This is a genomic window from Rhodococcus sp. NPDC060176 (assembly GCF_042728675.1).
Lineage (GTDB): Bacteria > Actinomycetota > Actinomycetes > Mycobacteriales > Mycobacteriaceae > Rhodococcus_F.
This window is the reverse complement of the sequence record NZ_JBHWYS010000004.1, coordinates 115,344-173,014: the sequence shown is the minus strand read 5'-3', so window position 1 is coordinate 173,014 and position 57,671 is coordinate 115,344. Positions and strand designations below refer to the sequence as shown.

Annotated in this window: 52 protein-coding genes, 1 pseudogene and 1 riboswitch (1 of these 54 only partly in view); of the genes and pseudogenes, 24 read left to right on the top strand and 29 right to left on the bottom strand. The window is 63.0% G+C overall.

The window, feature by feature from the left end:
* Positions 1-381, top strand: the end of a protein-coding gene (locus ACFWEM_RS20425; protein ID WP_378536442.1) for an amidase. 1,032 nt of this gene lie to the left of the window's left edge; only the last 381 of its 1,413 coding nucleotides appear in the window; the start codon falls outside the window, past its left edge; it ends in the stop codon at positions 379-381.
* 20 nt (positions 382-401) lie between these two features.
* On the opposite strand, the gene ACFWEM_RS20420 is transcribed toward ACFWEM_RS20425, so the two are convergent.
* The 5 genes from ACFWEM_RS20420 to ACFWEM_RS20400 are packed head-to-tail and all read right to left on the bottom strand — an operon-like array spanning position 402 to position 6,059.
* Positions 402-2,600, bottom strand: a complete 2,199-nt coding sequence (locus ACFWEM_RS20420) for an acyl-CoA dehydrogenase (RefSeq protein WP_378536440.1) — start codon at positions 2,598-2,600, stop codon at positions 402-404.
* Between the two features lie 4 nt (positions 2,601-2,604).
* Positions 2,605-3,471: an SDR family oxidoreductase gene (locus ACFWEM_RS20415; RefSeq protein ID WP_378445484.1), complete on the bottom strand. Its 867-nt coding sequence runs from the start codon at positions 3,469-3,471 to the stop codon at positions 2,605-2,607.
* Positions 3,472-3,512: 41 nt separating this feature from the next.
* Positions 3,513-4,388 (bottom strand): MaoC/PaaZ C-terminal domain-containing protein, encoded by an 876-nt coding sequence (locus ACFWEM_RS20410; RefSeq protein WP_378536437.1) that lies wholly within the window; start codon positions 4,386-4,388, stop codon positions 3,513-3,515.
* A gap of 6 nt (positions 4,389-4,394) precedes the next feature.
* Positions 4,395-4,826, bottom strand: a complete 432-nt coding sequence (locus ACFWEM_RS20405) for an SRPBCC family protein (protein WP_030535858.1) — start codon at positions 4,824-4,826, stop codon at positions 4,395-4,397.
* Positions 4,827-4,868: 42 nt separating this feature from the next.
* The gene (locus ACFWEM_RS20400; protein WP_230816081.1) at positions 4,869-6,059 is read right to left on the bottom strand and encodes a lipid-transfer protein; all 1,191 of its coding nucleotides are present in this window, start codon (positions 6,057-6,059) and stop codon (positions 4,869-4,871) included.
* A 102-nt stretch (positions 6,060-6,161) separates the two neighbouring features.
* On the opposite strand from ACFWEM_RS20400, the gene ACFWEM_RS20395 reads away from it, so the two are divergent.
* Entirely contained in the window at positions 6,162-6,845 is a 684-nt protein-coding gene (locus ACFWEM_RS20395) for a TetR/AcrR family transcriptional regulator (protein ID WP_378536435.1), read from the top strand.
* Between the two features lie 104 nt (positions 6,846-6,949).
* Positions 6,950-7,303: pseudogene (locus ACFWEM_RS20390) on the top strand (GNAT family N-acetyltransferase); the annotation flags it as partial.
* Positions 7,304-7,314: 11 nt separating this feature from the next.
* On the opposite strand, the gene ACFWEM_RS20385 reads toward ACFWEM_RS20390, so the two are convergent.
* The 4 genes from ACFWEM_RS20385 to ACFWEM_RS20370 are packed head-to-tail and all read right to left on the bottom strand — an operon-like array spanning position 7,315 to position 11,016.
* Positions 7,315-8,286 carry an FAD-dependent monooxygenase gene (locus tag ACFWEM_RS20385; RefSeq protein WP_378536433.1) on the bottom strand — a complete coding sequence of 324 codons (972 nt, stop codon included), beginning with the start codon at positions 8,284-8,286 and terminating at the stop codon, positions 7,315-7,317.
* Positions 8,287-8,289: 3 nt separating this feature from the next.
* Positions 8,290-9,747, bottom strand: coding sequence for a DUF222 domain-containing protein (locus ACFWEM_RS20380; RefSeq protein ID WP_378536431.1), 1,458 nt, complete (start codon positions 9,745-9,747; stop codon positions 8,290-8,292).
* 35 nt (positions 9,748-9,782) lie between these two features.
* Positions 9,783-10,433 carry a DUF6308 family protein gene (locus ACFWEM_RS20375; RefSeq protein WP_378536428.1) on the bottom strand — a complete coding sequence of 217 codons (651 nt, stop codon included), beginning with the start codon at positions 10,431-10,433 and terminating at the stop codon, positions 9,783-9,785.
* A complete protein-coding gene (locus ACFWEM_RS20370; protein ID WP_378536426.1) occupies positions 10,426-11,016 on the bottom strand; it encodes a hypothetical protein in 591 nt (196 codons plus the stop codon). Before ACFWEM_RS20370 ends, ACFWEM_RS20375 begins: the two co-directional genes overlap by 8 nt.
* A gap of 158 nt (positions 11,017-11,174) precedes the next feature.
* On the opposite strand from ACFWEM_RS20370, the gene ACFWEM_RS20365 reads away from it, so the two are divergent.
* The gene (locus ACFWEM_RS20365) at positions 11,175-11,942 is read left to right on the top strand and encodes an SDR family NAD(P)-dependent oxidoreductase (protein WP_003944195.1); all 768 of its coding nucleotides are present in this window, start codon (positions 11,175-11,177) and stop codon (positions 11,940-11,942) included.
* A 55-nt stretch (positions 11,943-11,997) separates the two neighbouring features.
* Here the strand turns inward: ACFWEM_RS20365 and ACFWEM_RS20360 are convergent, their stop codons facing one another.
* The 3 genes from ACFWEM_RS20360 to ACFWEM_RS20350 form a co-directional block, all read right to left on the bottom strand.
* Positions 11,998-14,325: a putative bifunctional diguanylate cyclase/phosphodiesterase gene (locus ACFWEM_RS20360; protein ID WP_378536423.1), complete on the bottom strand. Its 2,328-nt coding sequence runs from the start codon at positions 14,323-14,325 to the stop codon at positions 11,998-12,000.
* A 206-nt stretch (positions 14,326-14,531) separates the two neighbouring features.
* Entirely contained in the window at positions 14,532-15,119 is a 588-nt protein-coding gene (locus ACFWEM_RS20355) for a hypothetical protein (RefSeq protein ID WP_378445461.1), read from the bottom strand.
* A 217-nt stretch (positions 15,120-15,336) separates the two neighbouring features.
* The gene (locus ACFWEM_RS20350; RefSeq protein ID WP_378536421.1) at positions 15,337-17,028 is read right to left on the bottom strand and encodes a hypothetical protein; all 1,692 of its coding nucleotides are present in this window, start codon (positions 17,026-17,028) and stop codon (positions 15,337-15,339) included.
* 159 nt (positions 17,029-17,187) lie between these two features.
* Between ACFWEM_RS20350 and ACFWEM_RS20345 the strand changes: the two genes are divergently transcribed.
* On the top strand, positions 17,188-17,514 hold the full coding sequence (locus tag ACFWEM_RS20345) for a hypothetical protein (protein ID WP_378536419.1): 327 nt from the start codon (positions 17,188-17,190) through the stop codon (positions 17,512-17,514).
* 98 nt (positions 17,515-17,612) lie between these two features.
* Here ACFWEM_RS20345 and ACFWEM_RS20340 read toward each other — a convergent pair whose 3' ends face one another.
* Positions 17,613-18,017, bottom strand: coding sequence for a hypothetical protein (locus ACFWEM_RS20340; protein WP_378536417.1), 405 nt, complete (start codon positions 18,015-18,017; stop codon positions 17,613-17,615).
* 75 nt (positions 18,018-18,092) lie between these two features.
* Entirely contained in the window at positions 18,093-19,649 is a 1,557-nt protein-coding gene (locus ACFWEM_RS20335; RefSeq protein ID WP_378445765.1) for a TM0106 family RecB-like putative nuclease, read from the bottom strand.
* A 124-nt stretch (positions 19,650-19,773) separates the two neighbouring features.
* Between ACFWEM_RS20335 and ACFWEM_RS20330 the strand changes: the two genes are divergently transcribed.
* The 8 genes from ACFWEM_RS20330 to cysC all read left to right on the top strand — a co-directional run bounded on the left by ACFWEM_RS20330 (position 19,774) and on the right by cysC (position 26,865).
* Positions 19,774-20,427 carry a DUF6474 family protein gene (locus tag ACFWEM_RS20330; RefSeq protein WP_378445457.1) on the top strand — a complete coding sequence of 218 codons (654 nt, stop codon included), beginning with the start codon at positions 19,774-19,776 and terminating at the stop codon, positions 20,425-20,427.
* Between the two features lie 14 nt (positions 20,428-20,441).
* Complete coding sequence (locus ACFWEM_RS20325) at positions 20,442-20,957, top strand: hypothetical protein (RefSeq protein WP_003944165.1); 516 nt, start codon at positions 20,442-20,444, stop codon at positions 20,955-20,957.
* Between the two features lie 52 nt (positions 20,958-21,009).
* Positions 21,010-21,678 (top strand): YcnI family protein, encoded by a 669-nt coding sequence (locus tag ACFWEM_RS20320; protein WP_378536415.1) that lies wholly within the window; start codon positions 21,010-21,012, stop codon positions 21,676-21,678.
* Positions 21,678-22,196, top strand: coding sequence for a copper resistance protein CopC (locus ACFWEM_RS20315; protein WP_378536413.1), 519 nt, complete (start codon positions 21,678-21,680; stop codon positions 22,194-22,196). The genes ACFWEM_RS20320 and ACFWEM_RS20315 overlap by 1 nt, the downstream gene beginning before the upstream one ends.
* 4 nt (positions 22,197-22,200) lie before the next feature.
* Positions 22,201-23,142, top strand: a complete 942-nt coding sequence (locus ACFWEM_RS20310) for a copper resistance D family protein (RefSeq protein WP_378536411.1) — start codon at positions 22,201-22,203, stop codon at positions 23,140-23,142.
* Positions 23,143-23,264: 122 nt separating this feature from the next.
* Positions 23,265-24,074: a Stf0 family sulfotransferase gene (locus ACFWEM_RS20305; protein ID WP_378536409.1), complete on the top strand. Its 810-nt coding sequence runs from the start codon at positions 23,265-23,267 to the stop codon at positions 24,072-24,074.
* Complete coding sequence (gene cysD, locus ACFWEM_RS20300) at positions 24,071-24,985, top strand: sulfate adenylyltransferase subunit CysD (RefSeq protein ID WP_378536407.1); 915 nt, start codon at positions 24,071-24,073, stop codon at positions 24,983-24,985. The genes ACFWEM_RS20305 and cysD overlap by 4 nt, the downstream gene beginning before the upstream one ends.
* Positions 24,985-26,865 carry an adenylyl-sulfate kinase gene (gene cysC, locus ACFWEM_RS20295; RefSeq protein ID WP_378536405.1) on the top strand — a complete coding sequence of 627 codons (1,881 nt, stop codon included), beginning with the start codon at positions 24,985-24,987 and terminating at the stop codon, positions 26,863-26,865. The genes cysD and cysC overlap by 1 nt, the downstream gene beginning before the upstream one ends.
* Here cysC and ACFWEM_RS20290 read toward each other — a convergent pair.
* From ACFWEM_RS20290 to ACFWEM_RS20275, 4 genes are read right to left on the bottom strand one after another with little or no spacing between them, the layout of a single operon-like run.
* Entirely contained in the window at positions 26,862-28,232 is a 1,371-nt protein-coding gene (locus ACFWEM_RS20290) for a sulfatase (protein WP_378536403.1), read from the bottom strand. The two genes, cysC and ACFWEM_RS20290, sit on opposite strands and share 4 nt — an antisense overlap.
* Positions 28,233-28,288: 56 nt before the next feature.
* Positions 28,289-31,486 carry a carboxyl transferase domain-containing protein gene (locus ACFWEM_RS20285; protein ID WP_378536401.1) on the bottom strand — a complete coding sequence of 1,066 codons (3,198 nt, stop codon included), beginning with the start codon at positions 31,484-31,486 and terminating at the stop codon, positions 28,289-28,291.
* Positions 31,483-33,180 (bottom strand): AMP-binding protein, encoded by a 1,698-nt coding sequence (locus ACFWEM_RS20280; RefSeq protein ID WP_378536399.1) that lies wholly within the window; start codon positions 33,178-33,180, stop codon positions 31,483-31,485. The genes ACFWEM_RS20285 and ACFWEM_RS20280 overlap by 4 nt, the downstream gene beginning before the upstream one ends.
* 25 nt (positions 33,181-33,205) lie before the next feature.
* Positions 33,206-33,841, bottom strand: coding sequence for a TetR/AcrR family transcriptional regulator (locus ACFWEM_RS20275; RefSeq protein WP_378536397.1), 636 nt, complete (start codon positions 33,839-33,841; stop codon positions 33,206-33,208).
* Positions 33,842-33,991: 150 nt separating this feature from the next.
* Between ACFWEM_RS20275 and ACFWEM_RS20270 the strand changes: the two genes are divergently transcribed.
* Positions 33,992-35,368: a M20/M25/M40 family metallo-hydrolase gene (locus ACFWEM_RS20270; protein WP_378536395.1), complete on the top strand. Its 1,377-nt coding sequence runs from the start codon at positions 33,992-33,994 to the stop codon at positions 35,366-35,368.
* Positions 35,365-36,927 carry a YfcC family protein gene (locus ACFWEM_RS20265; RefSeq protein WP_378536393.1) on the top strand — a complete coding sequence of 521 codons (1,563 nt, stop codon included), beginning with the start codon at positions 35,365-35,367 and terminating at the stop codon, positions 36,925-36,927. The genes ACFWEM_RS20270 and ACFWEM_RS20265 overlap by 4 nt, the downstream gene beginning before the upstream one ends.
* Before the next feature lies 1 nt (position 36,928).
* On the opposite strand, the gene ACFWEM_RS20260 is transcribed toward ACFWEM_RS20265, so the two are convergent.
* Positions 36,929-37,516, bottom strand: a complete 588-nt coding sequence (locus ACFWEM_RS20260) for a DinB family protein (RefSeq protein WP_378445433.1) — start codon at positions 37,514-37,516, stop codon at positions 36,929-36,931.
* Between the two features lie 28 nt (positions 37,517-37,544).
* Here ACFWEM_RS20260 and ACFWEM_RS20255 point away from each other — a divergent pair, with 28 nt between their 5' ends.
* The 4 genes from ACFWEM_RS20255 (at position 37,545) to ACFWEM_RS20240 (ending at position 41,217) form a co-directional block, all read left to right on the top strand.
* The gene (locus ACFWEM_RS20255) at positions 37,545-38,780 is read left to right on the top strand and encodes a hypothetical protein (RefSeq protein WP_378536391.1); all 1,236 of its coding nucleotides are present in this window, start codon (positions 37,545-37,547) and stop codon (positions 38,778-38,780) included.
* Positions 38,781-38,848: 68 nt separating this feature from the next.
* The gene (locus ACFWEM_RS20250; RefSeq protein WP_378536389.1) at positions 38,849-40,495 is read left to right on the top strand and encodes an MFS transporter; all 1,647 of its coding nucleotides are present in this window, start codon (positions 38,849-38,851) and stop codon (positions 40,493-40,495) included.
* Between the two features lie 3 nt (positions 40,496-40,498).
* Positions 40,499-40,936 carry a DUF6325 family protein gene (locus tag ACFWEM_RS20245; protein ID WP_378536387.1) on the top strand — a complete coding sequence of 146 codons (438 nt, stop codon included), beginning with the start codon at positions 40,499-40,501 and terminating at the stop codon, positions 40,934-40,936.
* Positions 40,933-41,217, top strand: a complete 285-nt coding sequence (locus ACFWEM_RS20240) for an SHOCT domain-containing protein (protein WP_378536385.1) — start codon at positions 40,933-40,935, stop codon at positions 41,215-41,217. Before ACFWEM_RS20245 ends, ACFWEM_RS20240 begins: the two co-directional genes overlap by 4 nt.
* 1 nt (position 41,218) lies before the next feature.
* Here ACFWEM_RS20240 and ACFWEM_RS20235 read toward each other — a convergent pair whose 3' ends face one another.
* From ACFWEM_RS20235 to ACFWEM_RS20215, 5 genes are all read right to left on the bottom strand, one after another.
* Positions 41,219-41,902, bottom strand: coding sequence for a SagB family peptide dehydrogenase (locus ACFWEM_RS20235; RefSeq protein WP_378536383.1), 684 nt, complete (start codon positions 41,900-41,902; stop codon positions 41,219-41,221).
* The gene (locus ACFWEM_RS20230; protein WP_378536381.1) at positions 41,899-42,879 is read right to left on the bottom strand and encodes an ABC transporter substrate-binding protein; all 981 of its coding nucleotides are present in this window, start codon (positions 42,877-42,879) and stop codon (positions 41,899-41,901) included. The genes ACFWEM_RS20235 and ACFWEM_RS20230 overlap by 4 nt, the downstream gene beginning before the upstream one ends.
* Complete coding sequence (locus ACFWEM_RS20225) at positions 42,876-43,670, bottom strand: ABC transporter ATP-binding protein (protein ID WP_378536379.1); 795 nt, start codon at positions 43,668-43,670, stop codon at positions 42,876-42,878. Before ACFWEM_RS20225 ends, ACFWEM_RS20230 begins: the two co-directional genes overlap by 4 nt.
* Positions 43,667-44,734 carry a FecCD family ABC transporter permease gene (locus tag ACFWEM_RS20220; protein WP_378536377.1) on the bottom strand — a complete coding sequence of 356 codons (1,068 nt, stop codon included), beginning with the start codon at positions 44,732-44,734 and terminating at the stop codon, positions 43,667-43,669. The genes ACFWEM_RS20225 and ACFWEM_RS20220 overlap by 4 nt, the downstream gene beginning before the upstream one ends.
* A gap of 84 nt (positions 44,735-44,818) precedes the next feature.
* Complete coding sequence (locus ACFWEM_RS20215; protein WP_378536375.1) at positions 44,819-46,078, bottom strand: MFS transporter; 1,260 nt, start codon at positions 46,076-46,078, stop codon at positions 44,819-44,821.
* 92 nt (positions 46,079-46,170) lie between these two features.
* Between ACFWEM_RS20215 and ACFWEM_RS20210 the strand changes: the two genes are divergently transcribed.
* The 5 genes from ACFWEM_RS20210 to ACFWEM_RS20190 all read left to right on the top strand — a co-directional run bounded on the left by ACFWEM_RS20210 (position 46,171) and on the right by ACFWEM_RS20190 (position 51,315).
* A complete protein-coding gene (locus tag ACFWEM_RS20210) occupies positions 46,171-46,359 on the top strand; it encodes a streptamidine-related RiPP repeat protein (RefSeq protein ID WP_378536373.1) in 189 nt (62 codons plus the stop codon).
* A gap of 94 nt (positions 46,360-46,453) precedes the next feature.
* Complete coding sequence (locus ACFWEM_RS20205) at positions 46,454-47,266, top strand: hypothetical protein (protein WP_378536371.1); 813 nt, start codon at positions 46,454-46,456, stop codon at positions 47,264-47,266.
* An 11-nt stretch (positions 47,267-47,277) separates the two neighbouring features.
* Positions 47,278-48,693, top strand: a complete 1,416-nt coding sequence (locus ACFWEM_RS20200) for a CocE/NonD family hydrolase (RefSeq protein WP_378536369.1) — start codon at positions 47,278-47,280, stop codon at positions 48,691-48,693.
* Positions 48,686-50,026 carry a YcaO-like family protein gene (locus tag ACFWEM_RS20195; protein ID WP_378536367.1) on the top strand — a complete coding sequence of 447 codons (1,341 nt, stop codon included), beginning with the start codon at positions 48,686-48,688 and terminating at the stop codon, positions 50,024-50,026. Before ACFWEM_RS20200 ends, ACFWEM_RS20195 begins: the two co-directional genes overlap by 8 nt.
* 11 nt (positions 50,027-50,037) lie before the next feature.
* On the top strand, positions 50,038-51,315 hold the full coding sequence (locus ACFWEM_RS20190; RefSeq protein WP_378536365.1) for a YcaO-like family protein: 1,278 nt from the start codon (positions 50,038-50,040) through the stop codon (positions 51,313-51,315).
* Here ACFWEM_RS20190 and ACFWEM_RS20185 read toward each other — a convergent pair.
* Genes ACFWEM_RS20185 through ACFWEM_RS20165 form a run of 5 tightly spaced genes read right to left on the bottom strand, consistent with a single transcriptional unit; the run spans position 51,262 to position 57,423 of the window.
* Complete coding sequence (locus ACFWEM_RS20185; RefSeq protein WP_378536363.1) at positions 51,262-52,344, bottom strand: dipeptidase; 1,083 nt, start codon at positions 52,342-52,344, stop codon at positions 51,262-51,264. The two genes, ACFWEM_RS20190 and ACFWEM_RS20185, sit on opposite strands and share 54 nt — an antisense overlap.
* The gene (locus tag ACFWEM_RS20180; protein WP_378536361.1) at positions 52,341-53,972 is read right to left on the bottom strand and encodes a dipeptide ABC transporter ATP-binding protein; all 1,632 of its coding nucleotides are present in this window, start codon (positions 53,970-53,972) and stop codon (positions 52,341-52,343) included. Before ACFWEM_RS20180 ends, ACFWEM_RS20185 begins: the two co-directional genes overlap by 4 nt.
* Positions 53,969-54,832: an ABC transporter permease gene (locus ACFWEM_RS20175; RefSeq protein ID WP_378536359.1), complete on the bottom strand. Its 864-nt coding sequence runs from the start codon at positions 54,830-54,832 to the stop codon at positions 53,969-53,971. Before ACFWEM_RS20175 ends, ACFWEM_RS20180 begins: the two co-directional genes overlap by 4 nt.
* A gap of 4 nt (positions 54,833-54,836) precedes the next feature.
* Positions 54,837-55,799, bottom strand: coding sequence for an ABC transporter permease (locus tag ACFWEM_RS20170; protein ID WP_378536357.1), 963 nt, complete (start codon positions 55,797-55,799; stop codon positions 54,837-54,839).
* A complete protein-coding gene (locus ACFWEM_RS20165) occupies positions 55,780-57,423 on the bottom strand; it encodes an ABC transporter substrate-binding protein (protein ID WP_378536355.1) in 1,644 nt (547 codons plus the stop codon). The genes ACFWEM_RS20170 and ACFWEM_RS20165 overlap by 20 nt, the downstream gene beginning before the upstream one ends.
* 31 nt (positions 57,424-57,454) lie before the next feature.
* Positions 57,455-57,568: riboswitch (SAM riboswitch) on the bottom strand.
* Positions 57,569-57,671: the final 103 nt, after the last annotated feature.

Genomic DNA, 57,671 nt, shown 5'->3' with positions numbered 1-57,671 from the left:
TACACGCTGTACCGGAAGAACCTCGTGAAGACGCCGCGCGTACTCTACCGCCTGCGACGCCTCCAGCAGCAGTACAGCGCCATGTTCTTGAAGTACGACGTCGTGCTCTCGCCGGCTCTGGGACACACCACCCCTGAACTCGGATATCTCTCTCCCGCTCAGCCTTTCGAGGAACTCTTCGACAAGTTGATCGCGTACACGTCGTTCACGCCGCTGAACAACATCTCCGGCGGTCCCGCGATTTCGCTACCGATGCACCAGACCAGCAATGGTTTGCCGTTGGCTTCGCATTTCTCGGCTGATCTCGGCGACGAACGCACGCTCCTCGAATTGGCCTTCGAACTGGAAGAGGCTCAGCCCTGGAGACGAATCCAGGACTGAGCCCCACCCGGTAAAGACTGTCAGTCGCGCGGCAACCCGAGCATGCGCTCACCGATCACGTTGAGCTGCACCTCGGTTGTGCCACCGTAGATGGTGGTGGCCCGGCCCGAAATGAGCTGCTCCATCGCCTTGTCGCTGGGCTGACCTGGGATGCTGACCGCTCCGGCAGCACCCAGTTCAGCGACGACGAACTCGGCGATCGACTGGCTGATCTTCATCGCCAACAGCTTGCCGACGCTCGACGTAGTACTCACGTCGATTCCCGAAAGTTGCTTGAGCACAACGCGGGAGCCGATGAGATCGATCGCCTGACTCTCCGCAACGAGCTCGCCGACACGGTAGCGGCCGATCGGGCTCAGGTCTGCCGACTTCGCGAACTTCAGCAGATCGGTGTCCGAGGCGTACGCCTCCATCTTCTGGCTGAGCGCGACGCGCTCGCCGGCCAGCGTCGTACGTGCGACGTTCCAACCGTCGTTGACCTCGCCGACCACGTTCTCGTCGGGGATGAACACGTCGTCGAGGAACACCTCGTTGAACAGCGCCGAGCCCGTCATCTCACGCAGCGGGCGGACGGTGATGCCCGGTGTCGACATATCGAGCACGAAGTAGGTGATGCCCTGATGCTTCGGCTTGGTGGCGTCCGTGCGGGCGATCAGCATTGCCCAGTCGGAGAACTGAGCAACCGTGGTCCAGATCTTCTGACCGGTGATCTTCCAACCGCCGTCAACCTTTTCGGCCTTCGTCGCCAGTGATGCGAGGTCGGAACCAGCACCGGGTTCACTGAAGAGCTGGCACCACACCAACTCACCCTGCAGGGTCGGTACGGCCAATTCCTGCTTCTGCTTGTCGGAGCCATGTGCCACGACGGCCTGCACTGCCCAAGTTCCCATCAGAAGCTGCGGCATCGAGATACCGGCCGCCTTGATCTCCTGGGAGATGACGATCTGCTCGAGCGGAGCGGCGCTGCGCCCGTACGGCTTCGGCAGGTGCGGCTGAACCCACCCTCCGTCGCCGAGTGCAATGAGCTGGTCGTCCTCGTCGAGATCGACCAACTTGGCCAGCTCGGCCGCAATGTCGCCGCGGATCTCCTCCGCCTCCGGCGGAAGTTCGAGAACCGAAGCCCGGATGACACCGTCAAGTGCTTGCTGCGCAACACGATTGGCACGATCCTCGCGGGTGCCGAGAATGCCGCGGATCGAGAGCGCGCGGCGGTAATACAGGTGCGCGTCGTGCTCCCAGGTGAATCCAATACCGCCGTGAACCTGCACGCAGTCCTGCGCTACCTGCACTGCAGCGTCGGGAACGATGACCGCTGCGATGTCGGCGGCAAAATCTGCCGTGTCGTCACCCTTGTCCAATGCACTTGCCGCATCCCACACAACGGCGCGTGCCTGCTCGAGCGCAATGCCCATCTGCGCGCACTTGTGCTTGACGCCCTGGAACTGACCGATGGGTCGCCCGAACTGCACACGTGTCTTGGCGTACTCCGACGCGGTGGAGACGCACCAGGACATGACGCCGACGTCTTCGGCGCCGAGAACGACTGCGGCAATGGACCGTACCCGCGCTTCGGTGAGACCGTCGAGTATCCGTTCGGCGCTGATCTGAACATTGTCGGCTTCGATCCGCGCACTACCGCGCAGCACGTCGATGCTGTCCTGAACCGTGATCGCGACTGCGCTGCTCTCGAGCACCGCGTAGCGAACCCCCTCGGGCAACTGGATCGGAACCAGCAGCACGTCGGCGTGTTCACCGCCGAGCACACCGTCGAGTGCGCCCGTGACCTTGTACCCACTGTCCGACGACTCGGCCGCCAACGGTGCACCCAAGGCAACTGCTGCCGTCCGGCTTCCGTCGATCAGGCCGGGCAGGAACTCGAGTCCCGCCTTGGAATCGGCGGCACCGAGAACGGCGCTTGCCAATACCGTCGGGACAAATGGGCCGGGAGAGACTGTGCGGCCCAGCGCTTCCAGTGCCACGGCCAAGGCCAGCAGACCGGCGCCGTGGCCACCCTGCTCTTCCGGAACCGCGAGCCCGAGAAGGTCTTGTCCGACCAGTGCCGTCCAGAACTCGGGGAACTTGTCCTCGGTCCGTGACTCCACCGCCGCGCGCACCTGCTCGGTGGTGATGGTGCGCTCGGCGAAGGAGCGCACCGAATCTGCAAGCGCGGTGTGCTCCTCACTCAGCCCGAGGCCGAGTTCGTATGCGTTGCGTGCCATGCGCTTACAGACGTTCTGCGAGGTCGGCGGTGGTCCAGGGACCCTCGCTCTCGATGGTGTTCACGCCGTGCCAGCCGGCAAGTTCCGTGATGGCCCCACCCTGAACGGCGTACACCTTGCCGGTGAGCTTGCAGTCCGAGGCCGCGAGATATGCCACGAGCGGCGAGATGTTGGACGGCGCAAACGCGTCGAACTCCCCCTCTGGAACCTCGGCCGCGAAGAGCGCACCCATACCGGGTGTCGCCAGCGTCAGTCGAGTACGCGCGATCGGCGCAATTGCGTTGACTCGCACGCCGTAGCGATCCAGTTCGTCTGCGGCCACCAAAGTCAGGGCCGCGATGCCCGCCTTGGCGGCGCCGTAGTTGCCCTGGCCCGCATTCGGCATGAAGGTACCCGAAGCCGAGGCGGTGTTGATGACCGAAGCATTGACGGTCTCCCCTGCCTTGCTCTGGTCCTTCCAGTACGCGGCAGCGTGGTGCAGCGTCGCTGCGTGCCCCTTGAGGTGCACGGCAATGACTGAGTCCCATTGGCTCTCGTCCATGCCGGCGATGAAGGCGTCACGAAGAATGCCGGCGTTGTTGACCAGGACGTCGAGTCGGCCGAACTCACTGACGGCCTGCTTGACGAGGCCCTCGGCGCCGTCCCAAGTGGCGATGTTGTCGGTGTTGGCGACGGCCTTGCCGCCTGCAGCGACGATCTCGTCGACTACCTGCTGCGCGGGGCCGGCGTCTGCACCGGAACCGTCGTTTGCTCCGCCGAGATCGTTGACCACGACGCTCGCACCCTCACGAGCGAAGAGCAGCGCATGCTCACGGCCGATGCCGCGTCCTGCTCCGGTGATGATCGCTACGCGACCGTCGAGACTTCCCATCAGTTCAGATTCCCATCAGTTCAGTTGTCGGACATGAAGACTCATTTGTCGGTGATGACAGCAAGGCCGTCCTTGATGACGAGGTCACCGACCGCGCTGGTTTCGTACGAGTACGACGTGGCTCCGTCTGCCGAACCCGACTTGTAGAACACCGTCTCGATGTCCTGGGTCGGGAGTACGGGCTTCGCGAATCGCACTGCGAGACGGCGCAACCGCTCGGTCTCGCCGCCGGCCAGTTCGGTCAGGGCTCCCCACGACGTGAACGCCATCGTGCACAGTCCGTGGTTGATAATTCCGGGGAGACCGGACATGCGAGCGATCTCTTCGTCGAGGTGGATCGGCATCGGATCGCCGGACGCCGGCGAGTACCGGAACGTCTGGTCCTCGTCGATGTGCTGATTGACCACCGCTGCCGGACTACCAGCACGAAGAGCGTCGTCGAATCGGTGTTCGGGAGCCTTCTCACCCAAGCCGGGGCCCGCGTCGACCTTGCGGAAGAACGCCGTCATCCACTGCTCGTTGACCAATTCGCCCTTGTCGGTTTTGGTTTCGACGTAGATGACGACCGTGGAACCGTTGTCGCGACCCTCGAAACCGATGGGCTTGGCGCGAGCGACCAGATGGTCACCGGGGTAGATCGGACGGTGGAACAGGAAATCCTGCTCACCGTGAACGAGCTTCATCAGCAGTTCCACCGGTGCCACCGACAGGGCAGCCGGTGCCATCGACATGAAGACGGGTACCACCGCGAAGACCGGCGGAGCGATCTCGCCCTTCAGATGTCGCTCGATGGGATCGTTGGTGGCAGCGGCATATTCGGCGATACGCTCGGCTGTCACCTCGAAGTGCTCCGGATCAGTCCATACATCCAGTCCGGAAGTATCGAATTCGACCGCGTTGGTCTTCGGTGTCGTCATCGAGCGTTATCCGACCAGCTCGGCGAACTTCGCCAGCGAAGCCTCGAGGTCAGCCTTGGCGTTCTTGGCGACTGCCTTGCCGATCGGCCCGACGATCATGGTGCCCTTGAAGCTGGCGTCGACGGTTGCCTTCGAGCCTGCACCGTCGGCCTCGACCGAGAGGATGAATTCGACGGTGACACCGGCCATTCCGGTTCCGGCGATCTTGACCATCTTCGGAACCTCGACCTCTTCGACGGTCCATTCGATCTTGTTGGCCATACCCATCACGGAGACGACCTCGGTGAACTTGGCGCCCAACGCAACCTCGGTGGGGAGTTCACTCTTCCAGCCCTGGTGAATGGTGAGCCACTCTTCCCAGCGAGACAGGTCGGAGAGCGCATCCCAGGTCTTCTCGGGGGACGCGGGCAGTACGGCGGAGACGGAAACGGAAGCCATGATGAAACTCCTAGTGGGTAGCTAGCGGGTTGAGGGTGTGATTCAGCGTGCGTAGGGCTTGTATGCGGTCACGACGACTGCGCCGCCGAGTCCGATGTTGTGCTGGAGTGCAACCTTTGCGCCGTCGACCTGACGCTTGTCGGCGGTTCCGCGGAGCTGCCAGGTGAGTTCGGCGCACTGTGCGAGGCCCGTTGCTCCGAGGGGGTGGCCCTTCGAGATGAGGCCGCCGGACGGGTTGACCACCCAGCGTCCGCCGTAGGTGGTGTCGTCGGCGTCGACGAGCTTGCCGCCGTCACCTTCGGCGCACAGTCCGAGCGCCTCGTAGGTCAGCAACTCGTTGGTGGAGAAGCAGTCGTGGAGTTCGATGACGTCGACGTCGTCGGCGGTGATCCCGGCCTGTGCATATACCTTCTCGGCGGCCTTACGAGTCATGTCGGCGCCGACGAGGCTGATGGCGCTCTTGTCCTCGAAAGTGCTGTTCATGTCGGTGACCATGGCCTGTCCGACGATCTCGATCGCCTGAGCAGCGAGGCCGTGCTTCTCGACGAATGCTTCGCTGGCGATGATCGCCGCGCCGGATCCGTCGGACGTAGGCGAGCACTGGAGCTTGGTGAGTGGCCCGTGAATCTGGCGTGCTTCGAGGATCTGCTCGAGGGTGTACTCGTCCTGGAACTGCGCGTACGGGTTGTTGAGCGAGTGCTTGTGGTTCTTGACGGCGATCTTCGCGAACTGCTCGGCAGTGGTTCCGAAGCGTTCCATGTGCTCGACGCCGGCCGCGCCGAACATGTACGGAGCGGGCGGCATCGCGAACTCCTGCAGCTCGGCGAGAGCGAGGAGGTGCCGCATGAGTGGCTGTTCGCGGTCGTCGTAGGTGGATCCGAGCGACCCGGACTGCATCTTCTCGAAGCCCAGCGCCAATGCGCAGTCGGCCTGACCGCTCTTGACTGCCTGCGTGGCGAGGTAGAGCGCGGTCGATCCCGTCGAACAGTTGTTGTTGACGTTGACGATGGGGATGCCCGTCAGACCCAGCTCGTAGACAGCCCGCTGACCTGCGGTGGACTCGCCGTAGACGTAGCCGACGTATGCCTGCTCGACCTCGGAGTAGTCGATCCCTGCGTCTTCGAGCGCCTTGGTACCCGACTCGCGTGCCATGTCGGGGTAGTCCCACTCGCGGGATCCCGGCTTCTCGAATTTCGTCATGCCGACGCCGACGACAAAAACCCTGTTACTCATTGCCACTCCTGAAGAGAACGGTATCTGTGTGTGACACGCTGTCCCACCAAAGTATGTGAGACATCTTGTCCAGTCAATGGCGGGGTGAGTATCGTTCGATTTATGACAAAAACAGCCGAGTCGGCGCAGCCCGACGGGCGCAGCACTCGCTGGAATGATCACAAGGAGCAGCGCAAAGCGCGGATCCTCGACGCAGCACTCGATGCAGTCAACGAAGGTGGCGCCGACGTCGGCGTCCAACAAATCGCCGAGCGCGCCGACGTCCCCCGTTCCGTTGTCTACCGGATCTTCAAGGATCGAGCCGACCTCGACGAGCAGCTGCGAGTCCGCATCCTCGAGATGATGATGACCGACCTGACCCCCACCCTCACGCCGCAAGGCACCGTCGGCGAGGCCATCTCGCGGGCCGTCGACACATACCTTCGCTGGATTGTGAAATACCCACGACTGCATCACTTTTTGGGCAAGGGATCCCCGAGCACCCGAGCCACCGGTTCAAAAGTGGTGACCGGAACGAAGACAGCCATCGCCGTCCAGTTGGGAAACCTGTTGGGCGCGATCCTCACCAGCCGCGGCAAATCGTCGAAGATGGCGGAGCCCTTGGCTTTCGGCGTGATCGGCTTGGTCGACGTCAGCGTCAACCGTTGGCTCAGCCAACCAGGTTCCGACGTGACCAGCGCAGAATTGGCCGAATTCCTCGAACGCTCCATCTGGCAGGTTCTCGACGGCAATCTCCGGAGTATCGGCGTCGATATAACGCTGTCGACCCCGATCGCCGACCTGTGACAGTCACCGAACTACCCTGGACACTCGACGGACGCGGACTTCAACTGATCCACGTCCCATCACCAGTCCTAAACGCATTGGGTGACGATGACGCCACTCTCGCAATGGAACTCGCACCCGAAATCCTGACCCCCTATCTCCTCGGCGAAGAATGCCAGGGCTTATGGCGCTACCGGAGCAAGCAGACAGCAGAGAACCAGCACGACAGCGCTTGGATCACCCGCATCGCCGTTGATACGCGGACCTCGACGCCGGTGGGGTTGGCCGGATTTCATGGCCGCCCCGACGCGCGTGGGATGGTCGAGATGGGATATCGCATCGACCCGGCGTTTCGACGACAGGGCTACGCACGAACCGCCCTCGAAATACTGCTCGACGTCGCGAGTCGCGAATCCGAAGTACACATCGTTCGCGCGACCATCAGCCCGGACAATGTTGCATCTCGAAATCTGATCAGCCAGTATGGTTTTCACGAAGTCGGTGAGCAGTGGGACGAAGAAGACGGTCTGGAAACCATCTTCGAAGTCAGTGCCTCTCGATCTGCGGAGGCCGCCAGCAGGCGAGTAACGGCGTCCTCGATCGCCAAAGCCGCACCTAGCCCGAGGTGAGGGCGCATGGCGTGAGCGGCGTCGCCAATCAACGCAACTTTGCCGCGTGTCAACAACTTCGGGGTCCGAATCTCGAGCAACTCGTTCTCGATGATGCGGGCCGGATCAGCGTTCGCGACCAGTTGCGACACCGGTTCGGGCCAGTCGGCAAAATGCGCGAGACTCTCGACGCCGCGTTGCGCACCCGCGAAGGCGTAGGTGCGGTTGCCCGCCAACGGGAGAATCCCGAACTCCCCTCGAATCCCCCACACCTGTCCGACAAAATTCGGCGGTGGACCATCGACGATCCAGCGCCAAGCTGACACTCCGGTATGTACCACGGTTCCCTCGCCGGGCCAGAGCTGCTGTCGCACAACACTGTGCACACCATCCGCGGCAACGACAAGGTCGTATCGAGCGGTATCACCCGCGGTGACTATCTCGCCGCGGCCGTGATCTCCGCAGCCAACACCCGTCACCCTGACTCCGGTGCGTAGACACTCGGCGGGGAGGGCGCGAACCAACACCTCGATCAGATCGGCGCGGTGGATTGTCACCAGATCGCGTCCGCCGGCGAGGTCACCAATTCTGCGCGTCACCAGATTTTGCCCGCGCAGATTCCTGATCGCGCCCGAGCTGTACGGAAGGGAGTTCGCCCTGACCTGTTCGCCTACACCGATTTCGTCCAACGCTGCCAGCGCGTTGGGAAACAACACGACGGCGGCGCCTACCTCCGTGAACTCGGACGCACGCTCGTACACGGTGACATCCCAGCCTGCTTTGCGGAGCGCGATGGCAGCCGTCAGCCCGCCAATTCCCCCGCCGACGATTCCAGCGCTTTGTCCTTCCGGCACAAGTCAGATCCTCTCCGGAACTGTGACAGCCGTCAACCCGCTGGTGTTGTCGGTCCAGTGAATGGCTCGATCCTCCAGCATTACCGGCGTCCACAACCTGTATGTCTTCACCTGATGGTGATGACGACACAGGCATTGGAGGTTGCTCGCAATGGTCCACCCACCACGTCTCGGATCGGATGGATCGAATTCGGTGACGTGGTCGAGTTGGCACCTGTTCGCGGGCACCGAACAGCCAGGGAATCGGCAGTGACCGTCGACGGCCCGCACCAATGCGGCCAGTGCCGCTCCCGGCGCGTAGGTCAGCGCGCCGGGAGGTGGATCGGGTTGGGCGCCATGCCCATCCGATCTTCGAACTATGTCCGGGGATCGCGCGACCAACCGTTGCATTTCCCGAATCCGATCCCCGCAGCCTTTCGGTTCGCGACTTGGGCGATCACGTCGGGTGACAAGCGGCAGGACAGCCGCAGCATGTTGCCGGCGCGGTCGATTTCCGGCGGCCTGGGCGCGGAAATCTACGAACAAAGCCTGCCAGGTGGAATCAGCAGCAAGCTCGCGAGCAAAATCAGGATCGATCGGTCCGTACCCGTCGATGCTCGCGGGATCTGACGTCAATCCGAGGAGCGTCGCCAGATCACACACGATGTGCAACAACGGCTTCCGACGTGAGGATGTAGTTGATTGGGCTGCCGTGGGTGCAGCCTCGCACGTTTGACTGCCACACTGGCAACGTAGCCCGTTCTCGCCGTGCAGGAGAGCGACCAGCGCGTCAGCCCGGCGCGTCGAGGCATTTCGTGGATCGTGGTTGCAGACGCTTCCGGCGGCATCGTTGATCAGGCCGAGGGCCTCGACGGCCTCGCTGGCACTGAGTGTTGCCTGCAACTGAGCGAGTCCGTGACGGTCGGCACGCGTGCGAACATCGCGGTGTTCCAGCATCTTCCGGCGACGTTCGGCAGCAGCATCCGGATCGTAGGCAAAGAGCTGACGTTCGATGTCGCGCTCGAGTTGCCCGGGAGGAAGACGGTGCGCCGAGGCAAGTACCCGGCGCTCGAGCGCTGAGATAGCCTCGGGGTCGACCCCGGTGAGTCCGTCGACAATCTTGCGCACACGCGCATAGTCCAGCTCGCCGGCAGCGAAGGCGGCCTTGGTGAGCGGAAGGAACTCCCGTAGGGCATCACCGATCTCGACGTGGACTTCGGCAGTACGACGCGAGCACGTGAGCATGACCGCGATCTCGTTGCATGCGATCCGCCACGCCTTGTCGACATCACCGGACGCGTCGAGTTCGGCATTGAATCTCGACTCCGACAACATGGATGCACCGAGCACCTTTTGCGCGGCAAGCATGTTCTCACTCTGCGCCGTGGCAAAGAGCATGTCCGGCAGCACGACTGGATCGACGACAGGACGGCCGTCATCGACGGATGTCCCCACACCGCTCGTCAATCCATCATCGAACATACATTCGACACTAGACCCGCCCACCGACAAGAAAGCTAGAGTGCCGGTTTGTATCCCTTACCTTGCATCCACGCCAGCACGTCCAACACCCTGATGACCGGGATGGATTCGTCGAGACCTGCACGTGCGCGTAGGTCGAGGAGACGACTCTGCAACTCGCCTTCCCGCATGGCTGCGCGAACCGGTTCCAGATGGGCAGCCTTCGTTCCCAACTCCCGTCCGATGACGTCGTCGTAGATCGGGAAGAGTCGCGGACGCTTGCGTGCGATCAGTTTGGACGCCATGGTGCGTCCGACGCCGTGAATCTCTCGAAGCGCCGCCTCCAACCGCCACACCGGAGATTCCAGGGTGAAGGGGTCGGGTTCGTTCGACAGATCGCGATCCGGTCCGACGTCGGCCAGAAGACGGTTCAATTCGGCGTTGTTTTCGCCGAGAAGGAAGAAGGCTCCCTGAGCCGGAACCTGCACCGACAGAAACGTCACCGCAACAAGATCTTCCGCGGTGAAGATGTTTGCATCACGCTCGCGATTGCCACTGGGATCCCAGGAATCCCACAGCGCGCCGGTTCGCAGATAACCCGTCTTGCGGAGCGGTCGCGTGAAGTATTCCTCCAACACGTCGAGCGCGCCGGAATCGTCCCCGTCACGCAGCACACGCGGGAGGCGGATGGGCAACTGATCAACCATGGTCGAGCGACCTTTCCAATACGTACTTGGCAAATCCAGAGTTGTGATACTGCCGGAATGGGCCCTTACCCTTGGCAACAAGATGCTCGGCGAGTGGACGAACCGTCGTCACGTCGACGGGCAGTTGAGCAAACTGCTCCAACGCATCCGAGTCCTCGAGACTGCAGTCGATCACGGTCCCGTCGCCGTCGGCCGACGCCAATTCCGTGCGCCTGATGGCAACCAGATCATGCTTGGAATCGAGTTCTTCGATGCTGCAGCCGGTTCGCGATTCCAGTGCCGAACTGGACACGTACACGGACATCACGTGCTCGATCGGCTCACCGCCGACGAGATGGCACTCGACGCTCAGAATCTCCATCGGACCGATGTTGAGTGTGAACAACCGATGGCGCTCCGCCGATCGGTTGGTCGACGGCAGGCAACTGATCGTCCACCGTTCGATCTCGACGGCGGCCGGAGCGTCGAACGCGTAGGAGAGAACCTCGGCAATCAACTCGGCAAGATCTTCGAAGAGCGGGTCGCGCTGCAACCGCTCGAAATTCTCGACAGAAGCGGCGGGACGCACAGGCGCCTTGCTCACGCAGGTCCCCTCTCGTCCGGTGCTTTGCTCTCAGACCTCGCGTCCAAGGTACCCAGCCCTACGCGGGTCTCGCGCGTTCGCCCTCACATACACCCTCGCGTTATGGTTCTCGACACGTACCACCGCCTTACCGATCGCTAACTCGAGGAGCACACGAAGTGGAAATCAAGGGAACCGCAGCACTGGTCACCGGAGCGGCATCAGGCCTCGGCGCCGCAACAGCCAAGCGCCTCGCCGACGCCGGCGCTACCGTCTTCGGCCTGGATCTGCCCGCGTCGATCGAGCGCGCAGGCGACAACGTCCCCGCCGGCGTCACCCTCATCCCCACCGACGTGACCAGCGGCGAAGAGGTCGAAGCAGCGATCAACCAGATCGTCGAGTCGGGCTCCCCGCTGCGCATCGTCGTCAACTGCGCCGGTGTCGGCTGGGCCGGACGCATCCTGTCCAAGAAGGGTCCGCACGACCTCGAGCTGTTCCGCACGGTCATCACCGTCAACCTGCTCGGCACCTTCAATGTCATGCGCTTGGCCGCCGACGCAATCGCCAAGACCGAGGCCGTCGACGAGTCGGGCCAGCGCGGCGTCGTCATCAACACCGCGTCCGTTGCCGCCTTCGAAGGACAGATCGGCCAGATCGCGTACTCCGCTTCCAAGGGCGGCGTGCACGGCATGACGGTTCCGGCTGCCCGTGACCTCGCGCAGTTCGGCATCCGCGTCAACACGATCGCTCCCGGCATCATCGACACCCCGATGCTCGCAGGCGTCACCGACGAGTACCGCAAGGGCCTCGAAGCCGGCGTCCCGTTCCCGTCGCGTCTGGGCCAGCCGTCCGAGTACGCGCAGCTCGCGCAGATGATCGTCGAGCACGACTACCTCAACGGCGAGACCATCCGCATGGACGGCGCACTGCGCATGGCGCCGCGCTAACTTCCCTGCTGTGCGCCTTTATTAACCGCCCGCGGTTAATAAAGGCGCACAGCTGTCAGAACGCATGAAAATTTCCACCATTGGTTTGTGCAGTTGCGCTCAGGTACTCGGCCACCTCTGTCGCCGGCATCGGTCGACTGATGTAGTAGCCCTGGACCAATTCGCAACCGGCGGTGCGCAAGAGCCTCAACTGGTCGGCTGTCTCCACGCCTTCCGCCAACGACTGCATTCCGAGCGCCTTCGCCACCTCGACCACCGACGTGACAACTGCCGAATCACCTTCGCTCAATTCGGTGATGAACGACCGGTCGATCTTGAGAATGTCCAATGGCAGTTTCTTCAAACTCTCGAAAGACGAATAGCCGGTTCCGAAGTCGTCCAAGGCAATCGCAATCCCGCTGGCGCGTAGGCGATCCAGCTCGGCGACGGCAAGCTCCTCGACCGCTCCCGTTTCTGTGATTTCCAGCTGAAGTCGTTTGCTGGACAGACCGGTTGCCTCCAACGCATCGTTGACTGCTGATCCGAAGCCGGACGACATCAATTGCACCGGAGAGACGTTCACCGTCACGTAGGTGTCGTCGGGCCACGTCGTCGCCTCGGCGCACGCCATGTGCAGAACCTGGAGCCCCAACGGGACTATCAAGCCCGTCTCTTCCGCGACATCGATGAAAATGTGCGGCGCAAGCACTCCCCGCACCGGATGATTCCAGCGAAGCAGTGCCTCGAATCCCTCGACGCGTCCATTGTCTGCAAGAACCTGCGGTTGGTAGTACAGCTCGAACTGCCTGGACTCGATCGCAAGCCCAAGCTCTTGCAGGGCCGATGCTCGTTCCCTGGCCCGCGCCCGCAGCACCGGTGAGTATCTTTCTACCCGGTTCTTACCAGCGGATTTTGCCGCATACAGCGCCATGTCGGCGGACATGACGAGAGTGTCGGCGTCTTCGGAGTCTGCCGGTGCACTGGCATAACCAATCGATGCCCGAACCTCGATTCGATTTCCCCGCACGAAAAACGGCTCGCGCAATGCAGCCAGATAACGTACGAACATCGTGCCGCTGTCATGCGACCCACGCACGATGAGCCCGAATTCATCACCACCGATTCGGGCACACATGGCACCGTCAACCACCCGATTGAGCCGTGCAGCAACGGAAATCAATAATTTGTCACCGACGGGGTGCCCGAGGGTGTCGTTCACCGATTTAAAGTTGTCCAGGTCCAGGATGCCGACAAGGATCTGCTCGCCTGTCCGGACCGAGCCGAGCGCGTCGGACAGCTCCGTACCGAATGTCCGACGGTTGGGAAGCCCGGTCAGTCCGTCGGTTGCAGCCAGCCAAAGAATTCGCCGTTCGTAGCTGTACTTCTCGGTGATGTCCGAACCCACGCCGCGCCAACCCACGAACTCCATGGACTCGGAAAGCCTGGGGTGACCCGACAGAGACCACCATCGGTCGACGTCGTCAACACGTACGGGAACGACGACCTCTCGAAACGGTACGAGGCGATCGAGGTGATCTCCGATGACCTGGACCGCGGCTCGACCGCTTTTCGTCGAACCGACGTCGAGCCGATCCAACAAACCCCTCAGTGACAAGGTTCGGAGGTCGGAAACGGGCACGCCCGAAATCTCCGACAGCCGAGCGGAGGTGTGCGACAACGTCCCGGTGGTGTCGACTTCCCACAGCCAGTCGCGTGACCCGCCCTCGAAATCGTCGAGGAGCAAACCGACTGTCTGACGCTCGGCAGCAGCCTCGAACTCGGCAAGACAACGACTGCGGAACGACGCCCACAGGTAGACGACGCCGACGCACAGAATGCTGATGTAGACAACGAGCTGAAATGAAAGGACGAAGTATTCGGCTGTCGCCCCGGCAAGCATGACGAACAACAATCCCAGACCGTGCACCAGTATCCAGGCCAACCCCAGCGACCGAACCGTCGAGAGCGCAACTGCACCGGCACCCACCACACCGGCAATGGTCGCGATCAGAACCAGCTTTCGTGAACCGTCTATCACCGGAAGCATCTGAGCCGCGAGGATCGTGTACAGAACGCCCAGCAGTACCACTTCGAGCATGAGAGCCCAGTAGTCGTACCGAGTCGTGTGCTTGGGCGAATAGCTATCCCCCTGAATGACCCTGGGTAGCCATACACGCACCGAGTTGAGGATGACCGCAAGCGTTGCGGCTCCCCAGATCAGGCGGAACTCTTCGTACCCGGGAGGCACGACATAGGCCAACAAGGCGCACGCACTGAAGAAATTCGCGACGTTGGCCAGCGGAGCGACCGTTGTCACTTGACGGACTTGGCGAGAGAAGAGGTCGCGCCGCTCTACTTCGGACAGTTCGGCGTCGCTCGCACTCGAAGTCAGCCTGCTCAGCATTCAACACCCTCCATCGTGGAGCCGACCAGATGAAGGTAGCGCGTGCGCGCAGGAGAAACACCCTATGGGAGACAATTGGGTAGCGAACCCCCTTGCTAACTTGGGCATTTCATACTTTTAGGACATTGGAGGCGCTAGGACGGACCGATCCACTCCGGAATTGCATAGCCATCGACAATGTTGACAGAACACGAACGGGCTGAAACTTATGACACATCAGCCGGACCGATCCACCCCGGATACTGCACACCCAACGGCATTACCGGAGCCACAAAGCCTTTTGGCTGACGCCGCAACTGCGCAGTCGGAGTTTCATAGATCAGCTCCGGAAACTGCTGCAACCACCAATCCTGGCACCCTGGCGGAATACCGTTGCCGCCATTCGCAGGGGGATTCGACGACCCCGAGAGATAGACGTAGGGCTGAATCTTCCACGACCCGAACACATCCCAGGATGGCGTACGGTCCCCAGGCTCCCCTCGCTCGGGATCGGAATCGACAACGCCCGGCAAACCCGGACTCTCGCCCCGATTCTTCAACACAATTCGATACGCGTGGTCCGGAAACTCTACCGACCAGTTTCGCCCCTCCGTCGTATTGATCATGTAGCTGCACACCGTGCCCGACACCTCGGTATCCGTTGCAGAGTAGTCGGTGATATGAGCAAATACGGTCTCCCCCAAAGGAGCCAGATACTCTGCCCGCTCAGCGAACCGTGTGCTCTGCCCCGGGCGCGGTTGTTCCACCAGAGCCGAGGTATAGCCTGGAAAGAAGTCGTCGACCTCACTGATCACAGGCCAGTAGCGTCTCGGCTCGAACGCTGCTCGCAGCAGTTCCGATCCACGCGAGAACAAATCGACGCCGGCATCTGCTGACCACACGTTCGGCACAAAGTTGTCGAAGGCCGGGACCACTTCGGCGGTCGCGCCACGAACCTCGGGATCCGATGTACCGCAGGCAGATACACCCAGAGCGACACATAGAGACAAAACCGCTACGCTCCGAACGCGCTTATCCATCGGTCAGCACGACGATTTGATATGCATGCAAAATGCCATCCGCATCGGTACCACCCAAGACTTCGAACATTTCCGCGCAGTCCGCACCAAGCTTGATATCGTCGGGCTCAGTCTTCACCATCTCATTCCAGCTCATCAGTTGCCCCGATTCGTCGAAGTACTTCCCGTGCTGATCCCGGATCTCCATGGGCATCTCGGGCACTGCCCTCAGAATGTTGTAGGTGTCACGCTGAAAATCAGGAGGGTTGAGGGCCGCCTGATCTGCTCCACCCGGAGGCTTCCCGATCATCGCACTCTGCAAGGAATTCCCCGAACTATCGATCATCAAGTTGACGAACTCGCCACCTGGAAGTTTATCGATGCCAAAGGAACCCATCGTCGACAGTGCGGTGAATGCAGCTTCTTTTCGATCGTAGATGACCTGAGCGTGCGCAGCCTTGTCATCGTATTGGTCTTGAACGGCCTCGAGAACCCCGCGATCGATCAAGCCGTGCAACCTACCGACCCTTTCCAACTCGGCCCTCGAGTCGCTACCGGTGGGATCTGCGGCATACCGACCTTCCGATGCCAATTGTTCGGCAATGGCAGCCTGCGTGAGTATCCTTCCTGCCCCCTCATCAGTATTCATCAGCGCGAAAACATTGGCAGAGCCTTTGTACTGGTTGTTATCAGTGGGATCGGCCCATTCCCCGCGATCGAATCCAGCGACGTTCGGACCCGGACTGCCGGCAAGGTCCGAAACGTAGGGGCTCATGCTGCGTGAAACTGTTTGCAAAAGATCAGGATTGAGCTGACCGGTCGATTGGCCGTCGGCTTCGGGAATGTTGGAGAGCAACTTCCACGCTTCGTCGGTACTGACCGCCGCACCGACAGCCGACATGATGCTGCCGGTACGAGTTGCCGTAGCCACATCGGTGGGATCATTCGGGTTTTCGACTGTGGCATCACCACCCGAGAAATCGAAGAGCGTCGACGCAGCTTTACCGCCGTCAGTCCAGTTGTGCGACAGTACATCCTTCACAAATCCGCCGCCGGATTCCGGATTGTTCACGGCGGCATCCACGGCAATTTTGTCATCTCCTACAGCAGCGAAGATCTGCTCGGTGATCGCCATATCCTGGGTACCACGCCCATCGACCGTGAAGTACTCGAATTTATGTTCCGGGTTCTGTTCATGAGCTACCTGCGCATCCAGGTATTTCTGCCCCACATCGAGAAGCGCACTGTCGAGGGCACTGCCGCTCTTGTACTGATCGTCGCCCATCGAAACAATGTCGGCGATCGCCTGATTGTCGGCAACGCCGTTGAGTGCAATGCTGGGAAGGCCGGATCCGCCGACTACGTCAAAGCTGTTTACCACCAGGTCATCCCGAGTCAGAGACTCTCGCATCTTGTCGGGTAGAAGGTTCAGACCACCCTTGGTCGGAACGTCCGGATCACCCTCCACCGACGCGCTGACATTCTCGTTGGACAGTATCTGCAGCGAGTTTGCGACCGAAGCCTGCGCATCGGGCGGTAACTTCGAGAGCAGGTCTTCGATCTCCTGGGGCGATTTCCCGTCCAGTGATCTTCCCAGTTGATTGAGGTACTCCATCTGCGACGCCGAAATTGTCGCAGTTTCACCCCGCTCCAACGCCGTAGCCTGTTCCGATGTCAGGTGGCCGGTTTCCGTGATCCGCTGCAATTGCTCGAGTGTCAGCGACGTTGGGTCGGTCGCGAGAGCGTCAGAATCACTCTTACCCTGCTCCCCACCCGAGGTAACAGCGGATACGAATGTCACACGTAGCCCGTCACGAGCGCCGGCCAGGGAGCTTCGCACAGTGTTGTCCGCATTCTCGGTGGCATGTGCAGCGTCGGTCAGCTCACGTTGCCGTTCGACCATCAGGGCAACACGGGCGGTGTCCGGTTCGGCCGCGGTGTCCGTGAGCAGAAGCGCATCCGAGACCACAAATCGATCCGCTTCTGCTGCAAGAACTGCCATTCGGGCCCGCTGCAAGGGAGCGTCGATCTCGTGAAAGCCTTGCTGTGCGGTCTTTGCCAGAGATTCGAGAGCATCGACAACCTCGCCGGCAGTCTTCCTGTCTGCGGCGGCCCTGTCCTGAGCCGCTTCCGCGGTCTTCCCTTCCCAGTAAGCACCGTGCACGGTGGTAACACTGCTGAAATACCGTGAAAACAGATCTTCCACCTTGCTGCCCAAGGCAATCCAGGCGTCGGCAATGGCGGTGAGCGACGCTGGATCCCATGATTCGATCTGTGCACGCGTCGGGGTCATGCGGTGGGTTCCTGGGCGACCCAGGCGCCTGTGGCGTCGGTGTACGTGGTGGCAAGTTCGGCAGCAGACTGCTCGTCACGACTGCGGAACTTTTCGGCGACGTTGGTCATGATGTCGCCGGTCTCGCCCAACCGTTCCTGCAGGGAGGGAACCAGCAAACCCTCGACAAGCTCGTGCGAGATCGCTGATGCTTCGAGAAAAGAGGTCAGCACCGTATTCGCTGGCGCAAAAGAAGAATTCCCGAGCAAGGGCCCAGGCGCCATGGGGACAAACGTGCCCCCAGCGGCCGGAGGAGCACCGGCCGACGGTCCCACGCTCAGCCGACCAGCTTCATCCGCGAGCCCGTGCAGCACCCCGCCCAAGCTTTTCAATTCAGCGATATCTGCCGCAAACGTACCCACGATTCCCCCTCGGACGCACGAGTCAGCCCCCCTGACTCGTGCAACGTCGGCCAAGTATACGTCGAGGCCGCCGACTTACAGGTCCGAGGCGAGCGGAATTTCCTTCTCCGCGCGGTCCGTCATCCACTCACGGAGGACCTTGGTGGCGATGACGTCGTCCTCGTTGTACTGCAGGATGCGTGTCCGCTGCGTCTCGTCCGGCTCACCGTCGTAGCCGACCGCCTCGCGGTACCACGCCATCGACGCTTCACCACCGGCTTCGGCGTCACGCCAGTTGAATCCGGCGACGGGGGCAATCTTCTTGAGTCCCTTGCCGTTCGGGCAGATGAACTGATCACTCACCGCTTGATAGATGTCGACCCACTGCGGACTGTCGATGAATTCGCGGATCTCGTCCTTACTCGGAATCCCGGGTTCACCGGCAAACCTGCGCGCCGAGTCCAACAACCATTTGTCCTCGGCCGAACGCGAATAGCAGTACGCGGCAAAGGTTTTGCCCGAAGCGGCGGCTGCGGCACGTTCCGCCATCAGCCAGCCCCAGAACTCTGCGAACGACCGCGCCTCGTCACGGGTCGGCAACGGATCCCACGTCGCAAATCCTCGATACATCGAGAAGCCGCCGACATTGAGCAACGTTCCCCACAGGTAGGCGCCGTGCTCCTGATAGCTCTCCATGTCGACGTCGATCTCGATGTCCGCCCGAGTCACCGAGATCTTCTCGAACCGCCGCACCAACGGAGCATCCACCAACCACGCCTTGGCGATCACCACTGCGTCGTCGAAATTTCCGTGCGGCCAATCTTCTAGCGGCTCACCGTCCCAGGCGGCCAGCTGATCGATCGTGTTGCAGCCGACGTCGCGCAGAAGCTCGGCCCGCGATCCGACAGCGACCAGGCTGACATCACGGTTGCGGACCAACTCCTGCTTGCATTCCGTCCACCACGGGCACGACTTGCACTCGCTCACCTGTGACGGAGACGTCAGCACCTCACCGCGGGCCACAGCGATACGGTCGGCGAAACGCTCGTCGTAATCGTCGAGAATCGCGCTGAGGTCGTGGACGAGGATGCAGTCTCCGTTGTATCCGATCGCGCCTGCCGTCAGCGACGGGCTCGCCAGCCCACGACGCTCGAGCATCCGATAGACCTGCGCGACGCGCATCTGATCGCGGACCTGACTGCGGACCTTGCGTTTGGGATCGACCGCCGGCTCCCACTCGAAGAGCCCCGAGGTGATCGCGCCCTGACCCGGATCGGTCACCTTGTGATTGACGACGATCACGGGGATGTACCCGCCGCCCTCGTCGTCACGGATGAGCATTTCGCAGCGGCCCTTGCGGCCGGTATCGCGCTCGACCGGCAGAACCGCGCCCCAGATCCGGTCCGCGCCGGCCTCACAGGCAGCCAGAGTGTCGCGAGCCTGCGCCGACGCCGATTGATCGGGGTTGATCTTCACCCAACGCTCGGGAGCAGCGCCGATCACCAGGTCGGCGATCTCCGCGCGCTTCGCGATCGCGGCATCCTGGCGCTGCTTCACGCCGGTGTCGACGGGTTCCGAAGCCGATTTCCCGGGAAACAACCCGTCCAGACGCACCCGATGACGGCATCGGGTCAACGCCCCCGAATCGATGATCGGGAGCTGGGGCGCGGGGTTGTTAACGGAACACACGATGACGAAGATTATGTGCTCCCCTAGGCTGAAGCCGAAGCGCAGGTACCTGGCAACACACAAACACCTGGAAACGGGGTCCTTTTCGATGGGGTTGTTCAAGAAGCGAAAGTCTCGTGCCACCCGCAAGGCGGAGGCAAAGGCTCTCAAGCACAAGGCTGAGGTCGAGGCGAAGCTCAACGCCAAGAGCCAGCGTAAGCGCGACAAGGTCGAGACCAAGTCGCTCAAGAAGCTGGAGAAAGCCGAGATCGAGTCAGCGCACAAGATCGAGAAGGCGCAGATCGCGACCCTGAAGGCGCAGGAGAAGGCCGCTGCGAATCAGGGCCTGACCGTCGCCAAGGTGCGTAAGTACCTGGGTGTGGCACGTCTGCTTGCCCCCGTTCTCCTGCCGATCGCCTACCGCGCGGCCACGGCAGTGCGCGCCCAGCTCGACACCACGCGCGCACAGAAGATGGGCATCGCCGTCGACCAGCTCGGTGACTACACCGGTCACGGCGCGAAGTTGAGCGCTCGTATCGCCGGTGCCGAGAGCTCGGTCACCGAGATCCTCAGCCGCAAGCCCGACGACGCGGAGACGCAGCGTTTTGCCGCCGCCATCCGTGAGCGCCTCGGCGACCTCAGCACGGCAGTTCGCGCTGCGGAGCAGATGCCGCAGGCTCGCCGTAAGGCAGCTCATCAGGCAATTTCTTCCGAACTCGACGGCGTCGAAGCAGATCTGCTCGCACGTCTCGGCGTGCGCTAGACCTGAGTAAGCCAGTGAGAGCAGCCGAGCAGACCGCGACCCTCCGGGGGACAGCTGTCGGTTCCGCTTCGGCTGCTCTCGCTGTCGCTGCGCACGGAATCGGTGGAGGCGAGCTGCCACAGTCGTCGTCGCTGACCCTGCTGCTCGCGGTCTGCGCAACCGTCGGCGCTGTGACGGCCACCCTTCCAGCCCTCTCTCGGGGGCCCGCTGCACTGATCGTGGCTCTCGGCCTGGGTCAGCTTGCCGCGCACACCACCATGACGCTCTCCGAGCACGCTCATTCGCCCGCTCCGGGATTGGTGATGCTCGGTGCTCACGCCGGTGCCACCGTCGCCTGTGCGGTGGCGGTCCTGGCCGCCGAGCGCCTCTACCGGGTTGTCACCCACGCTCTTCACGTCGTCCTGGCGTCCCTGGCGCCCGCCGCCGTCACTTCCCGCGGCCACACCGTCTCGACCGGAATCCACCACGGACCCGTCGACGCTCTACTGCGCGCCAGCATCTCGCGGCGCGGTCCTCCTGCCCTGGTCTGAAGATTCGTAGAACTCCCCACCCCTTCACCAGACCAAGAGGACACTTCCCGACATGAAGAACACCCTGATTTCGCGTGCGGTTGTCACGACCGTTGCTACCGGCAGCGCCGTGCTGCTGGCCGCCGGAATTGCTTCAGCACACGTCAGCGTCGTCGCACCAGGAGCTACGCAGGGCGGATACTCCGTTCTCACGTTCCGCGTGCCCACCGAATCCGACACCGCTTCGACCACCAAGCTGACGGTGGCGCTCCCCGACCTCAAGTCGGCACGTACCGAACCGTTGCCCGGCTGGACCGCCGTCGTGGAGAAGGACCCCACCACGTTGGTCGCCAAGTCCGTGACCTGGACCGCCGACCCCGGCGTCGGAATCGCGCCCGGCCAGTTCCAGCAGTTCGTTCTTTCGGCAGGCCCGCTGCCGGAGCAGGAAGAGGTCGAGTTCAAGGCCGTCCAGACGTACAGCGACGGGAACGTCGTCAACTGGGATCAGGAAGAGCTGGCCGACGGCAGTGAGCCGGACAAGCCCGCGCCGACGCTGACTCTCGCCGCATCCACCGGTGATGCCCACGGAGCCCCCTCTGCCGATAACACTGCCGAGACTTCCGCCGCATCCGAATCTTCTTCGTCGGACAACACCGCCCGTTGGCTCGGCGGCGTCGGCCTGGTGCTCGGCGCGTTGGGCGCTGCACTCGGTCTCGGCGCACTGGTCAGGAGCAAGCGCTGATGAGTACCCGGATCAAGGTCATCGCCGTCGGCATGCTCGCGATGCTGGCCACGATGCTCGGAATGGGCACTGCCAGTGCACACTCCGCGGTGGTCGGCTCCAACCCGGAAAACGGCGCGTCCGTTCAAGCTGCGCCTGACAAGGTTTCGGTCACGTTCAACGAGGCCCTGCAGGCGCAGTTCGCGGCACTGACCGTCACCGGCCCGGACGGCAACCTCTGGACCAAGAGCGATCCGTCCGTCGAAGGTCCCACTGTCAGTGCAGACCTCGGCGATCTCGGACCGACCGGCGTCTACACCATCGCGTACCGCGTCACCTCCGCTGACGGTCACCCCGTCAACGGAACCCTGACCTTCACCCTCACCGAGGCAGGGTCGGGAACTCCCGGCGCTGCAGCCGCGTCGAGCACGGGTGAGTCGGAGTCCGGCAGCATGCCGGTGTGGATCTTCATCGTCGCCGGCGTCGTCGTATTCGGCGGTGCGCTGTTCTTCGTGCTCCGTAAGCCGAAGTCGAGCTGATCGCGTGACGGGTACGGCAAACAGGTGGTGGTTGCTGGTTGCCGTACCCACAGCTCTGCTGGGAGTCCTGATCGCCTGGGGTCTCGCCAGTCCGTCGGGACCCGAATCGTCGAGCACTGTCCGCGTCCTCGCAATCGGATGCGGCTCGTTGACGCTCGGTATCGCGACTCTCGCCTGGATGGGTCGCGGTGAACGCCGCCCGGCAACGAAGCCCGCTGTCATGTGGACCCAGCTCACCGCCGCGGCGGCGGTCTGGCTCGTTGCCGAGATCACGCTCCTCGTGCTCAATGCCGCAGCGGCCGACGGCGCCCCGGTCACCTCGCTGACCATCGGGCACTTCGGCGCATTCGTCTCCGAGGTCAACGTCGGCCGCGTCGGCGTCGCGATCATCGCGTGCGCGTTTGCCGTCGTCTGCTACGGCGTCTACGGATTCACCAATCCCGAGACCGTTCCCGTCGCACCGGCACTGGTCGTCTCCGCGTTGGCCCTCGCTGCCCGCCCGATCACCGGGCACATGGCGCAGCAGAGCTTCGGATCGATCCTCGACGCCGTTCACGTCCTCGCTGCGGCCTTGTGGTTCGGCGTGCTCGCCGCACTCGCGCTTGCCGTACCGTCGCGCGGTGCCTGGGCGATCTGGTTGCCCAAGTACTCCGCCCTCGCCTGGCGATGCGTCCTCGCGTTGGTCGTCACCGGTATCGTCAACGCCGTCGTGCGACTCGACTCGCTCTCCGCCTTCTACGACACCGCTTACGGCCGGGTGATCCTCGCCAAGATCGTGGCGATCGCCCTGCTCGTCGCACTGGGTTGGTGGTGGCGCCGGACGTGGGTGGTCGCAAGTGCCGCACACCGCATCAGTGCGGACGGATCCCTTCGCCGCGCCGTCGGTGAAGTTGTCTTCATGGCCATCGCTTTCGGGCTTGCCGCGGCCCTTGCGACAACTGCGTAAGACGTGCCTCAGCGCGACATTTCGTGACCCGCACATTTAACGTTTCACGTCGAGATTTAACCTCTACGTGAGTTTATTTTCCCAGCTTGCGGCGGTTTCCGGCCACCCTTAGCGTTGCTCGCATGACGGAGGCCCAACGCTCGTTTCTCGTCTGCGCTTCGCAGCGCAGCGGCAGTACTTTGCTGGTCGAATCCCTGCGAGCGACCGGGGTCGCGGGTGAGCCGGAAGAGTTCTTCCAGTACCTCCCCGAGACCTCGCGATCGCCGCAACCGAGGCAGTGGTTCGAGGACGTGACGGACGAGTCCGTCCTGGGTCTGCTCGCCCCGTTCCACCCGGGCACGCCGGACACTCGCACCTCCGAACAGTGGCGCACACAACTTCTCGAACTCGGCCGAACCCCCAACGGAGTCTGGGGTGGCAAGCTGATGTGGAACCAGACGCCGCTCCTACTCGATCGCGCGGCCGGATTGCCCTGGCGCAGTGGGACGGACCTACGTTCCGCACTCCACGACACCCTCGATCACGACCTGCAGTTCATCCACGTCTATCGAGAAGATGTCGTCGCTCAAGCTGTGTCGATGTGGCGCGCCGTGCAGACACAGGTCTGGCGCGACGACGCGACCCCACCGAATCTCTCGGACGGTGCGCAGTACAACGCGCTCGGAATCGCACACCTGGTGACGATTCTCGGTGAGCAGGAACGCCAGTGGAAGCGCTGGTTCGACGAGGAGGACATCTCCCCCATCGAGATCGGGTTCCGCGATCTCACCGAAGACCCGCAGTCCGTGGTCGCAAAAACCCTCATCTCCCTCGGCCTCGACGGACAACTGGCCCCGCCACCGCCGCTGCGTCGTCAGAGCGACGGACGATCCCGCGAATGGGTGCAGCGTTATCGCATCGACGCCGAACAGAACGGATACCCCGTCACATGAGCACCGTCACCGATGTCGTCGACGAACTCCGAGTTCTCGAATCCGAAGCGGTTCACATCATTCGAGAGGTGGTGGCAGAACTCGAAAGACCGGTACTGCTCTTCTCGGCCGGCAAGGACTCGATAGTCCTGCTTCGACTCGCCGAGAAGGCGTTTCGACCCTCCCCACTCCCTTTCCCGGTCCTGCACGTCGACACCGGCCACAATTTCCAGGAAGTCATCGAATTTCGCGACCGCCGAATCAAGGAGGGCGGGCACACACTTCTGGTTGCTTCCGTTCAGGATTCGATCGACCAGGGTCGAGTGCAGGAGTCGACCGAGTCCAGCGGATCGCGAAACCGCCTGCAGACCAGAACTCTGCTCGACGCTCTCGAAGGCGGGCGATTCGACGCCGCATTCGGCGGCGCCCGCCGGGACGAGGAACGCGCGCGAGCCAAGGAACGTGTCCTCAGCTTCCGTGACGAGTTCGGCCAGTGGGATCCTCGGGCGCAACGGGCCGAACCGTGGTCGCTCTACAACGGTCGGATCAGACGCGGAGAGTCCGTTCGTGTCTTCCCGCTGAGCAACTGGACAGAACTCGACATCTGGCGCTACATAGCCCAGGAGGAACTGGAACTGCCGTCCATCTATTTCGCGCACGAACGGCGGGTATTCGAGCGCGACGGAATGCTCCTCGCTGCTTCGGAATTCAGCACCGACACCGAGAACGCCGCGGCAACGACCGAGTGGGTGCGATACCGAACCGTCGGCGATCTGACCATTACCGGCGCCGTTCGATCGCACGCCACCACCATCGACGACGTCGTCACCGAGATCTCGGCCGCGACGGTTTCCGAACGAGGCGAGACTCGCGCAGACGACCGAACCTCGGTCGCCGCGATGGAAGACCGAAAGCGTGAGGGCTACTTCTGATGACCACCACCATCACTCGCCAACTCCTGCGACTGGCAACGGCGGGTAGCGTCGACGACGGCAAGAGCACCCTGATCGGCCGACTGTTGCACGACACCGGCAGCCTGCCCACCGATCACCTCGATTCCGTGACCGACGAGGATGGTGTCGCTGATCTGGCCGCACTCTCCGACGGACTGCGCGCCGAGCGTGAACAAGGAATCACGATCGACGTTGCCTACCGATTCTTCTCCACTCCCACACGGAGTTACGTACTCGCCGATACTCCGGGACACGAGCGCTACACGCGCAACATGTTCACCGGCGCATCCAACGCACACGTTGCCGTCCTGTTGGTCGACGCGAGAACCGGAGTGCTCCGTCAAACGCGTCGGCACGCCAGAATCGCTGCGCTGCTCGGTGTTCCGAACCTTGTGGCAGTGGTGAACAAGATCGATCTGGTGGACTTCGACGAAGCTCGATTCGCTCAGGTACAGGAAGAACTGCGGGCCTTGGCGCGGCAAGTCGGACGCGAGGACGTACTCGCCATCCCGGTTTCCGCGAAAGCCGGCGACAATGTCGTGACCCGTTCGGAGAACACCGCGTGGTACGACGGACCGACGCTCCTCGAGTACCTCGAAGGCGTCGAACTCCATGCGCCTGCGACTCGCACCGAGGAGCTTCGGCTTCCCGTGCAGTGGGTTTCGCGTCCCGATCCGCAGAACCGTCGCCGATACACCGGCAGAATTTCGGCAGGCACTCTGAGCGTCGGAGACGAAGTGGTGGTTCTGCCGTCCGGATCGAAGAGCACCGTGATCGGATTGGACACTCTCGACGACAACCGCATTACTGCCGTTGCACCACTGTCGGTTTCGGTGGAACTGGCCGACGACATCGACGTCGGACGTGGCGATGTTCTGGTCAGTGGCGGCGCGCAGGCTCATTTGCCCGTGCTGGCCCGAGAACTGGACGCCACGATCTGCTGGTTGTCCAACGCCCCGTTGCGCGCCGGTGACCGCATAGCACTCAAACACACGTCCCGGACCGTGCGAGCGACGGTTCAAGAGCTGCACACCCGACTCGACCCCGAGACACTCGACGAGCAGGACAGCCCGGTGGAGCTGGGGCTCAACGACATCGGAACGGTCACGCTCCGAACCAGTTCCGTGGTCGTCGCCGATACCTACGACCACAATCGGGACTCTGGTGCGTTCATTCTGATCGACGAGCAGAGCAACGACACCGTCGGCGCCGGCACCATTCTCGAACCCCGCGTCGTTGTTCCCGGCGAGCAGACCCGCAGTGACATCAAATGGCACCCGTCCTCACTCGAGCGCCAACGACGGTGGGCGTCGACTACACAGAAGGGCGCCACGATCTGGCTGACCGGCCTACCTGCCTCGGGAAAGTCCACCGTCGCCGTGGCTGTCGAACGTGCGCTGGTCGAGGCCGGGCGCACCGCGTATCTTCTGGACGGCGACAACGTGCGCCACGGCATCTCCGACGATCTCGGGTTCTCACCGGGAGACCGGGCTGAGAACATCCGTCGCGTCGGGCATCTCACGCGACTGTTCGCCGACGCCGGCGTGGTGGCCATCGCGTCGATGGTCTCGCCACTGCGTTCGGATCGAGCAATTGCGCGTGCTCTCAACGAAGCTGCCGGACTCACCTTCCTGGAAGTTGCCGTCACGACTCCCGTCGAAGAATGCGAACGTCGAGATCCCAAAGGCTTGTATGCACGTGCGCGGGCCGGTGAACTGAAGGGACTCACCGGAATCGACGCACCGTACGAAACCCCGGAAGCTCCGGACCTGGCTTTCGACACGACCGGCGCTGACATCAGTGAACTGGTCCAGCGGGTCATCGCATTGTTGGAGGAGCGAGAGACCGCTCAAACCTAGAGGTTTTCGGTGTCCGACTCGAGATAGCCGCGGTCCGCGCTGTAGGCGGACCGCACGTTGGGCCGGACACCGATCTTCTCGAGATACGCCGCCATGCGGTGCACGGCCATCGCGCTACCCAATGCCTCGTCCGGGAGACGATCGTCGGTTTCGGCGCGCCAGTTGTGAAGCTGCGAAGACAATTCCGCCTGTACCGCCGAGACTTCCGGTCGATCGATCAAATTGACCTTCTCGTCGGGGTCGGCACGAAGGTCGTACAGCTCCCGAGGCGCACGTACCGCCAGATGCTCGGTGCCCAGGGCTTTTCCGGAAAGACTGTCCTCGATGTCCAGCGGTAGATCCAGAGCCGGGCGGACGGCATAGTTCTCGATGTAGCTGTAGTCCTTGGTTCGCACGGCGCGAATGGGATCGAAGCTGTCGTGAAAGGTCTTCTCCGTGAACAGGGAAGTACGAACGGGCTCGGACGGTTCAGTTCCGCGGTCGACGAGGGCATCGGCGTGCGAGCGTCCTTCCACCTCGGTGGGCACGTCGATACCGAGGAGATCGAGAATGGTCGGAACAAGGTCCACACCGCTGAACAGTGTCTCGTATTCCTTTCCGCCACTGCGATACCGCGCGGGAGGCCGAGCGATCAAGGCAATACCGGTACCCGGGGCGTAGAGCGTCGACTTGGCGCGAGGAAACGCCGCGCCGTGATCGGTGAGGAAGAAGACCCACGTGTTCTCGTCGAGCCCCTCTTCCTCGAGGGTCGCGAGCAGATCACCCACCGCGGCGTCGGCCACCTCTACGCTGCCGTGGAACTCGGCCAGATCCTCGCGCACCTGCGGCACGTCGGGAAGGTATCCGGGAACCTCGAGCGCTGCGGTGTCCGCCGGGGTGTAGCGATCCGCCGGGTACGGCCGATGCGTTTCGAAGAATCCCGTGGTGAGTAGGAACGGCTCGGGCGGGAAGCGTCGTAGCCAGTTCTGGGCACGCGGAACCACGTAGTCGCAGAACGAGTTGGTGACGTCGTATTCGTGATAGCCCAGTCGCTTCGGATACGCAGTCTCGTGCTGCATCCCGAACAGCGAGGTGTACCAACCGTTGTCGGAGAGGATCTGCGGGAGCGTCTGCACCTCCGCGTGGTACTCCCAGCCGTGGTGCGCCAACCCGATCAGACCGTTGTTGTGCGGATACCTGCCCGAGAAGAGCGAACCGCGGGAAGGCGAGCACAGCGGCGCCGTCGCGTGCGCGTCGGTGAACCGGATGCCTTCGGCCGCCAGACGGTCGAGATGGGGGCTGTTGACCCCGGCGACACCGTAACTCGCGAGGTGTCGCCCCAGGTCGTGCCAATGAATGATCAGGACGTTATCTCGCGCAGCCGACACGTGGGCAAGGCTAGTTGCCCTGCCCACGTGCGGCAACAGCTCGAATCAGCAGGATCTCAACTGTTTCTGCCGAGCTGTCTGATCCATCCGCGGGTATCGGCCGGATCGATGACGTCGTCCAATTCGAACGTGGTCGCCGCCATCAGTGCCTTGCCCTGTGCGTAAGCCAGTTCCACGAACTGACCGAACAGTGTTTCCCGAGCCACCGGATCTTCGACGGACTCGAGTTCCTTGCGGAAACCGAGGCGCACGGCGCCTTCCAGACCCATCGGCCCGATCTCTCCGGTCGGCCACGCCACCGTGAACTCGGGGGCATGGAAGGAACCACCGGCCATCGCCATGGCGCCCAACCCGTAACCCTTGCGCAGGATGATCGTTCCGAACGGCACAGTGAGGCGAGCACCGGCAACGAAGAACCTGCCGAACCTTCGGACCGTCGCCTCCTCCTCCGAATCCGGGCCCACCATGAAACCCGGTGTGTCGCACAGGGTCACCAGCGGGATGCGGTGCGCTTCGAGGAGTTCCAGGAAATCCGAAGCCTTGTCCGACGCTTCCGCGTCGATCGCGCCGCCGAGATGCTCGCTGCTGTTCGCCAGCACACCGTACGGAACTCCTTCGACACGAACGAGTGCGGTGACTACACCGCGTCCGTAGTCTCGACGCAGTTCCAGGACGCTGTCGACGTCCGCGATTGCGTCGATCGCTCCACGAACGTCGTACGAGCGCAGGCGATTCTCCGGCACCACATGCCGCGAGAGCCGCGGATCCGGAGCCGTCCACTCTCCGCTCGCACCCTGGAAGTACCCGAGGTACTGCTTGGCCAGGGCCACCGCATGAGCGTCGTCGTCAGCGACCAGGTGTACGACGCCGTTACGGCGCTGCACGTCGATGGGGCCGATGTCCTCGGGGCGGAAGTTTCCGAGCCCGCCGCCCTCGACCATGGCAGGACCACCCATGCCGATATTGGCGTCCGGTGTCGCGATCAGGACGTCGCACGCGCCGGCCAGGGCCGCGTTGCCCGCGAAACAACGACCGGACACGACGGCGACCATGGGCACCCGTCCGCTCAGCGCCGCCATGGCGCGGAAGGTTCCCAGTTCGAGGCCCGCCCCGGCGCCCGCATCGGTGTCACCCGGGCGACCGCCGCCGCCTTCCGCGAACAGCACCACCGGAACTCGCTTGCGGTCGGCGATCTCGAGCAGGCGGTCGGTCTTGGCGTGATTACGCATGCCCTGGGTACCGGCGAGCACCGAGTAGTCGTACGAGATCACGACGCTCTCGCCGCCGCTGATGGTCGCCACTCCGCCGATCAAACCGTCAGCCGGAGTGTTGGCGATCAGGTCTTCCTCGCTGCGTCGACTGCGCTGCGCCGCCAGCGCGAGAGCGCCGTACTCGACCAGACTGTCGTCGTCGACCAGGTCGTAGACGTTCTCGCGAGCAGTCCGGCGTCCCAGCTTGTGACGCTTCGCCACGGCTGCGGGCCGGGCCGCGTCCAGGGTCACCTCGTGGCGAGCGATGATCTCCGCGAGATCGGGACGGACGACGTCGAGGTCCACCTCGTCGACCTCTGCGAGCTTCGATCCCGCGCTTGCACTACGGACGACGAGCAACGGTTCGCCCGCACCCACCGACCTCCCCGGTGACGACAGGACCCGGACCACCTCGAGATCACCGGGCGCCGAGAGAACATGCTGCATCTTCATCGCCTCGAGGACGGCAACCTGGCCACCCGCATGGACGCCGTCACCGACGACGGCGAGTTCGACGACGATGCCCGCCATCTGCGCACGGACCACATCCTCGTCCGGCGCCACGTCCACAGCCGAGGAGGGCGTTTCTGGGCCGGCTTCGGGAACGAGGTCCGTCAACCGCGAAGCCAACCAGTCGACGTCGACCAAGCCGTCACGGAAGTCCTTGTCGGACAGAATTGCCTGCAGGAAATCGATGTTGGTCGCTACGCCGTCGATGGCGAACTCACTCAAAGCAGCAATCGACTTGCGCACCGCGGCAGGGAAATCCGATCGACGCGTGTGGGTGATCACCTTCGCCAGCAGGGAATCGTAACGGGCACTCGGCGAGAGCCCGACCGCGCCGAAGGTGTCCACTCGCACACCGGGCCCGCTCGGAGGAGTGAAGGTGTCGAGCGTGCCCGACGACGGCAACGCATTGCCGTCCGGCGTCATGGTTTCCATGTTGACGCGGGCCTGGATCGCGATTCCCGATGCGACTGCCACGGATCCGACTGTCTCCGAGTCCTTCTCGAGAGCGGTGATTCCGGTTGGTAGGTCCAGGTTTTCGAACGGAACTCCGTCCGCGATCGCGAGCTGCACGGCGACGAGATCTAGCCCGGTGACCTCCTCGGTTACCGTGTGCTCCACCTGAATTCGGGGGTTGACTTCGAGGAAGACGAAGCCGCGTTCCTCGACGAGGAACTCGACCGTCGCGATTCCGCGGTAGCCGACCTCGGTGCACAGCCTCGCGGCCGCGGCGTGCAGACGCTCGCGCAGGGCCCCCGACAGCCCCTGCGCGGGCGCTACCTCGATCAACTTCTGATGCCGACGTTGGACGCTGCAATCGCGGTCACCCAGAGCGAGCGCATGGGTTCCGCCTTGCCCCGGTGCCGCCACGATCTGCACTTCGATGTGCCGAGCGTGCTCACTGAGTACCTCGGCGAACAGTGCCGAACTGCCGAATCCCGACTGGGCTTCGGCCGCACACACACGGTACGCGTCGTCGAGCGCTTTCGGGTCACGGACCGCGCGCATGCCGCGGCCACCGCCGCCACTGAGCGCCTTGATCATGATGCCGCGGGGGTTGCGCTCGAAGAATTCGCGCACCTCGTCGAGGGCGGCGTTCGCCGATGTCGACGGCAGGACCGGCACTCCTGAGTCGACAGCCGCGGTGCGGGCACTGGCCTTGTCGCCGAAAGTCCGGAGAACCTGGGCGTCCGGGCCGACGAAGACCATGCCCGCGTCGGCGCACGCCTGCGCGAATTCAGCGTTTTCACTGAGGAATCCGTAGCCGGGGTGCACGTGTGTGGCGCCCGTTTCGGCCGCGATCTTCAGCAAGCCGCCCTGATCGAGATAGGCGGAAGCGCCCGAAGCTCCGAGCGGCACCGACTCCGTGGCCGCCGCGACGTGCGGACTGGACGCGTCGTCCTCGGCGTAGACCGACACCGTCTCGATGCCGAGTTCACGGGCAGTTCGAATGATCCGCAGCGCAATTTCGCCGCGGTTCGCAATCAGCAGTCTCACTTGTCCCCCTGAGTGCGCTCAAACAGCTCGCCCTTGCGCACCTTTCCTGTCGCAGTCATCGGAAGCGCCTCGAGCACTTCCACTTCGGGCACCTTGTACGTGGCCATGTTCTCCTTCGCCCACGAGACGATCTCGTCGGCCGTGGCTACCGAGCCCTCGACCAGCTGGACAAACGCAAAAGCCACCTGCCCCTTGTCCTGGTCCGGTTTCGGCACCACCGCAGCCTTTTCGATCGCGGGATGCAGCATCAGCAGCGCTTCCACCTCGGACGGGAAGACGCTCATGCCGTTGGTCTTGATCATTTCCTTGTTCCGCGCCAGGTAGTGCAAACCACCACGCTCACTGAACTTTCCGACGTCGCCGGTCTGCAACCAGCCGTCACGGATGGCGTCGGCCGTCGCAGCGTCGTTGCGGTAGTACGCAGAAAGGATCGACGGACTGCGCACGATGATCTGTCCGTGCTCGCCGACGGGAACCGGCCTGCCGTCGTGATCGACGATCAGAACGTCGGTGCCGGGCACCGGTATTCCGCAGAACACCGGCTCGCTTTTCAGGTCGTAGTCACCGTCCTGGAAGCCGAGGGTGATCGTGTCCGCGGTATGGGTTTCGGTCATGCCGTAGCTCGCTTCGCGCAGAACACCGCCGGTGGCCTCGCGCCACCGCTGGCGTGTGGCCGGATCGAGTTTGAGGACAAACGAGACTGCCATGGCGTTCTGGAGTGTCGAGAGATTTCGCTCTGCGAATCCTGGTGTGTCCATCAGTTCGACGTAATTGTCGACGGTTCCGACCAGTGAGGTCACGCCGTACGTCTCGACCGCATCGAGCGTGGTTTCCGCATCCCAACGATTCAGCAAGACAACGGTTCCGCCGTTGACGAGCGGAACCAGGATGCCGAAGTCCTCACCCGCGATCCAGAAGATCGGCAGAAACACCAGGGACACCGGCGGATTGGCGCCCACCTGGTCACCGCCGGCAAGCGTCGCCGTGGCCGCGGTGTAGACCATGTGGCGCTGAGTGTGCTCACAGCCCTTGGGCATTCCCGTCGTTCCGCCCGTGTAGTTCAGAGCAGCAAGGGAATCGAGATCGGTGGCAACCGGAGTCGCCCGCTCACTGGTGATGATCGATTGCCAGTCGCTCAGGCGCGGATCGTCCACCTCGAAGGGCAGTTCGACGGTCGGGATCGCGGTCAGCATGTCCGACACTGCGGTCTTCGCGACGTGTTCGAGCGGAGTCTGGGAGCGAACCTTCTTCACCAACTTCGAAAAAGTGTTCTGCGTCAGAAGAACCGTGACGCCCGCATCGTTGAGTTCGTGAATCAATTCGTGTTCACGGAAGAGCGGATTGATCGGCACGTGAACCGCGCCGACCTTCAGAATGCCGAGCATCGCGATATGGAACTGCGGGCAATTGACCAGGTGAACGCCGACGCGATCGCCGCGTTCGACGCCGAGCGAAAGCAGCCATCCGGCAAAACGATCCGAAAGCTCGTCGTATTCGGAATACGTGATGACCCGGCCGTAGAAGACGATTGCGGGAGTATCCGGCCGCTCTACCGCCCAATGCCGCAAGTAGTCGACAAGCCCCCCGCCTTCGAGCGGATACTCGACGGCACGGGGAATGCCGGCGGGCCAATGCGCTTGTTGCAGCGCGGAGATTTCCGCCAGAGCCGCTTCGAGCACGTCTTGTTCTGCCACCGATCACTCCATTCGTAAAAGAAATCTATTTCGACTCTTCGAACCCGATCAACCGCTCGGACATCGTCGTCATATCTGCGATGAACTGGTTCTGCTCGTCAGCACTCGCTTTGCTCAATCGTGCTCCACCGGCCAATTGCGCGTCCGAGATCATCTGCACGAGCACCGGAGGCGAAACGCAGGGATCCACGTCGTGAACCTGTCGAATACGTTCGACGAAGCGCACGTATCGGCTCACGAGCTTTTCGCGGACCGCCGACCAACTGCGCTCGACCTCGGAATCCACCCGCGCCCGATGCTCGATGACCGCGAGTAGGTCCCCATAGGTGTACACGGCCGTGATGAACGCCGATGTGGTCGTTCTGAGAACTTCGCGTAGATCCTCGGCCGCTGGCCCCTCCATGTGCTGAGCGTCGAGAAACCTTCGACACATCATTTCGGCGACGGCGCGGAAGACCTCGTCCTTGGACGAGAAGTACGCGTAGAAGGTCGCCCGGGACACATCGGCCCTGGTCGTGATCGTCTCGACCGTCACCGCGTCGTATCCGAGTTCGCCGAAACAGAGCGCTGCGGTGTCGAGCAAGCCGGCACGGCGTGGACCGTCCCCGAGCTTGCGGGCTGTCCGCGCTCGCTCCTGCGTTTCGCTGGTGGTCACCGTCACAGTGTGTGTTGACGTTGACGTCAATGTCAAGAATCGCATCCCCGGCGACCGACTTCGGCTTTTTGTTCGGGTTGCCCTTTCACAGCCCATATATCGGGTGTAAGACTCTGCCTCTAATGCTTTTCGCCTTTTCCAGAAGGAGTCAGTTCCGTGCCGGAAGAATCCGCGTCACCCTCCTATTCCACGATCAAGGAAACAGTTGCCGGTTTGATGCCGACTCTGGAGTCGGAACTAGTCGAACTTGTTCGCATCCCGTCGATAGCGACCGAGGGTTTCCCCAGCGAACCCCTCTTCGAGGCTCACGTTCTGATCGTTTCTCTACTGGAAAAATCCGGAGTCACGAAGATAGAGAAACTCGAAATACCAGGTAAAACCGCGCCCGTCATCATTGCGACAGTTCCCGGCCCCGCCGGATCCCCGACGGTATTGATGTATTCGCATTACGACGTCGTTCCCGCCGACGACGTCGAACTCTGGGATTCTCCGCCTTTCGAACCGACCAAGCGTGACGGCGCGATTTACGGCCGCGGTACGGCAGATTCGAAGGCAAATGTCATCGGCATGATCGGTGCACTTCGAGTCTTCGACGGAAAGCCGCCGGTGACGGTCAAGCTCGTCATCGAGGGCCAGGAAGAATTCGGCAGCCCCTTCGACAACTATCCGCCGGAAGCCCCCGAATTGTTCGCGGCCGACGCAATGGTCATCGCCGACGTCGGCAGCGTTCGCCCCGGATCACCGACTCTGACCGTCGCACTGCGCGGATCCGCCCAGGTGATCGTCGAACTCACCACTCTCGGCGCCGACAAGCACAACGGCCTCTACGGCGGCGCTGCACCGGACGCCCGCCTCGCGATCATCCGCGCACTGGCGTCGCTGCACGACGACAACGGGGACGTGGCAGTCGACGGCCTCCTACGCGAACCGTGGACCGGTAGTTCGTACACCGAGGAAGAGTTCCGCACCCTCGCCGAGATCCGCGACGGACTCCCCCTGCTCGGAACCGGCGGCATCGGCGAACGCATCTGGTCGGGCCCGGCAATCACCGTGACCGGTATAGACGCTCCCCCGGTGGACGGTGCGGTCAACGCCGTTGCCAGCACAGCCCGCGCCGTGATCAATCTGCGCGTGCATCCGCGTCAGCCGGCGGTGGAGGCACAAGCTGCCCTGATACGGCATCTGGAAGCCCTGCGCCCCTTCGGGTTGCAACTGACCGTCACCGCGGGAGAAACCGGCGACGGATTCGCGGCAGCCGAAAGTGGACCGGCCTTCGACGCAGCGCTGTCGGCACTCTCGCAGTCGTGGGGTGAGCCGGCCGGGCTGATGGCAGGCGGCGGCTCGATCCCCCTCGTGATGGCTCTGGATACAGCAGTGCCCACCGCCGAGAAGCTGTTGTTCGGCGCCACCGACGGTTACGCGAACATCCACGGCCCCAACGAACGTGTACTGCTCGACGAGCTCGAGAAGGCCGTCGTCGCCAAAGCACTGTTCTTCCAGGAGTACGCCGACACCTTCGAGGGGAAGAAATGAGCACCGAGACCGATACGGGATCCGCGCAAACGCCGGCCAAGAAGAAGTTCGAGTTTCCCGGTGCGGTCACGATGCTCGCGATCGTCACCATTCTGGTCTGGTTTGCGGCACTGTTCATTCCGGCCGGACGCTTCGGCGTCGACGTGGACGGCTCACCCGTTCCCGGCAGCTTCGAAACAGTCACGTCTCCGCTCTCGTTCTGGGAACGAATCCAGCAACTGATCCTCTCCCCCGTGAACGGCCTGTACGGCGTACAGGATTCGATCACCGGGTTCGTCGACACCGACAACATCGGACGGCTCTTCGGTTCGGTCGGCGTTGTCCTCTTCATCATGGCGCTCGGTGCGTTCATCTCGGTCAGCTTTGCCACCCGCAGCCTGGAAACCGCTGTCTCCCAGCTGGCTACCAAGCTCAGCGACAAGGGCTGGTTGCTCATCACTGTCATCATGGTGCTGTTCTCGCTGCTCGGTTCGACGATGGGCTTCTCGGTCGAGACGTTCGGCTTCTACGCCCTGCTCATCCCGCTGATGACGGCACTGGGTTACGACCGCATGGTCGCGGCGACGATGATCATCCTCGGCGCTCTGGTCGGAAACATGGCGTCGACGGTCAACCCGTTCTCGATCGGCGTCGCCTCCGGTGAGGCAGGCGTCTCCATCGGTGACGGCATCGTGTTGCGAGTGATCCTGTGGATCGTATTGACCGCGGTAGCAGTGGTATTCGTTCTCCGCTACGCCGCGAAGGTGAAGAAGGACCCCACGAAGTCGCTCGTCGGTTTCGACATCGAGGACGACGAAGACGAAGAACCGGCCGAGCCGGTGGACATCGACGGCAAGCTCACCGGAACTCAGAAGCTGGTGCTGCTCATCACCGGGCTCACATTCGGATTGATGATCTTCTCCGTCATCCCGTGGTCGAGCATCTTCGGCGCCACGACCGGGCCGGCCGAGTACGACGCGTACCACGTCACCACCACCGAGCCTTACTGGTTCGAGTTGAACTGGTGGTTCCCGCAATTGGCGATGCTGTTCATCCTCGCCGCCGTTCTCGTCGGCGTGGTCGCGAAGATGGGTGAGAAGAAGATCGTCTCCCTGATCACGCGTGGAGCCGGCGACATGGTCGGCCCGGCGATCGTCATCCTGCTCGCTCGCGGTGTCTCGGTGATCATGACGAACACCGAAACCCTCGACACCATCCTCAATGCGATGGAGCAGTTGGTCAGCGGTGCTTCGGCGGGGGTCTTCGCGATCCTGGTGATGCTCGTCAACATCCCGCTGGCGTTCCTGATCCCGTCCAGTTCCGGTCACGCCACCCTGGCGATGCCGCTGCTCGCACCGCTGGGCGACTTCGCCGGAGTCAGCCGAGCACTCGTCATCACCGCCTTCCAAATGGGCCACGGCCTGATGCTGATGGTCGCCCCGACCAACGTCGTCGTCGTCGGCGGGCTGGCCATGGCGAAGGTGGGCTACGACAAGTTCCTGCGCTTCGTCTGGCCACTGCTACTGATCAACTTCGTGATCGTTGTCGTGGTGATCGGCGCGGCAGCGGTATTCGAATAGTTCAGGCGTGGTGGGCCTCGCGTGCCGCCGTCTCCAGACGGTCGTTGTACTCGGCCCACCACGCCTGATCACCGGGAGCCAGGTTGTTGTCGCCCGCCTTCATCCCAGCGGCGCCGTCGATCAGCTCCCGCACGATGTCCGCGTGGCCGGCGTGCCGATGGATCTCGGTGACAACGTGAACGAGAATCCGGTGCAGCGTGACGTCACGACGGTCCTCCGGCCAGTGCTTGACGAAACCAGGTGCATCCAGATCGTGCTCTTCGATCGTGGCGTCGGCGAAAGCCCACGTCCGGCGGTAGGTTTCGACGATATCGACACTGGACTCGTCGGCGCGGGCCCACATGTCGACGTTGAGTTCCTCCGAACGCAACCACGCGGGCAGATCGGGAACCCGGCGGCCGAACGTCGGGCCGAAATACCCGAGCTCGACGCCGATCATGTGTTTGACCAGACCCAGCAGGTTTGTCCCTGTCCGGGTCATCGGACGCCGAATGTCATACTCCGACAGCCCGTCGAGCTTCCACACGAGCGCGTCGCGCGCTGCCTGCAAGTACCGCTGGAGATCTTCCTTTTCCGAGTTGGTGGCCATGAACCAACCTAAACCGAGTGGAGTAAAAGTGACAGCGGTGGAGGATCTGACCGAGGTTGCCTCCCGGGCCGTCGCCGCCGAGCGTGACGCCAGGTCGGTGCGCTGGCACAACCCGGCAGCCGTCCGCAAGGCTGCCGCGTCCGTCCGTGATTCGCTCGACGACGAACGATCAGCGCTGAGCCGACCGTTTTACAGCGGGTTGTCGCCGTCACCGCACATGGCTCGCCAACTCGAACTGATCACGACATTGCAGCCGCCACTGCCCGCCGACGCCGGCATCAGCACCGCCGCGCAGGCCGAGGCCGACGCCGTCGCCGCGGTGACCACCGCACGGATAGCCTTGCGCGCCGCCCACCTTGCGGTTCTCGAAGCACGCGTCGCCGCTCTCGACGCCGGTGACACGGATACCGTCGCCGCTGCGATCCGTGGTTACGTCCCGCTGAATTCGGGCAACCCCGTCGTCCGGCATGTGCAGGATCTTGGCTCCCGGATCCGTGAGGAAGCACGGCACGTCGTGAGTGGTAAGCCTCGGTCGATCGCTTTTCGGCTGGGGCTGAGCCTCGGAATGGGCTTGGCGTACCTGGCATTCATTCGCCTCTTCCAGTGGGACGCCAAGGAAGATCGACTGCCTTACCTTGCGCTGTATGCACTCTCGGGTGTGGTCGGAAGCGTCGTGTGCACCAATGCGCTCAGCTTCGACGCCGGCCGCGTGCGCGCTGCGCTGTCCGGTGGAACGAGGCTCTGGCACGTGCTCGTCGCCAAGAACGCGGTGATGCTGCTCCTCGTCGGCAGCGCCGGGTTCCTGCTCAGCGTCATCCTCGCGTGGCGATCCGGAAGCAGTACAGATCTGGTCAAGGCCTGCGGCCAGGTGCTGACCATGATCCTGCTCTGGTTGGGAGTCGCCAACGTGATGTCGGTGAGCCTGCCGCTGCGGGCCGAACCGATGACGGCACGGCGCCACGACGGCACGTGGAAGCAGTTCCTGCTGTCCTTCGTCATCTCGTACGGTGTCGGACTGATCGTCAATCTGATGCTCTACTGGCGAGTCTGGGCCAAGACGACGCTGCTCGAGCAGATGGGCGGGCCGTGGATTCCGGTCCTCTTGCTCCTCGCGAGCGCGGCGGCGACCTGGCTGTTGCTGACCGTCCTGGCGGTACTGCTGGCCGACCAACCACGCTTCCGACGCGCCCTGCAACGGGAGATGGTGGTCTACCGCGAAGAAACCAACCGCCCGCAGGCGACCATTCAGCACAATTCCGGCTAATGTAACCGTGCGTGGCTGATCCGGGCACGTCGCGAGTACACGCAGTGTCGAGGAAGGCGTGACCCATCATGTCCGTAAAGCCTGGCGCGGCCGCCACAACGGCCGCCGTGAGCACCGCCTCCTGGCTACCACTCATCGTGGTGGTCCTCACCCAGATTCAAGCGTCGTTCGCCGTCAATGCTCTGACCGTCTCGATGGCCGGCATCACCACCGATCTCGACACGCCCGCAACAAGTGTCGGCACCGCGATCACCGCGGGCACCTTCGCCATGGCGGCCTTCATTCTGCTGGGAGCCAAGATCGGCGCCCGCTACGGAACGCGTTTGGTCTTCCAGATTGCCGTCGCGATTCACGGCCTCGCGATGGCCGCGGTCGCCCTGAGTCAGAGCCCGGCCATGCTGTTCGTGGCGCAAGCTGCGTCCGGCGCTGTGATCGCTCTCATTGCTCCCGCGTTGACGGTCTTCATCGCCACCAACTTCAGCGGCGATCAGCAGGCAAAGGCCATCGGTTACCTGGCAGCAGCAATCCCCGCAGCCGGTGTGCTGGCGCTGCTGATCGCCGGTTCCTTCGCGACGACGATCGGGTGGCGCTACTCGTTCGCCCTCGTCGTGGCTCTCGCTGTGGTCAACCTGATCCTGAGCTTCCGGGTCAAACCTGTTCCCCCGCAAAAGGACATCACCATCGACTGGGCCGGCGCCGCCATTGCTGCCGTTGCCGTCATCCTGCTCAGCTTCGGTTTCAGCGGCCTCAACTCGTGGGGCGTCATCCTCGCCACCGACGCTGCGCCGTTCTCGGTCATCGGTGTTTCACCCGCGGCCATCCTGATCGTCCTCGGCGCCATCTGCGCGCAGGGCTTCTTCCAGTGGACGCGAAACCGCAAGGCTCAGAACAAGCCTCAGCTCTTCAACCTAGACGTTCTCAAGACCGGCGCCGAGCGCGCCACCACGATCTGCATGGCCACGATGATGTTCGTCGGAACCGCGGCCAACTTCCTCATCCCGCTGTACATGCAGATCATCCAGGGCCGCAGCAGCTTGCAGACGTCGTTCTCGATCATCCCGTACACACTCTCGATCTTCATCGCGAGCACCGTCGTCGCACGTCTCTACAAGACGTACTCCCCGCGTCTGATCGCACGAACCGGGTTTGTCGTCGTGGCCGCCGGACTCATTCTGTTGGCCTTCACCATCCGCGGCGATTGGCATCAGATCTTTGTCGTCATCGGCCTGATCACACTCGGCCTCGGACAGGGCGCCATCGTCGCATTGGTGTTCAACACCCTCCTCACCGCAGCTCCCAAGGAACTCGCCGGTGACGTCGGCGCCTGGCGAGGACTGGTACACAACATGTCCGGCAGCGTCGGCATCGCGGTGGCCAGCGTGTTCGCCGTCGGAATACTCGGTTCCCTCGTCAGCTCGCAGCTGATCGACAACCCCACCATCCCGGCGTCACTCAAGGTCGAGTCCGGGATCAACCTCGATCAGGTCAACTTCGTCCCCAACGATCAACTCGTCGTGACGCTCGAAAACACCTCGGCAACACAGGCACAGATCGACGAAGCCATCCGGATCAACACCGAAGCACGCCTGCGTGCGCTGCGGACCTCGCTACTCGTCCTCGCCGGACTCTCCCTGCTCGCCATCATTCCCGCCGGCCGCATGCCCAACGAAGTACCTGCTCTGGAAGAACCGAAACTCACGAAGGGCAAGAAGTAACCGATGTCCAACCAAGACCAGTTCGGCCCGATCGAATACGTAGCCGTCGAGTTTCCAGGCGGTGCAACGACTTCGGCAGGATTCGAGCAGCTGCTCACTCTCGTCGACACCGGCGTGATCCGCATCCTCGACCTCGAGTTCGTCACCAAAGCCGCCGACGGATCGGTATCCGTCGTACCGGCGTCGACCTTCGAACTCGCAGATTTCGATCTGGCGCAGTTCGACGGCGCCGCCTCCGGACTGCTCGACGCCGGCGACATCGCCGCCGTTGGTGACGAGTTGGCCGCCGGAAGTGTTGCCGCCGTGCTCGTTTACGAGGAACTGGCGATACTGCCGGTGATCGACGCCTGGACCCGCAGCGGCGCAAAGATTGTCACCGAAGGTCACCTGACCTTGGACGAACTTGCTGTTGCACTCGACAATACGGAGAAGGACGCATGAGTTTCTTGAGGCGAGCCGGCCGGGTAGCCGTCGCAAGCTCCATTCACGGCAATGTTCAGCGCCGTCAGCGCACGCGTTGGGCGGCCGAAGATCAGGCCCGCGCAGCACACGCCCAGCCGGTGCCACCGATTCCCGATCTACCACCCCTGCCGCCGCAGGCAGCTCCGTCAGCATCGATGGACTTAAAGCTCGAACAGCTCACTAAGCTGGGCGAACTCAAGAATGCGGGAGTGTTGACCGAGGCCGAGTTCGAGATCCAGAAGGCGCGTATCCTCGCCTGAACTAGCTGGGCCGCCCCAATGCAAAAGCCATGACGGGAAGCTGCGTCGTCGCGAGATTCAACAGAGATGCCACGCGCCCATCCGTGAATCCCGCGATGGCGCAGCCCGCAAGTCCCATTGCCTCGGTCACGAGGTACAGATTCTGAACCAGCACACCGGCATCCACGTGCATCGTGCGGTAGTGCCGCATCGCGTACTTCTCGAGCGGAGCTTCGACGTCGGCGACCACAAACAGAAGAACCGGGAACAGGTCGACAAACTCGGGCTGGAGAAGGCTCGCTCGAAGGTGCTCTCGCACTTCGCCTAGCCGGACAGCTTCGGCGCGGCCCTGGGCGTACCGGTACACCCCGACTCCGAGCGGATCACAGGGCCGGGTGAGACCCATCAACACCGTTACTTCGCGCATCCCGCCCGCCGTCGGGCTGCTGACAAGACTGTGGTGCAACACGTTTGACAGCTCGCCTGCTCGGAGTGCCGTCTGTGCGGGGTCGTAGCGGCTCCGTCGTGCCTGCAAGACGTCCGCGAACCCGCGGGCCGGCAGTGACGTCGGGGCCGGCAGTTCCACGAATTCACACGTCACCGGCGGCAATGCGTCCGCGTCGAACGGTAGCTCCGACGAACTCACCGTCCGGTCCATCGCAGCATGCAGCGATACGACGGCCTCGATCCGCTCGAGTGCGGTCACGAACCCGGGTGCAGCAGGCGAGACACCTCGCCAGCCCCGTCGATCGAGACCAACTCGCCGGCAAACCACGCCTCCGGAACGGCAAAGATCGCATTCGACGCCGCGGCCGGGGTCCCGGCAAACACCGTGCGCGCAGCCTCGAGCGTGGATTCCCGCGTCGACTCGGTGGAGTAGACGACGAGGATTGCCTTCGGCGACTTCGCGAGCACCGATTCGGTGGCTACCTGACCGAAGTACTTTCCGTCGGGAAGGTCGTTCTCGAAAAGATTGCTTCCCCCGGCAGCCTCGAGCACACTGCTGTAGAGGCCCCTGGCCAGAGCATAGGACTGTCCCTCCGAAACCTGAACCATCACAGTGGGAATCGGCTCTTTCCCGGCGACAGATGCCTCGGTTGCTGCGAGCGACTTCTTGCCGTCTGCCAGGAGAGTTGCTGCCTTGTCACGTGTTCCCGTCAGGGTACCGAGACCGTCGATGTCGGACCAGACGTCGTCGATCCGCCCCTCGGTGACTGCCTTGTGGCAATACCCGCTGTTCACGAAGATCGGGATGCCGAGGTCGCGCAATTCGTCCATGCTCTGCAATCGGTCACCGTCGAACCAGTACTCGCCGTCCGAGACGATCAGATCTGGACGGGCGTCGAGCAGTGCTTCTTTCGCGGGAACTCCGGTGCTCAGTACCGGCACGGCGGCGAACTGTTGCGCGAGATCGGGGCTCGGCGGTGAGAGGTCGGTATTCGACTGTCCGACAATGCGGTCGGCAGCACCGAGCTGAATGAGAAGCTCCGTCATCGACGGATACAGCGAGACTATCCTTTCGGCAGTCTTGGGCAACGCGATGTCGCGATCACAATTGGTGACGGTGATCTTCTCGGACGAGGCTGCCGCCGAATCGGCAGTGGAGTCCCCGCACGCGGTCAGTACGGCGGTGGTGGCCACGGCCGAGCAGAACAGCGCGGCAGTACGTATCGAGGTTTTCAAGAGACTGCTTCTTTCGTAGGTAGGAGAGGAGGGGCGAACGAGAGCAAGGGGCGCCCGGTCAACGGATGAGTGCCGAGATGCACCTGAACCCCGAAGACTTCGGACAGCAGATCCTCGGTCAGGACCTCGGCGGTCGGTCCCGATGCGACAACTGCACCCTCTGAAAGCAGGCACACGTAGTCGCAGTACGCAGCGGCCAGCGCAAGTTCGTGAATCGCAACAACCGTCGTGGTGCCGAGTTCAGTGACCAGTTCCATCAATTCGAGCTGAGCACGGATGTCGAGGTGGTTGGTGGGCTCGTCCAGGACCAGCACCGACGGCTGCTGAGCGATCGCCCTGGCCAACATCACACGCTGCTTCTCACCGCCGGACAGCTCGGCGAAGAGTCGTGATCCAAAGCCCTGCATGCCGGTTCGCACCAGTGCTGCGCTGACGATGTCTCGGTCGATCTCACCGAGTCGAGAAAACGCGCTGTGATGCGGCGTCCGACCCGTTGCAACAACCTCTCGGACGCTGAACGAGAAGTCGGATGAATGCTCCTGCCCCACAACACCGATGATGCGTGCCGCCGAGCGGGGCGAGAGATCTTCCCACACGTTCACCTCGTCCACCTTCACGATTCCGCTTTGAGGCTTCATCGAGCGATACAACGCGCGCAGGAGAGAGGACTTTCCACTGCCGTTCGGCCCGACGAGCCCGACCACACTTCCCTCCGGCGCTTTCAGGTCTACACCCGAAACCACCAGGCGTCCGCCCCGAACGACGTGAATTCCGCTGGCCGACAATCTCATGACTGCGCACCGCCGTCCCGTCGAAGCAACCAGAGGAAGAACGGGGCGCCCAATCCGGCGGTGATGATCCCGAGCGGTAATTCGTTGGGCGCATCCAACATTCGAGCCGCTAGATCGACGATCACCAGGAAGGTGGCACCAACCAGCGCGGTCGCGGGGAGCAGCTTGCCGTGATCGGATCCGACCAGAAGTCGTACGGCGTGCGGCACGAGCAATCCCACGAAACCGATTCCGCCGGCAACGGATACGACAACCGCGGTCAGCAACGACGCGATCACCAGCAGTAGCAACCTGGTCCGGCGCACGTCCACGCCTACCGATTGCGCACTCTCGTCGCCCATAGCCAGCGCGTTGAGTTGGCGCGATTGTGTCAACAGCACCGCCGCACACACGGTGATAACCGCAGCGGGCACACCGAGATCCGACCAACTTGCCCCGCTCACCGAACCCAGCAACCAGAAGAGCACTCCCGAAAGCTGGCTCGGATCGGCGCGCAACTGCACAAAACTTGTTGCAGCCGAGAGCAGATAGCCGATGGCAACTCCGGCCAGGACCATGCGCAGCGGGACCAGCATTCCCTCCCTCCTACCGAGGACGAGAACCGCGATCAGGGAGACCATGGCCCCCAGGAAGGCTGCCACCGGGACACCGATCGACAGGCCGGCGCCGATGCCGGTCGTCATGATCAGTACTGCACCGAAGGATGCTCCGGAACCCACGCCCAGAATGTATGGATCGGCAATCGGGTTGCGCACCAACGCTTGCAGCACGGCGCCGGCCAGCGACAGCCCGGCGCCCGCCAATGCCGCAATCAGAATCCGCGGTACCCGCAATCCCCACACGATCCGATCGAGCAACGGGTCGACCGGCGGACCACCGACGTGCGCGTACAGCACCGCGAATACGTCGGCAAAGGAGACCGACGCGGCACCCGACCACACCGCGACGGTGGAGACCGCGACAAGCACAACCGTCGTGGCCAACAGAAACGGGACGTACCCGCGCTCGCCGACGGGATGTGCACGCGACGGCACTCGTGGTGCTGCCTCGCTGGTCAGCGTCATCGCACTCCTGAGTAGGTGGGGTTCGCAGTCATGAACAGGTGGATCTAACCATAACGACAGTCGTTTTCATTAATAGTCACATGCTCATCTGTGCGGGTAAGGGTCGGTCCGCAGCGCACTCGCCCACGCGAAGAGCGCCCCGACCAGCGCAAAGATGCACGCAACGAGGTAGGCGGTGCCGATGTCCCAGCGTCCTGCGATTGCCCCGGCAATCAGGGCGCCGACCGGTGAACCACCCCAGGCGACCATCCTCGCCGTGGTGTTCACCCGGCCCTGAAGACGATCCGGAGTCAGACGCTGACGTGCACCGATGCCATTGAGGATGGTGACGGTCGCACAGCCGGAGTAGACAGCGAGCGCCGTGATCGCGGCGGCGGTGTTGCCGGTAGTCGCAACGACGAACAGCATCACCGGGGCGATGGTCAGCGCACCGATCGTGATCGCCCCCACCGGCCACCGCGCCGGCAGCCGCGGAAGCGCGAGGGCGCCGACCACTCCACCCACGGAGACAGCCGTCCACACGGCGCCGATCATCGGACTCGACGTCGAAATCCCCAGCCTTTCGGACGCGTACACCACCAGGAGCGCCGTAACAGCACCCTGCGTCAGCGAATTCACGAAGCCGACGCCGGTCAAGGCTCGCAGAAGTGGCATCTGCCAAAGGAAGCTGAGGCCCTCGCGTATGTCCCGCGCAATTCCAGGTTCCGACCTCTGCGCCGCAGCAGGGGCAACCGAGAACGAGGCTCCGATCGACGCCATGGCCAGTCCGGCCAATACGTAGGCCAGCGCATCAGCGCCCAATGCGTAGGCCGGGCCGATCGAGGCCACAAGCACTCCCGCGATCGCCGGAAACGCAACATCGATCAACGTGCTGGAGGTCCACAGCGCACTGTTGGCGGCCGGTATCGCGCGCCTTCCGACAAGCGCGGGCAGCGCTCCGAAAGCGGCGGCGTCGAACCACACGAAACACGTTCCGATGCACATCGATACGCCGACGGCATGCCAAGCAGTCAATACGCCCAGTGCCTGCGCCGCCGGAATACTCGCCAAGGCAAGAGCAGCAACGGCCTGCGCACACAAGATGACCGTCCGCCGGTTGACTCGGTCTGCCACGGCGCCGGCGAACAAGCCGAACACGAGGTACGGCAGAACCGTACCCGCAGCCGCGAGCGAGGTGAGAAACGGAGACCGACTGATGTCGAACACCAGAATCGGCATGGCCACGCCGGTGACCGCCGCACCGGCCACGGCAATGGTACGAGCCGTGAAGAACAATCGAAACGATCTGTCCCGAAACACATGTGGTTGCGCTTCGGCGGATCCCGTCGTCGGGGTCTCGCTCATGTATGCACTCTCTTGTACCTGTTGCTCTCCGTCGCGATCTTTCGTACGGTGGCATCGTAATGGAAATGGTTTCCATTACGGAAGGGATGACAATGAGCAACATTTCGTTCGACAGCGTCTCCAACTCGGCTCAGGCCAATGCACTCCAGGGCGTCGGCACCAATGCCCTCGTCGACAACCCGTTCACCTTCGAGCCGGTTGCCGAGGCGACGTCCGCAGACGCACTGCAGGGTGTGGGCACCAACGCACTCGTCGACAACCCGTTCAGCTTCCAGAGCTGAAACTTTCCCTGATCCAGACTGTTTCGACAGTCTGATCTGCCGATGACCCCGCCCGCATCCGACTCGTCGGGTGCGGGCACCGACAAGGAGATCCGTGTACGCCCTCGCCGACGGACACCAGCTGTATCCGACACCGGACGGCACTTGGCATTACCTGACACCCGACGAGAACGCAGTCACGATCGGTGCACCTGTCGAAGATCTCGCAGAACTCGACAACTTCCTCCGGCGGTCGAGTTCGCTGCTCGGTGCCGGCGCGAGCGAGATCGCCGACGCTCTCGTCGCTCGCGGCGTGCTGGTTGTTCCAGGCGAAGTGCTGGAGCTTCCGGGTCCACAGCGTGTGCTGATGGACGGGATCGGCCCCGTAGCCGATGCCTGCATCGCTCTGCTCTCCAAGGTTCTTCCGGATCTCGAAGTCGTATCCATTACTGCGCCTTGCGAAAACGATGTGGCATCGTCGGACCTCGTATTCTCGATTGCCGACGCTCCTCCGCACGACGAGTGGTCGGAACTCGATACCTGGTGCCGCCGAAACCAAACACCGTGGCAACGCGTCCATACGGAATTGGGTGAGATCTGCATCGGGCCCTTCTTCGACGGTATCGACAGCGCAAGCTACCGGGACGTCTGCGGTCGACGGCTTGCCGCGTCGCGTGTCCCGGAGCATCTGCAGGCGCTGTGGAATCACCTCGCCGGCAGCGACCCTCGCCCGCTTGAACTTTCACCCACCGCAGCCGCAATGGCCAGTGCGCTTGCATGTTCGGACGTCGTGGCTGGTGCGCATGGCGCACCGCCATCACACCTTCACCACCAGATCCGGATGAATCCGCGAACCCTCATGATGACTCGCCATCCCGTGCTACCACTGCCAGGCGGCGTGCTCGAACCCTCGCCGACGCTCCGGTGATCTCACTCGGCGTGAAGATCCCAGCGGCAGACGGTTCTTCGCTGGCTACGGATGTGCTTCTCCCACCAGAGTCTTCACCTCGGGGGCTGATCGTGATCCGCACCCCGTACGGGCGCGGGTGGCATCTGGCCGAGGGAATCGAATGGCGATCGCGAGGAATTGCCTTCATCTGTCAGGACGTACGCGGACGACACGATTCCGCCGGTTCTTGGGAACCGTACGTCCACGAGCGCGAGGACGGCGCCGCCCTCGCCGAGTGGCTGCAGGATCAGCCGTGGACTCCGAAGTGCGTCATCGCAAGCGGGGCTTCATACGCGGCAGGAACTGCCTGGGCGTTTGCCGCCGAGACCAACAGCGCCGATCGACCATTTCGCGTTGGCGGCGTCGTCTCCAAAGTGCCGACCATCGGAAGCGATCGCGTCAAACGTGATCCCTCGGGGATACTTCTCCTCGCCGAGCATCTGGCGTGGTGGGGCGAGCACGGAGATTCGGCTTCCTCTCGTGAGGGTTTCATCCCTGCTCTGATGCGTTCGGATTCAGCTTTGCTGGAACATCTCCCGGTGCAGTCGATGATCGAGAAAGTCGGCCTCACTTCCGATTCACCAGGTTGGTGGACGCCGATCAGCCGGGCTCGTGAACGCGAACCGTACGGCAGCGACGATCTCGTCTCCGCAGGCGAATTGTCCGAGCTCGATGTTGCCGGTCTGCACATCGGCGGCTGGGACGATGCGATGATTCGGGAGACGCTGCGACACTTCGCATCCGTGGGGCGCGGGCCACAAAGTTTGATCGTGGGCCCCTGGGCGCATGATCTCCGCCCCGGCATGGTCGGCGAGACAAGTTTCGGGCGCCTTCAGGTCGAGTGGATGGAATCGGTATTCTCGGCGCGGCCCCTGACCGTCAATCGGGTGTTCGACCGAGGCGCGGGCAATTGGTCGATCGCGCCGTATGTGACGGGTGCGAACTGCGTTCGTCTCGAACCAGATCCGAGGACGGCGCCCTTCAGCTTCACGCACCACGTGGAAGAGGGCCGAAACGACTGTGTTGTCTGGACTTTCGACATGGAGATCGAGTGTGTGCTGTCCGGAGCACCTTCGGTGGAGCTGAAAGTGCACTCGCCCGAGTGCGAAGCCGATTGGATCGTCGAGCTGAGCGTCGTAGATGCCGCTGGAGTCACCAGGTCGATCGCACGCGGCGCGGGCGTCAGCCTTCGATCCGGCACGCTGACCATCGATCTCGATCCTGTGCTCCACACCGTGCACCCCGGTGACGTTCTGTCCTTGCAGATCGCCGGCTCGGACTTCCCCCGCCTCGCACGCAATCTGGGAGACGGCGATCGCTATCGAGAGACACGCAGTCTTGCACTGCACCAATCATTTTCCGGGTCGCTGGCCCTGCCGATGTTCGGAGGAACCGACCGTGGATGACTTGCTGGTCGACGCTCGGAGCGGCGTACTGACCTCACTGGAACCACACATTCGCTCGGACATGCCGACGGGCTGGGTCGGGTGGGCCGCGAGGGTGGCCGACACCCGTAACTTCGGCGGGAGCGGTTCACTGTTTCGCGCCGACCCCTACGGATTCGGGGCTTCGATACGCGACGACGCCTCAGCCCGCGGGGCGGCAACCGGTGAGGCCGTCGAAAGATATTGCGGCAACGTGGTCCCCGAAGATCTGGTCCGCAGCAGTGCATCAGCGCTGGAACTGGCCGGCTCACGGGTCGCCGATCCGGCTAAATTTGCGTTGTACAGCGAGGACCAGTACCGCCTTCCCGGATTCCCCTTTGTTCCCTTCACCTCTGATCTGAACATTCGCTGGGCGTTGGGTCACACCATGGACGAAAAGGTGCCCACCTACGTGCCTGCGGCCCTGACCTATCTCGGGTACTACGCGGGCACCCGTCGCGGCGAATCACCAATCGCGTCATTGCAGTACGCCGGAATTGCCGCGGGACCTTCCCGCGCCGAAGCCGAGATGTCAGCTCTGCTGGAGCTTCTCGAACGCGATGCCACCGCGCTGTGGTGGTGCGGGGACCGGTCACAGCCGGCAATCGAACTTTCCGACTGGGAGCGGTTGCCCGCGCACCGCCAGCTCGGGGATCTGGAGAGCGAGACCCGGAGCGTTCGAGTGCTGTTGCTTCCCTCCCCCTTCGGCGTTCCCGTCGCCGCAGTCTGGATCCGGGATGATCGACGTGGACTGGTCGCGCTGGGCACGGCTTGTCGACCAACGGTGGAAGCTGCGGTGTCGAAGGCTCTTGTCGAGGCGTACGCCGTACTGGCCATCACGATCGACCTCGCCGACCCCGACGGACCGACCTGGCGCAGCGTGGCGGACGGAACCCTGCCGGCGCACCTGTACAAACCCTTTCGAGCCGACCGTCGTTACCGAGACGAGTTCGATCCGCAATGGAAGGACGTCGTCGATCTGCCGACCGTCGCCCAGCTGTATCTTGATCCCACGATGGCGCTAGCCGCAGAGGAACATCTCTTCGACTACACCGAAACACGCTCGGTATCAGAGATTCCCGACAAGGCGCCGCTGAATCTGGCTTCCCTGGTGGCGCTTCTGACATCTCGAGGGCACCGGCCGATTTCCGTCGATCTCACCACCCGCGACATCTCGATTGCCGGGTTGCACGTCGTCCGTGTCCTGACACCCGGCCTGTACAACAATGCCCCGGCAGCCTTTCCCCTTCTTGGAGGTAGCAGATTGACCAGCGCATCGACCACCCGCCTACACCTGCCGGTCCCCCTCGCATGAGGTCTTCGCTCGTGGATCGCCGGACCGGGATCATTCGAGAGTTCGTCGACGCCGTTGTTCCCCAGCACTTTCCACCCGAGTTCAAGCTGATTCACTCGTATGTCTGCGATTCGGCACGCTTCTCACCCTGGTCCAGTGACTCGGCCGGTGCCGGATACTGTTTCGACCTCGGCAACCGTGCTCGACCCACTGCTGCCGCGATAGGCGAAGCGGTGGAACGATATTGCGGTAACATCGTCGCCAAACCGATCGTCCGCGGGTCCGCTACCGCGTTGATCGGAGCAAGCATCGACCTTTCTCAGCTCGCGCGTTTCGACGCCACCCAGTACGCGCGGCCGGCGTTCCCGTTTGTCGAACCAACCGAGAATCTCGAGATGGACTGGACTCGCGGAATCGACCTGACCACGGATTCGGATGTCTGGGTACCGGCCGAACTCGTCTGGGGTTCGTATCCGCACTACGTCGCCCGGACCGGATCCGCGATCTCGCCGGTGGCTCAGGCGGGTCTTGCTGCCGGGCCCTCGGTGAAGTTCGCCATCCACAATGCCTTGCGCGAGATAGTCGAACGAGACGCGATGACGCTGTCCTGGACCGGGCGGCGTGGTGTTCGGATTGTCACCGGCATGCCCGAGGCGCTTCGTCGGCTGGGGAATCACGACAGCCTCTCGACCAGATGGCTGGCATTCGACAGCGATTTCGGGATCCCCGTCCTGGGCGCCCTGGTTTGCGACCGACTGACCGGATACTCGACCATGGGTACCGCTTGCCACGAAGACGCCCAGACCGCTGCGTTCAAGTCACTCGGCGAAGCGCTTCAGCTGCAACTCCTTTCCGCCGACTACGACGACCCGAACAGCGGTATCGGCCGGGCCGCGGCCTCCCCGACCAGCCCGCTTGCGCCGTGGCGGTCGGACCGCCGCTATGCGGAGGTCTACCGATCGGACTTTGCCGACGTCATGGATTACGGGTGCCACTTGCAGCTCCACCTGGACCCGGAGATCCAACAACGATTCGAGAGTGAACTGGCAGATGCCGTCGTCGGCGAGGTGGAACTCGACTCTCTGACCTCACACACGGACGCCGAAAGCGCACTGACTACAGCTGGTTTCAGGCCGGCATGGGTCGATCTCACCACAACTGATGTTCTCCGCGCCGGCCTGCACGTCGTCCGCGTCGTCGTACCCGGTTGTCTCACCAATGCGGCCGCCGGATTGCCGTTTCTCGGCTCGTCCCGACTAGTAGACAGTCTTGCCGGACGAGCGGCTCGCACCATCCCGTTGCCGCACTGACGCGTCGGCCTCGTCGAGTACCCGAAGTATGTTCGCTCCGTTAAGTTTGACCAGTTCGTCTACGGTCCACCCGCGGTGAACCAGTTCGTCGAGCAGGCGCGGATATCCCGACACGTCTTCGAGGCCGTCCACGAGGGCAGGGTAGCCGTCGTAGTCGCCGCCCAACCCGATGTGGTCGATCCCGACGACCTTGCGGGCGTACTCGATGTGATCGGCAACCTCGATGATCCCGGCGGGGGGCGACGTTCCCTCTCTTCCGCCGTCGAACCAGCGAGCGTACTCGGCGGAGACAAATGTCGGCACGAAGGTGAGCATGAGGACACCACCATTGCCGGGCAGTCTGCGCAGTACGTCGTCGGGAACGTTACGAGGATGATCTGTGACTCCGCGAACCCCCGAGTGCGAGAAGATCACCGGTGCGGTCGAGACGTCCAGGGCGGCGTGCATGGTTTCAGGTGAGGTGTGCGAGAGGTCGACAAGCACGCCGGCGGCGTTGAGTTCGCGAATGAAATTGCGGCCGAGTTCGTTCAGACCATGATGGCGTGGGTTGTCGGTTCCCGAATCGGCCCACGCGGTGTTCGAGTTGTGAGTCAGGGTCACGTATCTGACGCCAAGTTCGGCGAAGATCCGAAGGATCGCCGGCGAACTTCCGAGTGAGTAGCCTCCCTCGATGCCGAGCAGCGAGGCAATCTTGCCGTCGGCGATCGCGCTGCGGACCTGCGCGGAGGTTCGGGCAAGCACGAACGCATTCGGGTAGCGCGCGACGAGACGGTGGACGAAATCGATCTGCTCGAACGTCGCTTGGACCGCTTCGGCTTCACTGGTGTTCGACGGAACGAACAGCGACCAGAACTGCGCGCCGACGCCGCCTGCCCGCAGACGGGGAATGTCCGTGTGCAGATCGGGAACTCCGGTGTCCAACCCTTCCACCGAATAGTCCCGCTTGTACTTCGACGCGATCGGAAGATCGTTGTGCCCGTCCACGATCGGCTGAATGGAAAGTGCTTGTTCGGTGACGGTCTCTGTCATCGTGCTACCGCTTCCAGGCTGGGGATGGAATCGAGAAGTTCTCGGGTGTACGGGTGGGTGGGTCGGGCGAAGATGTCGTCCGCCGATCCGCTTTCGACTATTCGACCGTCCTTCATGACATGAACGTGGTCGCTGATATGGCTGATGACGCCGAGATCGTGGGAGATGAACAACAGCGCGAGCTTTCGGGTGGAGCGCAGTTCCAGGAGTAGGTCGAGAACTTGCGCCTGGATCGAGACGTCGAGGGCAGAGACGGGTTCGTCGCAGATCAGGATCTCCGGATCGGTGGCGAGTGCCCGTGCGATGGCAACGCGTTGACGTTGACCGCCCGAGAGTTGGCGCGGATACCGGCTCAGATGTGCGGTCTCCAAGCCGACCTGCTCGAGTAATTCGACGGTCCGGCCCCGGTGATCGCCGTCGACACCGGACTCGGTCAACGCACGAGAGATCAGGCGCGCCACGTCGAACCGTGGATCGAACGAGCCGAGGGGATCCTGCGAGATGGGTTGAATCCGGCGGCGGTGCGGACGACGATCCTTCTCTCGGACAGCACCGGACGAGGAGTTCCAGAGCGTTCCATCCAGGGAAACTTTTCCGGAATCCGGAACAAGAAGCCCTAGGGCGATTCGGGAGACGGTGGTCTTGCCCGACCCAGATTCGCCGACAATGCCGACGACCTCGCCGCGCCTCAACGTCAGCGACACGTCGTCGACCGCTGTCCTGGTCTCACCGCGGCGACCGTGAAAGATCTTGCTCACTCCCGAGACGCTCAGCACCGGTTCGGCAGAGAGATCTTCGCGTGTGAACGCCCCGCTGCCGGTGAGGCGTCGACCACGCGTGTGAGAGCTGGGACTGGCCGCGAGCAAGGTCCGGGTGTAGGGGTGCGCAGGTGCCGTCAAGATCTGTCGTGACGGCCCCTGCTCGACGATCCGCCCGTGTTGCATGACGGCAATCCGATCAGCCAGTGCCGCCACCACGGCGAGGTCGTGGCTGATGAGCAGTAGTGCCGTACCTTCTTGTCGCAGGCGGTCCAGAAGTGTGAGGATGCGCGCCTGAACTGTGACGTCGAGGGCTGTCGTCGGTTCGTCGGCAATCAGAACCTTCGGCCTCGCGGCCAGCGCCGATGCGATGAGTGCGCGCTGCCGGAGGCCACCGGACAGTTCGTGTGGGGACGACGACATGCGAGAAGCAGCATCGGGAATGCCGACACCGGACAGCAGTTCCACTGCGGCATCGACACGTTCGTGCCGGGGGTGGGTGCGGTGGATCGACATGGGTTCGATCACCTCACGGCCGACGGTGCGAAGTGGATCCAACGAGACCAGCGCATCCTGTAGAACGAGGCCGATCTTCCTGCCACGCAACGCTTTGAACTGTTTGTCTCCGTACCGCGAGACGTCGTCGCCGTCGATCGTGAACTTGTCGGCACTGACCCGGGCGTCGCTGCCGACCAGGCCCAACAGAGAGCGTCCGGTGACGGATTTTCCGGAACCGGACTCGCCGACGAGAGCCAGGCATTCACCGGCCGCGATATGGAAGTCGATGCCGGCAACTGCGGTCACTTCAGGGTTGTCGTGCCTCGCAGGAAAGGTCACCTGCAGATTCGTGACGGAGACTATGTCGTTCACGCGAGTCCTCGTTCGGCCAGGCGTCGCTGCGCGCGACGACCCAGAGTTGTTATGGAGACCACGGTCAGCACGACCGCGAGACCGGGAAACAGGGATGCCCACCAGGCCAGCCGTAAGAACTCTCGGCCCTGGGCGAGCATGACACCCCACTCGGCGTCGGGCGGTCTGACTCCCAGACCGAGGAAGCTGAGCGACGCGACCGAGATGATGGCCGTTCCGACGCTGATGGTGGCAACTGCGACGAGGGGAAGCAGTGCGTTGGGCAGAATGTGCAGGCCGACGATCCGGCGACGGGGGGTGCCCAGTGCTACGGCCGATTCCACGTATCCCGAAGCGGCGATCGGAAGTGTCTGAGCACGAATAACTCTCGCGAAACGCGGCACCATGCCCAGTGCAACCGCGATCAGTGTGTTGCGCGGGCCCGGCCCGAGGACGGCGATGACGAGCAGGGTCAGGAGCAGATCGGGAAATGCCATCGTGATGTCCACCATTCGTAGCAGACCGGCTCGCACCCAGCGTGGTCCGAGCACCGCCGATATTCCGACGAGAGTGCCGAGTAGCACCGCGACAGCGGTGGCACCCAGTCCGATGAGCAACGAGAACCGGGCGCCGTGCACGACTCTGGAGAAGATGTCGCGGCCCAGGTTGTCGGTACCGAACCAGTGCGCCGATCCCGGTCCGGCAAAGGGCGCGGCCGGGTTGGTGGCGTTCGGATCGACACCGGTGAGCAGTGACGGTGCCGCGACCGCCACGAGAGCGATCGCAGTAAAGAGCAGAGCGAGCGTCGTACCGAGGCTCGGGCCCTGCTTGTTTCGGAAGACGAACGACGGACGCCGCAGTACAGCGGTGAGAGTGGCCACGGAATCAGCCCTTTCGCAGGCGCGGATCGATTACCACGTACAACAGATCGAGAAGCGTGTTGACCACGATGAACACGAGTGCAGAGAGGACAACGATCCCCAACACGACCGGCATGTCCTTCGCTCCGATCGCCTGGAGTGTGACACGTCCCAGACCTGGTCGTGCGAAGACGGTTTCGGTCAGCACGGCACCACCCAGCGTCGCCCCGACGAAATAGGCGGCGAGGGTGGTGGCGGGCAGCAGAGCGTGCCGGAAGGCGTGTCTGAGCAAGACCGTGGCACGGGAGGCCCCGCGAGCGCGGGAAGTCACGACAAACGGCTGCGCAAGTGCATCCTCCACCCCGTCCCGGAGAACTTGCGACAACAAACCGGCGATGGGCAGAGCCAGAGTGATGATCGGCAGAACGAGAGAGATGTCGGTCTTGGCGCTCGAGGCCGGGAACCAGCCGAGGGCGAAAGCGAAGATCCAGAGCAGGAGAATACCGATCCAGAACGTGGGCACCGACACGGACAGCAACTCGAACCCCGACGCGACAGTCCGCAGACGCGGTCGGCCGGCGGTCAGTAATGCGAGCGCCGAGGCGATCACGATTGCAAGCACGACGGCCGGTGCAGCGAGCGTGACAGTAGGCCAGAGTTGTTCTCCCAGAACCTCCGTCACCGGCCTTTGCAGCTGGTACGAGTTTCCGAGGTCGCCGGTGAACACCCGCTTCAGATAGGTGAGGTACTGGACGACGATCGGCCGGTCCAGTCCATACGAGACGCGAATTGCTTCGCGGTCGCTCGGACGGACCACCGAATCGCCGCCGAGAATGATGTTCACCGGATCACCCTTGATGGTGTGCAGAGCGATGAAGGTGAGAGTGCCCGCGCCCCACACCACCAGAACCGCGGCACCGATCTTGGCGACGATCAGCCGCGACAGGGTTGCCGCGCGTCGACGCTGCTCAGTTGGTGAGGAAAGCATCGTAGAAGAGCGGTGAGGCGTTGGTGGCAAACGAGATTCCGTGAATATTGTTGTTCGTGCCGAGGCGGTACGCCTGGACGTAGACGGGAACGACGTACGCCGAGTCGATGACGTGATGCTGAATCGACGAGTAGATCGCCTCGCGCTCCGGGCCGTTGGGAACGGAAGCGGCCCGGGTGAGATTGGCGTCGAGTTCCGGGTCGACGGCGCGTGCATATGCACCACCGTTCGGCGGTACGTATGCGCTGGAGAAGACGGTGCGGAGGATATCGGGTTCCGGTCGCACGAAGAACAATGCTGCCGCCTCGTAGTCACCCTTCGCCGCACGATCGGACAGCGTTCCGGTGTCCACGGGCTCGATGACCAAGTCGAATCCCACATCCTTCTTGACCTGATCCTGGAAAGCCTCGAGCAGGGGCGCGTTCTCGGCGAAGTAGCTGGACGAATCGTAGGGGAATCGGATGCTCAGACGTTTACCGTCCTTGGTCCGGTACCCGTCGGAATCGCGTGATGTCCAACCTGCTTCGTCGAGAAGCGAATTCGCCTTGTCGACGTCGTATCCCCAGTTGCCGGCGACGGTAGCGTCGTAGTACGGCGTCTTCGGTCCGAGGATGTTGTCGGCAGGTCGCAACTGGTCGAAGTAGACGCTCTTGACCAGGTCGGTGGAGTTGAGCGAACTCTGGAAAGCCTGTCGCACACGAATATCCGTGAACGGTGCGGCTTGGGTGTTGAGGAAGATGCTGTAGTTGATACCTGGGTTCTCGTACTTGATCAGACGGAGGTTCGGATCCTTGTCCACTTGCGGCGCATTCGCCGACGGAACGGCCGCGATGGCATCGACCTCGCCGTTCTCCAGAGAGCCGAGACGCGTGGCGTTTTCGGGCAAGATGCGGAAATTCAGCTTCTCCAAATAGGCTGCACCTTGATGTTTGGCGTATCCGGGGCCCCAGTTGTAGTCGTCTCGGCGATTCAACTCGAATCCCACGCCCTTGGTGTAGTTGCCCAAGGTGAAGGCCCCCGACCCGACCAGAGTGGTGCAGTTCGCGTTGTCGGTCGAGCGCAGATGCGTCGGCGACTGAATGCCGAGGAACGGCAGTGAAGCACCCTGCAGGAACGACGGGTACGGCGCGGTGAACGCCACGCTGACTGTATTCGCGTCTACCACCGTAACCGTATCGAGCGGTCCGAGAAGCGATCTGGCGTACGCCGACTTGGTCGCCGGGTTGGAAACACGATCGAAGTTGAATTTCACGGCCTCCGCGTCGACCGGAGTTCCGTCGGAGAACGTGACGCCGTCACGCAGGGTGAAGGTGTACAGCTTCGCGTCCTCGGATTCGGTCCAGGAACTGGCCAACCACGGTGTGAACTCGTTGTTCTCGCCGTGCGCGACGAGGGAATCCACCACGTTTCGTGAGACCAGCGCCGCCACGGAGCTGCCGGTTTGTTGCGGATCGACGCAATCGACGTCGGAGTTGAGACCGAACGTGGACGTGCCGCCTGAAACCGGCGTCGCATTCTCGTCGAACGGCGTGCTGTCTGCCTTGGACGAGCAGGAGGTCAACAGTATCGCGAAGGTAACCGCCACAGCTCCGGTCGCACCAACGCGTCGAAGAACACGAGTCAAGGTATTCGCTCTCTACAAAGGGCTCTTTCAAAGCCAGCGCTGACCGAACGGGGGTGCCCGTCGGCCTGGTCGTCATCCGGGGCACCCCGTCGCATCGAAGGGTTGCCGACCAGCGAGCCGGAGCTTGTCACTGATTCTCATGACCGATTAAAAGTCTAAGGCGGCACATAAGAGTAAACACGAATTAAACTCAGCGTGAGTGAGAGAGCTGTTCCATGCTCGCGCCAAATCTCCGACATGTCAGCAAT

What these genes read in the sequence shown, in the direction of transcription:
- ACFWEM_RS20330 (WP_378445457.1), top strand. Translation starts at nt 19,774, where the DNA reads ATGGGGTTGTTCAAGAAGCGAAAGTCTCGTGCCACCCGCAAGGCGGAG.
- ACFWEM_RS20400 (WP_230816081.1), bottom strand. Translation starts at nt 6,059, where the DNA reads ATGAGTAACAGGGTTTTTGTCGTCGGCGTCGGCATGACGAAATTCGAG.
- cysC (WP_378536405.1), top strand. Translation starts at nt 24,985, where the DNA reads ATGACCACCACCATCACTCGCCAACTCCTGCGACTGGCAACGGCGGGT.
- ACFWEM_RS20170 (WP_378536357.1), bottom strand. Translation starts at nt 55,799, where the DNA reads ATGCTTTCCTCACCAACTGAGCAGCGTCGACGCGCGGCAACCCTGTCG.
- ACFWEM_RS20215 (WP_378536375.1), bottom strand. Translation starts at nt 46,078, where the DNA reads ATGAGCGAGACCCCGACGACGGGATCCGCCGAAGCGCAACCACATGTG.
- ACFWEM_RS20415 (WP_378445484.1), bottom strand. Translation starts at nt 3,471, where the DNA reads ATGGGAAGTCTCGACGGTCGCGTAGCGATCATCACCGGAGCAGGACGC.
- ACFWEM_RS20315 (WP_378536413.1), top strand. Translation starts at nt 21,678, where the DNA reads ATGAGTACCCGGATCAAGGTCATCGCCGTCGGCATGCTCGCGATGCTG.
- ACFWEM_RS20375 (WP_378536428.1), bottom strand. Translation starts at nt 10,433, where the DNA reads ATGGTTGATCAGTTGCCCATCCGCCTCCCGCGTGTGCTGCGTGACGGG.
- ACFWEM_RS20320 (WP_378536415.1), top strand. Translation starts at nt 21,010, where the DNA reads ATGAAGAACACCCTGATTTCGCGTGCGGTTGTCACGACCGTTGCTACC.
- ACFWEM_RS20305 (WP_378536409.1), top strand. Translation starts at nt 23,265, where the DNA reads ATGACGGAGGCCCAACGCTCGTTTCTCGTCTGCGCTTCGCAGCGCAGC.
- ACFWEM_RS20345 (WP_378536419.1), top strand. Translation starts at nt 17,188, where the DNA reads ATGTGCAGCGTCGGTCAGCTCACGTTGCCGTTCGACCATCAGGGCAAC.
- ACFWEM_RS20260 (WP_378445433.1), bottom strand. Translation starts at nt 37,516, where the DNA reads ATGGCCACCAACTCGGAAAAGGAAGATCTCCAGCGGTACTTGCAGGCA.
- ACFWEM_RS20185 (WP_378536363.1), bottom strand. Translation starts at nt 52,344, where the DNA reads ATGACAGAGACCGTCACCGAACAAGCACTTTCCATTCAGCCGATCGTG.
- ACFWEM_RS20410 (WP_378536437.1), bottom strand. Translation starts at nt 4,388, where the DNA reads ATGACGACACCGAAGACCAACGCGGTCGAATTCGATACTTCCGGACTG.
- ACFWEM_RS20420 (WP_378536440.1), bottom strand. Translation starts at nt 2,600, where the DNA reads ATGGCACGCAACGCATACGAACTCGGCCTCGGGCTGAGTGAGGAGCAC.
- ACFWEM_RS20240 (WP_378536385.1), top strand. Translation starts at nt 40,933, where the DNA reads ATGAGTTTCTTGAGGCGAGCCGGCCGGGTAGCCGTCGCAAGCTCCATT.
- ACFWEM_RS20380 (WP_378536431.1), bottom strand. Translation starts at nt 9,747, where the DNA reads ATGTTCGATGATGGATTGACGAGCGGTGTGGGGACATCCGTCGATGAC.
- ACFWEM_RS20250 (WP_378536389.1), top strand. Translation starts at nt 38,849, where the DNA reads ATGTCCGTAAAGCCTGGCGCGGCCGCCACAACGGCCGCCGTGAGCACC.
- ACFWEM_RS20210 (WP_378536373.1), top strand. Translation starts at nt 46,171, where the DNA reads ATGAGCAACATTTCGTTCGACAGCGTCTCCAACTCGGCTCAGGCCAAT.
- cysD (WP_378536407.1), top strand. Translation starts at nt 24,071, where the DNA reads ATGAGCACCGTCACCGATGTCGTCGACGAACTCCGAGTTCTCGAATCC.
- ACFWEM_RS20395 (WP_378536435.1), top strand. Translation starts at nt 6,162, where the DNA reads ATGACAAAAACAGCCGAGTCGGCGCAGCCCGACGGGCGCAGCACTCGC.
- ACFWEM_RS20360 (WP_378536423.1), bottom strand. Translation starts at nt 14,325, where the DNA reads ATGCTGAGCAGGCTGACTTCGAGTGCGAGCGACGCCGAACTGTCCGAA.
- ACFWEM_RS20225 (WP_378536379.1), bottom strand. Translation starts at nt 43,670, where the DNA reads ATGAGATTGTCGGCCAGCGGAATTCACGTCGTTCGGGGCGGACGCCTG.
- ACFWEM_RS20245 (WP_378536387.1), top strand. Translation starts at nt 40,499, where the DNA reads ATGTCCAACCAAGACCAGTTCGGCCCGATCGAATACGTAGCCGTCGAG.
- ACFWEM_RS20265 (WP_378536393.1), top strand. Translation starts at nt 35,365, where the DNA reads ATGAGCACCGAGACCGATACGGGATCCGCGCAAACGCCGGCCAAGAAG.
- ACFWEM_RS20405 (WP_030535858.1), bottom strand. Translation starts at nt 4,826, where the DNA reads ATGGCTTCCGTTTCCGTCTCCGCCGTACTGCCCGCGTCCCCCGAGAAG.
- ACFWEM_RS20220 (WP_378536377.1), bottom strand. Translation starts at nt 44,734, where the DNA reads ATGACGCTGACCAGCGAGGCAGCACCACGAGTGCCGTCGCGTGCACAT.